This window comes from Mycobacterium gastri (assembly GCF_002102175.1).
Taxonomy (GTDB): domain Bacteria; phylum Actinomycetota; class Actinomycetes; order Mycobacteriales; family Mycobacteriaceae; genus Mycobacterium; species Mycobacterium gastri.
In genome coordinates this window covers 1-57,493 of the sequence record NZ_LQOX01000150.1, presented here as the reverse complement: position 1 = coordinate 57,493, position 57,493 = coordinate 1, and the positions used below count along the sequence as shown (strand labels likewise).

Genomic DNA, 57,493 nt, shown 5'->3' with positions numbered 1-57,493 from the left:
GGATGGCCAAGGCGCCCTACCTGCTGGGGGAGAAGGAACCGAGCGAAAAGGGGGGCGAGGGCGGCCACGTCGAATCCGGTCGCGGCGAACTCCACCACGTTCCCGAATCCGGATTCGGCCGGGTTCCCGGCTCCGGGCCGGAGCAGGCGAACCGACCCCTGGTCGGCACCGCGGAACAGGGCGGCGTCATCGATCCCGACGTGTTGTGGTCGTGCGTGACCTGCGGCGCCTGCGTCGAGCAGTGCCCGGTGGACATCGAGCATGTCGATCACATCGTTGATATGCGCCGCTACCAGGTGATGATGGAGTCGGAGTTCCCCTCCGAACTGTCGGTGCTGTTCAAAAACCTTGAGAACAAAGGCAATCCGTGGGGGCAGAACGCCTCGGACCGCACCAACTGGATCGACGAGGTCGACTTCGACGTGCCGGTGTACGGCGAGGATGTGGACAGCTTCGACGGCTTCGAATACCTGTTCTGGGTGGGTTGCGCGGGCGCATACGACGACAAGGCCAAGAAGACCACCAAAGCCGTCGCCGAACTGTTGTCCATCGCCGGGGTGAAGTTCCTGGTGCTGGGTGCCGGGGAGACCTGTAACGGCGACTCCGCACGCCGCTCGGGCAACGAGTTCTTGTTCCAGCAATTGGCCGCCCAGGCCGTCGAGACCCTGGACAGGGTGTTCGAGGGCGTGGAGACCGTCGACCGAAAGATCGTGGTCACCTGCCCGCACTGCTTCAACACCATCGGCAAGGAATACCGGCAGTTGGGCACCAACTACACCGTGTTGCACCACACTCAGCTGCTCAACCGGTTGGTACGCGACAACAAATTGGTGCCCGTGACACCCGTTTCTCAAGACATCACCTACCACGACCCGTGCTATTTGGGCCGGCACAACAAGGTGTACGAGGCGCCGCGTGAGTTGATCGGCTTCGCGGGCGCCAACCTGACCGAGATGCCGCGCCATGCCGAGCGCAGCTTCTGCTGCGGGGCGGGCGGCGCGCGGATGTGGATGGAAGAGCACATCGGCAAGCGGATCAACCACGAACGCGTCGACGAGGCGCTGGCCACCAACGCCGCCACTATCGCCACCGGCTGCCCGTTCTGCCGGGTGATGGTGACTGACGGCGTCAACGACCGGCAGGAAGAAGCCGGCCGCAGCGGCGTCGAGGTGCTCGACGTGGCCCAGGTGTTGCTCGGGTCGCTCGACCGCGACGCGGTGAAGCTGCCGGAGAAAGGCACGGCCGCCAAGGAAGCCGAGAAGCGGGCCGCGACGCCAGAGAAGGCAGAGAAGGCAGAGCCGAAAGCCGCCGCGCCGACCGCTCCAGCTGAGGCTCCGGCTGAGGCTTCCACCGAGGCACCGGCTGCGACACCGACCGCCGCGCCTGCCGCGCCGGTCAAGGGGCTGGGCATCGCGGGCGGAGCCAAGCGACCCGGCGCCAAAAAAGCAGCCCCCGCTAAAGCGACGGCCCCCGCCCCTGGCGACGTCGAAAGCGAAACCGCCAAAGCACCAACAGCCGCACCCGCCAAGGGGCTCGGCCTGGCCGCCGGCGCCAAGCGCCCGGGAGCCAAAAAGGCCACCGCCCCGGCAGCGGCTCCGGCACCGGCTGCCCCCGCCGCGGAGACCGCCACAGCACCCGAAGCCGCAGCACCGCCAGCGGCACCCGTGAAAGGTCTCGGCATCGCCGCCGGCGCCAAGCGTCCAGGAGCCAAGAAGGCCGGTGCACCAGCGGTGCCGTCAGCCCCGGCCGCCTCCGCCGAGCAGCAACCCGAGACAAAACCGGAACCGGCAGCCCCCGCCGCAACGGCCGATGCCGAGGCGGCTCCCCCGGCGGCGCCCGTCAAGGGCCTGGGCATCGCACCAGGCGCCCGTCCGCCGGGCAAGCGCTGACCACGGCTTGACACCTGTCAGCAAATTTCGCTGGACAGCGATGAGACCATGGTTGACGTGACTACTCACCAGCTGCCCTGGCACGCCTCCGCACATCACCGGCAGCGCACCTTCGCGCAGTCGTCCAAGCTCCAGGACGTCCTGTACGAAATCCGCGGCCCAATACACCAACACGCCGCGCGGCTGGAAGCCGAAGGTCACCGCATCCTCAAGCTCAACATCGGCAACCCGGCACCGTTCGGTTTCGAGGCGCCCGACGTGATCATGCGCGACATGATCCAAGCGCTGCCCTACGCGCAGGGATACTCCGACTCTCAGGGCATTTTGTCGGCTCGCCGCGCGGTGGTCACCCGCTACGAGCTGGTCGAGGGCTTCCCGCGATTCGACGTCGACGACGTCTATTTGGGCAACGGGGTGTCCGAGCTGATCACCATGACGCTGCAGGCGCTGCTGGACAACGGCGATCAGGTGTTGATCCCGTCACCGGACTATCCCTTGTGGACGGCGTCGACCTCGCTGGCCGGCGGCACGCCCGTGCATTACCTCTGCGACGAGACCCAGAGCTGGCAGCCCGACATCGCCGACCTGGAATCCAAGATCACCGACCGCACCAAGGCCCTGGTCGTGATCAACCCGAACAACCCGACCGGCGCGGTCTACAGCCGTGAAATCCTCACCCAGATAGTCGATTTGGCGCGCAAGCATCAACTGCTGCTGCTCGCCGACGAGATCTACGACAAGATCCTCTACGACGACGCCACACACATCAGCGTGGCCTCGCTCGCCCACGACATGTTGTGCCTGACCTTCAACGGCCTGTCCAAGGCATACCGGGTCGCCGGATACCGCGCCGGCTGGCTGGCAATCACCGGGCCCAAAGACCACGCCAGCAGCTTCATCGAGGGCATCAGCCTGCTGGCCAACATGCGGCTGTGCCCAAATGTCCCGGCGCAGCACGGAATTCAGGTCGCCCTCGGTGGACACCAGAGCATCGAGGACCTAGTGCTTCCCGGTGGCCGGCTGCTCGAGCAGCGCGACGTCGCCTGGACCAAGCTCAACGAGATTCCCGGGGTCTCGTGCGTCAAGCCGGCCGGAGCGTTGTACGCGTTTCCGCGATTGGACCCCGAAGTCTACGACATCGCCGACGACGAGGAACTCGTCTTGGACCTGCTGCTGTCCGAGAAGATTCTGGTCACCCAGGGCACCGGATTCAATTGGCCGGCACCCGATCACCTGCGCCTGGTGACACTGCCGTGGTCACGTGATCTTGCCGCCGCGATCGAGCGGCTGGGTAACTTCCTGGTCAGCTACCGCCAGTAGGCTGCCGCCGGATAGTGGCTCGCAGCACAGCAATCGCCAGCGGGGCCACCAGGTCACTCTCGACGTCGCCGCCGGACCCCTGGCAATCTTTGCCGAAACCGACCGCAATCTGTGCCATCGGAAATACGATGCGATGCGATCGAGTCGATGGTGGACCACGCAATCCCAGTGGGGCGCCCCTATCGGCCACGGCCAGTGGGAGGGTTCATGTCGTTTGTCATCGTGGGGCCGGAATTCTTGGCGTCGGCGGCGTCCGATGTCGCGGGGATCGGGTCGGTGCTCAGCGAGGCCAACGCGGCGGTGGCGGCCCCAACTACAGCGGTGCTCGCGGCCGGTGCTGATGAGGTGTCGGCGGCCATTGCCGCGTTGTTCGGCGCGCACGGCCAGGCCTACCAGGCGCTCAGCGCACAGGCGGCGGCGTTTCATGCCCAGTTCGTGCAGGCATTGAACGTCAATGCGGGTTCGTACGCGGCCGCCGAAGCCGCCAATGCGGCCCAAAGTATCCTCCTGGACCCTCTGAACGGACTCAGCCAGGCACTTACCGGGCGCCCATTGATCGGTAACGGCGCCAATGGGGCACCGGGTTCCGGGCTCGCCGGTACACCCGGCGGGTGGTTGATCGGCGACGGCGGTAACGGCGGATCTGGAGGGGTCGGCGGGAACGGCGGCGACGGCGGGGCCGCCGGTCTGTTCGGCAACGGCGGCTTGGGCGGCGCCGGCGGCGGCAACGGGATCAACAACGGCGGCAATGGCGGCAACGGCGGAAGCGGCGGGCTGCTCTATGGCGCCGGCGGCACCGGCGGCGCCGGCGGGTCCGGCTTCGCCAACGGAGGGAACGGTGGCAACGGCGGGGCTGCCGGGCTGATCGGCTCTGGCGGCGGCGGCGGTATCGGCGGACTGGGCAGCGTCGGGCTGACCTCGGGCGGCGGGACCGGCGGCCAAGGAGGAGCCGGCGGCATGCTCTTCGGCAACGGCGGCGCGGGCGGTGCCGGCGGCTTGAGTGACGTGTTTCAGGGCGGGGCCGGCGGCAACGGCGGCAATGCAGGGTTCTTCGGCGGCGTCGGTGGCGCCGGCGGCGCGGGCGGGGACACATTGGGCAGCACCGCAGGGTCCGGCGGCAACGGCGGCCACGCCGGGTTGTTCGGCACCGGCGGCGTCGGCGGCACCGGCGGGGCAAGCTCTGTCGGGTTCGGCGGGGCCGGCGGCAACGGCGGCCACGGCGGCCTGATCTCCGGCGTCGGCGGCGCCGGCGGCACCGGCGGTCAAGGCACCCTCCTTGGCGTTGCGGCCACCAGCACTGGCGGCGATGGCGGCGAGGGCGGCGCCGCCGGTCTGTTCGGCACGGGCGGAGCCGGCGGGGTCGGCGGGGTCGGCTATGCCGATACCGCCGGCGCCAGCGCTACCGGCGGGTCCGGCGGCGCCGGCGGTTCCGGCGGAACGCTGTTCGGCAACGGAGGGGTCGGCGGCAACGGCGGGGCCGGCTTCATCAGCGCCACTGGCGCCGGCGAGGGCGGCAACGGCGGCAACGGCGGCATCGGCGGGCTGATCGGCAACGGCGGTAGCGGCGGCAATGTCGGTACCCCCGGACCGAACGGTCTCGGCATCGGCACCGGCGGTAACGGCGGCAACGCGAAGCTGATCGGGAACGGCGGAAACGGCGGAAACACCGGAGCGCCCGGCGCGGGCACCCCGGGTAACCCGGGCTCCGGCGGGGTGCTGATCGGCCAGCCCGGGCAACCGGGACTGTAGTCGCACAACCGACGAACTGCGCGGACGTGCCTCCGCATCGATCAACAATATCCCGCCAATACTACCAATACCGTTGTGGCGCAGGGGTTCTGCATGGCGGACCAGGCTGGAATCGTGTCTGCAGCCGGTCATGGCTCGGCCGCGCTCATCGGCGACGGCGGTAACGGTGGCAACGGCGGAGCCGGCCCAACCCCGGGCAGCCCCGGCGCCGCTGGCACCGGCGGACTCCTGCTGGGCCAGGACGGGTTGGCCGGAAGACGTAGCCGACGTACCTCGGCATGCCTTCGATTGGCCGAAATCAGTTGCGTTCCAACAGATCCAGTAAGTAGCTGCCGTATCCGGACTTGTCCAAACTGCGCCCGCGCTGGGCCAACTGCTGATCATCGATCCAGCCCAGCCGCCACGCCACTTCCTCGGGGATGCTGACCTTGAGTCCTTGCCGACGTTCCAGCGTCCGGACAAAATCGGCGGCATCCAGCAGCGAGTCGAAGGTGCCGGTATCCAGCCACGCCGTGCCCCGAGCCAGTACCTCCACCGCCAACCGGCCCTGGCCGAGATAGACCTGGTTAATCTCGGTGATCTCATACTCCCCACGCGCCGATTTCTTCAAACCCCTGGCGATCTCGATCACGTCGTTGTCGTAGAAATATAGCCCCGGCACCGCATAATGCGACTTCGGCGTGGCCGGCTTTTCCTCCAACGACACCGCCAGACCGTCAGCACCGAACTCGACCACCCCGTAAGCCGACGGGTTAGCCACCCAATAAGCGAAAACCGCTCCGCCGCTGATGGATTGGAATCGGCTCAGGCTAGTCCCCAGACCGGGACCGTAAAAGATGTTGTCCCCCAACACCAACGCCACCGAGTCGTTGCCGATGTGATCGGCACCGATGACGAACGCCTGCGCCAGCCCGTCGGGCCGATCCTGGGTTGCGTAGCTGATATTGACCCCGAAGTGTCTGCCGTCGCCGAGCAGACGATGAAACCCCGGCGCATCATGGGCGGTCGTGATCACCTGAATATCGCGGATACCGGCCATCATCAGGGTGGTCAACGGATAGTAGATCATCGGCTTGTCGTAGACCGGCAACAGCTGCTTACTGATCCCCATGGTGATCGGATACAACCGAGTCCCCGAACCACCGGCCAAGATGATTCCGCGCATCAGCGGCTCCTTAGTCCACCAGGTCTTCGTCGGTGAGTTCGGTGGCCGCTAGCGCCGACGCCAAGTCGTCATGACGGAAGACCGCGGTGACATGATCTCGTACCACGCGGAATGCCGACGCGGCGGTTGTGACGGCCCCGGGATCGTCACGGCCGGTGATCTTCTGCTCGACCACCACGACGCCGTCGTGCACATACATCCGCCCAAGCTCCGCCGCCGCCGTCACCGAGCCCGCCCATCTGCGTAGCGCATCATGACCCTGCACCGCCCCATGCGCATCACCGATGTCGATGTCGTCGCTCGACAACGACACCAATGTCTCCACATCACCGGCATTCAACGCGTCGTGCCAAGCCAACACCGTGGCGATCTCCGAAGTGGTCATGGTCTGCCAGTCTAAAGAGGCGTGCCATCCAGCCATTTCCGCCACACGGCATGGTCACCGAACACTTCGATACCGGTGTCGGCGACCGGAAGTCGGCGCGCCATCGCCAGCAGCAGCTCGGCTGCGCTGCCGCGAAGCGCCACGGTTCCCTTGCCATGTTCGTGCGACCAAGTGATCCGGCCCGCGTCGACGCCGACCGTCCATTCCCCGGCGGCACCCAGTCCCGGATCGGTGGCGTGCAGATGTAAGGTGTCACCGGCCTGAAGGGGTAAAGCAGCATCGTCGCCGCCGGCCTGGACCGCGATTCGCTGCAGAAATTCACTGATTCCGTCGGCTGCGATGTCCGGTTCCAGCGTGAATTCGCTCCCGGCGGCGATTGCGGCATCGGCGCGATGCACCGCCACCTCGTGCAGCCGGCGCCGGATCCACCAGCCCGCCGGCCTCGGACCGAGAAATGTCCATACCGGCGTTTCCGCACCAGTCTGCTCGACGGCCTCGACCAGACGCTGTGCTCCACCGCGCAGCCAGGTGATGGCGTCGTCCAGATCCGGTGGCGGCTTTCCCTCTTCGACACTGCGCGGGTCCAAGAAGCTGTCCAGTCGATCGCGCACTATCTGCGCCGCCCAGCGGTCCCCGCGCCCGACGTGGCGGAACAGCTGTCCCAGGTTCCAGCCCGGACAACTCGGCACCGGCGTCGATTGGTCGGCGTTGCGGATGAGGTCACCAAATTGGCGGGTCTGGTCAAGATATGCCGACGTGTAATCCACGGCGGTCACGCTACTCGCGGCCCGCAGTTATCCGCGGCGCGGAGTTCGGTCATGGCGCCGTTACCCCGCGTAGGTCGTGGCGCGAACTCAGCGCGAGTGGCGAACGGGACGCGTGAGCCACACGAGGAGTATTGCGACGGCAATCGCGACAAGGGAGGACAGCCACCATGCGGAGATCACCAGCGCGGCTATCGCAAGTTCACGACCCTGCTGGCGGCGGTGGGCGATCTGGTAGAGCGCGACGATTCCCAGGGGAATGCTCACATATAGCAGGCCCAGCACACTCGTCACCAACGCCGCGATCGCAAAGCCGCTAATCGCTAACGAGCTCACAGAGTCAGCCGGTGGAAACGCAGTCGCCTGGCGGCCGTTGGTCATGTTCGGCACCTATCTGGTTGCTGGCCGCCACGCGGCCGCTTGGTTGACACGAAAAATCCTCGTGGCCAGCGCTACCCGGATGCTTGACGAATTCTTGGAAGCGACGCTGTTGTTCAAGCAGCCGCAACGCCGAACGAAAACTACGGCGAGCCAAGGATCGCCGTCGCGACGGCGTAGGCCACCGCGAGCGAAACGTTGACTCCGTTGTCGCTGCCTTTTTCGAAGTCGTCGCCGTCAACGGCCATGGTGTTGGTGATGTGCGCCAGGCAGACGACGTTCCGGCCGGCCGCAGCGGCGTAGGCGTACAGCGCTGCGGCCTCCATCTCGACGCATGCGATTCCGCGCCGCTCGGCTTCCTTGATGGCCAGTGCCGTTTCCCGGTAGGGAGCATCGGTCGTCCAGGAACTTCCTGCCACTACGTGGACACCGTTCTGGTCGAAGGCATTTCGGAGTTTGTCTTTGAGGCCCGCGGCCAGATAGCTCCATTCGCCGGGCGCAACGTAGTGCGCGCTGGTTCCTTCGTCGCGAAGCGCCCGCTCGATGAGCACGAAATAGGGCGGTGTCTCGCTGCCGCTGATACGTCCCGCGGACGTGATGCTCACGAGCAATGATGCGCCGGATACGGACAGCTGCTCGGCGACTAACACCGCAAACGGCGCGCCGACAGCCATTCCGACAACCCCGATTTCGAGCCCGTCGACCTCGACGACCCACATCTCGGTGTGGTAGCAGGCCCAACCCAGGTGGCGATATCCGCTCCCGGCCCGGGCCAGGTGCCGTACTACGTCCCCGTCGGGATCCAGAACACACACCGCCGGAACAGGATTGTCCGGCAACGACTTTTGACGGCGAGCCTCGCGCAGCAGATTTGCGGGGCGAAACACCGAAGGCGCGTCGAAGTCCTTTGGTGCAACCAGCGGGTAACCCTCTTGGCCGTCGGTCACCGTGCCGACGTTAGCGTATTCCAGCGGTCCAGCCAGGCCCTTTCTTGGGCAACTTTCTCTTCGTGGAACGCCGCCGAGGGCGGGTACAAGGTCACCGAAGGTGCCGGCGCGCACAGGAAGTTGCCTGCGCCCTTGGCGGCCTGGTGATCACCGGTCTCGACGTAGCAGGCACCCTCGCCGGTGAACAGCCGCTCCGGCACGTCGTAGCCGAGATGGCGAGCGACGCCGTGCGCCACGACTCCAGCCTGGGATTGGGCGAACACTGCCGCCTTGGGCAGCGGCTTGCCATTCGGCAAAGTAAGCACAGTCGCGTCACCGATAGCCCACACGCCGTCGACCCTAGTGGACAGCGTCTGCGGGTCCACGGGTATCCACCCTGATTCACTGAGCCCGGCTGATCGCGCCGCCGCCGACGGCGCATGCGGCGGAACCACCGCAAGCAGGTCGAACGGTTCGGTCGTGCCATCACCGAAATGCAGCGTCCGTTCCGCCGAGTCGACCGCGGTGACGGCCTTGCGGGCGTGGAAACCGATGCCGCGATCCTCGAGCATCGCCACCAGCGCCTGGCCGACCTCGGGTCCTGCGACGGGCATCGGCAGCGGATCGGGTGTGAAAGTGTCGATGTGTACGGTGCCGTTGGCGAAGCGGTCGCCGAGTTGGGCAGCCATGAGGAACGCCGCCTCGAACGGCGCGGCCGGGCACTTGAACGGCACCCCCGCAACCAGCACCACGATCCGGCCGCGGTCCAGCGCGTCGACCTTCGCGTGCAGTTCCGTCGCCCCGTCAAGCGTGTAGAACTGGCCCGCGACGCCGGCCCGAAGTGCTTCCGCCAATCCGGGCACCGCCGCTTCGTCGAGCGTGGCACCCAAGGCGATCACCAACGCGTCGTAGCCGAGGACACCGTTGCTGGTGTGCACCGCATTGGTCCCGACGTCGATGTGGCTCACGGTTGCTGCCACCAGCTCGACGCCGGGTAGTGACGTCGGGGTCGCGCGGACGCGGACTTCGTCGGGGAGACGCCAGCCCCGTAGCACCCAGAGCAGCGAAAGGCCGAGGGCCCCGTCAAAGCTCTTGTCCACCAGAATGATCCGATCTTCGGGTGGCAGCAGCTGGCGAAGGGTGTCGGCGGTGGTGAGACCGCCAACACCGGCCCCGAGGATGACAATCGTCTTACTCATGATGTTGACTCCCTTCCCGTGAACACGTTGCCCATCCGCTGACCGACGAGCAGAACGTGCGGCCTCTTCCAGCACTATTCCAACCATCTATGGAGTAGTAGATACTAGCGGGAAGGCTCACACAAGGGCCGTACCGTCAGTCAGTCGGCCCGGTCAATCAGCAATGCGTTCAACCGGTGGGTTGCGTGATTCCGGGAGAGGTCCTCGGCAACAGAGTTTGGTTAGCCTCGATCCTGCGATTCACGACGACTGGGGCGCGATGGCGCCGATGTCGGCGAGTGCTCGCAGAACGTCGGCCGATCGCGGGGTGGCCGACGGGTCGGCAATCCACTGGATCATCAGGCCGTCGATGACAGCCATCAATACCGAGACGATGGCGGCCAGGTTCTCGGGCGGGTCGACGTCGGAGCCGGCGAGCGCGGTGCGAGCCAGATCCACTGAATGTTGCCGTACCTCGGCATATCCGGCGGCAAGTCGTTCTCGGAGCACCTTCGAGCGCAGCGCCGGCGCGTACGACTCGACACATGCATACACGGCGGGACGGATCTGCTCAAACGAGTCGACGGTGGCCTCCAGGACAGCGCGGATCTGTCCGGAAGGACCGGTCGCCGCGGACTGATCGAACGCCTCCCGGACCCGCTCGTTCCACGTCGAAAAGCACCTGCTGAGCGCGTCGTCCAGCAGAGACTCTTTGCCGCCGAAGTGGTAGTTGATCGACGCGACGTTCACCCCCGCGGCGCGGGCAATGTCGCGCGAGCTGGTATTTCCGTAACCGCGTTCCCGTAGGCAGACGAGGGCGGCGTCGAGCAGTTTGTCTCGGTTGGTGCGCGGCTGTTGCACAGCTGCAGCCTACCGTGATAAGCATTTGTTTACATCAAACATTTGTTTAACCGATGCGGGAGCGTGATGGCCAGCAGGGTTGTCCGGTTTATTGGAGCGTTCAACGGCGACACCGCGACCGCGAGCCTGCCACCGGGACCGCAGCTCCCCCGCCTCGTCCAAAGCGTGCTGTACCTGAAGTTTCGGGAATGGTTCCTGCCGGCGATGCACCGCAAGTACGGAGCCGTCTTCTCGCTACGGGTGCCGCCGTATGCCGACCACCTGGTGGTCTACACCCGCCCCGAACACATCAAAGAAATTTTCTCGGCCGACCCCAGGACCCTGCACGCCGGCGAAGGCAACCAGATTCTCGGCTTTGTCATGGGCGAGCACTCGGTGCTGACCACCGACGAAGCCGAGCACGCGCGGCTACGTTCGCTGCTGATGCCGGCGTTCAGTCGGGCCGCGCTGCGCGGATACCGCGACATGATCACCTCCGTTGCGCGCGAACACATCGCGCGATGGCCTGCCGATGCTCACATCAACAGCCTCGATTGCATGAACGCACTCACCCTCGACGTCATTCTGCGGGTCGTATTCGGGGTCACCGACCCAGGAGTCAAGGCCGAGTTGACCACTCGGCTGCCGGACATCGTCGACATCCACCCATTGATCCTGGCCGTGCTTCGCTATCCGTCGCTCAAACACGTCAACCCGTGGCAGCGTTTCTTGTCCAACCAGCGCCGGATCGACGAGCTCCTCTACCGCGAAATCGCCTCCCGCCGAGGCGCTTCCGATCTTCAAGTCCGCACCGACGTGTTGTCTCGGCTGCTACAGACCAACGACACGGCCACCACGCCGCTGTCCGACGCGGAGCTTCGCGATCAGCTGATCACGCTGCTGCTGGCCGGGCATGAGACAACGGCCGCGGCCTTGTCCTGGACGCTCTGGGAACTTGCCCGCAACCCCGATATCCAAAGCCAGGTCGTGGCGGCCGCCGTCGGCGGTGATGACGGGTTCTTGACGGCGGTCTTCAAAGAAGGGATGCGCCGACACACCGTAATCGCTTCTACTGCACGCAAACTCACCGTCCCCATGCGGATCGGCGGATGGCGGCTGCCGGCGGGCACGGTAGTCAACACGTCGATCCTGCTGGCTCATGGCGACGCGGAATCGCACCCCGACCCCACTGAGTTCCGTCCCAGCCGATTCCTCGACGGCGGCGTGGCGCCCAACACCTGGCTCCCCTTCGGCGGGGGTGTGCGCCGCTGCCTGGGCTCCGGATTCGCGCTGACCGAAGGCGCCGCTGTCCTGCAAGAGATTTTCCGCCAGTTCACCATCACCGCGTCAGGACCGACCCAAGGCGAGAGTCCGCTGGTACGCAACATCACCACCGTTCCCAAACATGGGGCACGCCTGCGGCTTACCCCGCAACGTGACGGCGCATTGGCCTGAAGACCGGTACTACTTTGGCTTGGCGACGGTGACGCGCCACAGCCGCCGGGGCAATTCACCTTCTTCGAAGGCGTGTACGTCTTCAAGTATCCAGTCGGCAGCCAGGCTGTCGACCAGTTCGCGGGAGAAGAAATGTACGGCGAACCCGCCGCACTCGAAGATGTCGTCGCCATGACACTGTCCCATGCCGTAGTGCTCATCGCCGGTGTGCCGAACGGTGTAGATGAACTTCCCGCCCGGCTTCAGCACCCGGCGAACCTCGTCGACGATCGCATGAATTTCCTTGGTGGACAGCGCCATACACAACGCCATGTGGGCGAAGACGGCATCAAATGACCCGGCCTCGACGGGCAGTGGCTCGCGCAGATCATGCACGAGGGCCCGCACCCGACCGCCCACGCCTTGGGCGCGTGCGGTTCGGCGCAGCTGTGCCACCGCGACATCGCTGAAATCGGTGGCCAGCACCTGCACACCCGCGCGGGCGAAATGGAGGCTGTCCCGGCCCTGGCCGGCCGCCAATTCCAGGACCCGCTTGACCCCGGCGGCCTGGAAGACCTCGAGTGCGTAGGTGGCCGGCTGGGACGGGCCGAGCCCGTACATCGCCGGGTGTGCCCGGTAGGTGTCCTGCCAGTGTTCGCGCTGTTCCACGGCCAGCTCCGGTTGCCGGGCGGAGAACATATCGAGTCCCATCTGTGGTAGCCGGTAGGCCGATCGGGCGGGCTCTGTCACTACTCTATTGAATTATAGATTATTGGATTATAGTGACCTGGTGACCACTGCTTACCAGGTCAAACGTCACTTCACGAACCGCCCGCACGGGAGGCGCGCCTGGGTTTAACGGCGAGCCGGCATCCACGTGCCCTGGACAGCGCAAGACCGTCGCAGCACCACGAAACCAGGAGGGCAAACATGAGACGGGTACTGGTAGTCGGGTACGGAGCGATCTGCTACCTGATCTTCGTAGCGGCATTCCTTTACGCGATCGGTTTCGTCGGCAATCTGCTCGTGCCGCGCACCATCGACAACGGCATCACAGCGTCCACGTCCGAGGCGGTTGTGGTCGATGTCGTTCTGTTAGGGCTATTCGCGGTGCAACACAGCGTGATGGCGCGCCCGTGGTTCAAGTCACGGTGGACCCGAGTCGTGCCGGCGACGGTGGAGCGCAGCACCTACGTGCTGTTGTCGAGCCTGCTGTTGTTGCTGTTGTTCTGGCAATGGCGAACCATGCCTGCCGTCATCTGGGCCGTTAGTTGGCCGCCGGCGAAACTGCTTGTGCAGGGGCTGTTTTGGCTGGGCTGGGTCATCGTGTTCACGTCGACCTTCATGATCAACCATTTCGACCTGTTCGGCCTGCGGCAGGTCTATCTGGCCGCGCGGGAACGGACCTACACCCACCTCGAATTCCGTACCACGATGCTCTACCGGTTGGTGCGGCACCCGATCATGTTGGGGTTCATCGTGGCATTCTGGGCAACGCCCACGATGACCGCCGGCCATCTGCTGTTCGCGGTGATGACGACGGGTTACATCCTGGTCGCCCTGCCTCTGGAAGAGCATGACCTGAGCCGGTCGCTGGGCGATGACTACCGGCGATACCGCAACCGGGTGCCCATGCTCATTCCCGGGCTTCTCCCGCGCAAGCAACGCCGTACGCTGCACACCGGTCCAGCGGGGACGGCAACCCGCTAATCCGCACGAATGCCGAGGCAGCGCTACGGGCTTCGAACTTCCGCGCCTTCATCCACCGGCAGGCCGGCCAATCGCCATTCGAGCATTCCGTCGTCGAGCCGCATCACCCCGCGGCCCGCGGTGCGAGCAATACGGACTGCGTCGGGGGCCATGACGCAATAGGCGCCACGGCAGTAGGCGACGATGTCGCAGTCGGCCGGAAGTTCGGCGAGCCGATCGGCCAGTTCGGCTACCGGGATATTGATGGCGCCCGGGATATGGCCGGCCCGGTATTCCTCATGCGGTCGCACGTCAACAAGCGTTACCTCGCCGGACTTCTGCCGGCGCAGCAGCTCCTCGCGGGTGATCGCATCCTCGGGTGAGCCCAACACTGCCGCGGCCGCGACTGCTACGTCAGCCAGATGCTCATCGGCGACGACTTGCACCAACGCGAACAGCCTCGCCACGTCGTCCCCGGCGAGCCGGTAGTACTGGCGGGTCCCGTCGCGGCGAGCCTCGACCAGGCCGCCGCTCTTGAGTGCCTGCAGATTAGCGGATGCCGTAGTCAGGTTCATCCCCGTCGCAGTCGCGATCGCCTCGACCGTGCGTTCACCCTGGGCGAGTAGGTCGAGGATCTGCAATCGCCGGCCGTTACCCAGCGCCTTACCTACCCGAGCGATCTGCTCTAGCAGCGCCGCCTTGCGATTCGACTGTCCGGCCATTCAGCTTCTCCAAGACTCAGTGGAGCACTGATATTCCATCGTTCATTGGAACTGCATAATACGCGGCGGCGGTTGATCCGCACGCACCGCCGCCTACGGCGGTCACCGGGAGGAACCGGCAATCTGGCTCAAGCCCCGTTTTGAGTGTCACCCATCGGCAACGGGGCACCGAGGCGGAACACCCGCCAGCCCGAGCGCTCCCAGCGGGCGACGTCGAGGCAGTTGCGGCCGTCGACGATGACGCGGGCCCGCACCCGGTCGGCCAGGTCGTCGGGGTCGAGGTCGACGAACTCGCGCCATTCGGTGAGCACCAGCACGGCGTCCGCCCGCTCGCATGCTTCCGCAACCGAAACCGCGTAGTTCAGGGTCGGAAACAACCGATGCGCATTGTCGAGGGCCTTGGGGTCGTACACGTTGACCGCGGCGCCGTTGAGTTGCAGCTGGCCCGCGACGTTGAGTGCCGGCGAGTCGCGCACGTCGTCGGATTCGGGCTTGAACGCCGCGCCGAGTACGGCGATGTTGGCACCCAACAGCGAACCACCGCACGCTATTGTGGCCAGCTCCACCATGCGAGTGCGCCGGCGCATGTTGATGCTGTCCACTTCGCGCAGGAAGGTCAGCGCCTGGTTGGCACCGAGTTCGCCGGCGCGGGCCATGAACGCGCGGATATCCTTGGGCAGACATCCGCCACCGAAACCCAAACCGGCGCTGAGGCATTGGCGTCCGATGCGCGGGTCGTACCCGAGCGCGTCGGCCAACAGGCTGACGTCGGCGCCGGCGGCTTCGCACACTTCCGAAATCGCGTTGATGAACGAGATCTTGGTCGCCAGAAAGGCGTTCGCGGATACCTTGACCAGCTCGGCGGTCTGCAGGTCGGTCACCAGAAACGGCACGCCGGCCTGCAGCAGCGGGCCATACAGCTCACGAACCGCTGCCTCGGCACGCGTCGAACCATCCTGTACGCCAAGCACAATGCGATCCGGGTTCAGCGTGTCGTGGACGGCGAAGCCCTCGCGCAGGAACTCGGGGTTCCAAGCGATTTCGACAGTCACATTCCGGGGCGCCAGCGCAGCGGCCCGACGGCCCAGTTCGGCCGCGGTCCCCACCGGGACCGTCGACTTGCCGATCAGGACCGACGCCCTGCTCAGACGCGGTACCAGCGCGTCGATGACCGCGTGGACATGACGCAGGTCCGCACCGTATTCGCCTCTCTTCTGCGGGGTGCCGACGCCGAGGAAATGGACGTCGGCGAACTCGGCGGCCAGGTCGTAGTCGGTGGTGAACTGCAGCCGGCCAGCAGCCAGGTTGTCGGTCAACATCTTTCGTAAACCGGGCTCGTAGAACGGAATATCGCCGCCGGCCAGTTTGGCGACCTTGCCCGGATCGATATCGATCCCGACGACTTGGTGCCCCAGTTCCGCCAGTCCGGCAGCGTGGGTGGCGCCCAGATAGCCGGTGCCGAAGACGGTGCATCTCACACCACCGTGTGTAGGTGCCGGCGATGAGCGGACCACATCGTGGCGCTGAACGACAGATGACGGCTACCCGGCGAAATCAGAAGCCGGGAACAAACGGGATGTTGAACCCGCCGCGACCGTGACCGCCACCGTGTCCGCCACCGTGCCCGCCGCCGTGCCCGCCACCGCGGTCATCACCGTGACCGCCACCACCCGGGAAGCCGCCGCCGGGCGGACCAAAAATGGGAACCGGTATCTGGATGGGCACCGGAATAGGCACCGGCGCCGGGGCGGGAGCGGCCGGTACCGGCGCCGGCGCGGGGGCGGGAGCCACTGGAACCGGAACCGGAACCGGGGCCCGGGGAGCCGGAGCCGGTGCGGGAGCCTGGGGAGCAGGCGCGGGTTCCTGGGGAGCCGGCGCGGGTTCCTGTGGGGCCGGCGCCGGAGCCTGCGGAGTAGGTGCGGCGGCCGGTGCTTGTGGTGTCGGCGCAGGAGCGTTAGCTGCCGGTGCCGGAGCCGACGGTGTCACGATGTTGTGGCCGGGATCGGGCTTTACCTCGGTTGAGGAACGGATGCTGACGGCCAACGAAAGCGCAAGGGCCGCAACGCCGATGACGAAGATCGATGTCACGATGCTGGCGAGCAGCGGGAACGGCTTGCCCTCGGGCTGATCATCGGGGACTGCAGTGTCGGGGACGGCGCTGTAAGCCAATGGCCCCTCGCCGGTTTCCACGCTGTCGGAGACGTCGTTGAAGTAGGCGGCATCGAGCCGGTATGGGTCTAGCGCGCCGGTGCCGGGATCCTGTGCGTAGGCCAGCGCTGCCGTCGTCGACACAAACAGGGGCGTATTCGCTGAGGCCAGCGCCGCGCCTCGGGCCAACGCCGTATCGGGTTCCTCGGCCGCGGTCACCGGAAGCGCGGTCGCGGTCTCGAGCGCCGGCTTGATCATCGGGATGTCGATACCGGAGCCGACGACGAATATGGCATCCGGATGTGTCTCCAGATTTTCGGCGCTCGCGACCATCTCGGTCAACTGGGCCACCGCGGCGTCGTCGTCGTCGGACAGCAGCTGTCGCTGGATGTCGGCGATCGAGCCATCTGCGCTGTCGACCACCGCGAGAGTCGCAGTCTCGGGCTCGATGAACAGCAGCGCCGTATGGGCATAGTTGGTCTCGTTGCCGACCGCTTGGGCCAGGGCGGCCGCCGCCAAGAATGCCGAGACCAGCACGACCTTCTCGATCTTTTGGTTGGCCAGCGCTTCGCGCAGCGCAGCGGCCTGGGCCGGATCCCGCCAAGTCACACCGGTCGAGGTCAGCTGGTAGCCACCCTCCGAGGCACCTTCCCTGGTGCCCAGGATTGCTGAGACCACCTGCTGGGCCGCGCTGAGATTCGCCGCGTCCCCGTCACCGGAGACGTCGAACTGGTCCTGGTCAACTAGTGCGCCGTCGCCGTTTTCGCCTTCGACCAGTACCATCCGAACTGCGGTTGGCGCCATCGACACACCAAGTACGGTGTCCAAAGCTCCCCCATATTGTCTTTTGCGTCGCCGCGGATACCTGACCGCGAACAATGTCCCGGGTCCCCAACCGGTATGACTATCTTACTCGCGTTTCGCAATCACTCTCGGGGTTGATTTGCTGCGTTAGCCATTCCTCATAGCGCCGTTATGCCAGTAACCCTGCGTTCGCTAATTCGAAGTTTGCTGCCTGGGTCCGCGGCCGCCGCCGAAGCCGCCGTGGACCACCGCCCCCGAAGGGACCCTTACCACCGAGCGGACCTTTACCGCCTGGACCGGGCCCTTACCGCCTGGACCGCCGCCGAACAGCCCGCCTCGACCGGGGGCACCGCCGCCACCACCACCGGGGTTGTGCCTGGGGCTGGGTGCCGCCCCAGGACCGGAGGAGGTTGCCGGACCGGCTTGCGCGGAACCGGGCTCCATCTTGGCCTTCGACCAATGCCATCCGAGTCGCGGCCGGTGCCATCGAAATGCCGAGTACAACGTCCAAAACCGTTACCAAGGTTTTGCGACCGGCCGTGGACTGGAGCAGAACACGCCCAAAAAATATTAGTCCGACAAACAATGTCGGGAGCCGGCCCGAGGCTATGTAGAACGTATGAAGTTCACGTAGGAACGCGACGGCGTCGGGCCGCGCTGACCCTGATACTTGGATCCGACGCCGCTGCTCCCGTACGGGTGCTCAGACGGGCTGGTCAAACGCAGAATGCACAATTGGCCGATTTTCATTCCCGGCCATAGCGCTATCGGCAGGTTGGCGACGTTGGACAGCTCCAGCGTGATGTGGCCACTGAAGCCGGGATCGATGAAACCGGCGGTGGAGTGGGTGAGCAATCCCAGCCGGCCCAGCGACGACTTGCCTTCCAGGCGTCCGGCGAGATCGTCGGGCAGCGTGAACAGCTCCAACGTCGAGGCCAGCACAAACTCGCCCGGGTGCAGGACGAACGGATCTCCGTTGGCCGGCTCCACCAGGCTGGTCAGCTCGTCCTGTTGCTTGGCGGGGTCAATGTGGGTGTAGCGAGTGTTGTTGAAGACCCGAAACAGGCAGTCGAGCCGGACGTCGACGCTGGACGGCTGCACCAGGCTGTCGTCGAACGGGTCGATGCCCAATCGCCCGGCGGAGATTTCGGCTCTGAGGTCACGGTCAGAGAGCAGCACCCGACGAGCGTAGCTGCCGGTGGGTGCGCAGCGGCTGGCGCCGAGCTCAGCGCAGGTAGATTTCCTCGCCGGTCGGGTAGCCGCCGCCGGTGGTGGTGATGTGGACGTGGTCATAATGGTCGGCACCGGTCGACCGTGCGCCTTCGGGCGTGTAATAAACGCCCCGCCAAATCACGTCCTGTATGCCGAATCGGCTTGCGTTCAGCAATACGTAGCCGACGATCTGATTACCCAGCGCGATACCGTCGGCGCTGCCCGGATCGGGAATCATCACGTCAAGCGCCAGACCATTGGGATGCCACCGCAACGCGTCCGCTCGAACGCCGCCGATTTCGTGGATCTCAGGGAACAGCGCGCTGATGCTGCGAGCCACCAGGATCGTCTTGACCTGAAGGCCCTGCTCTGGCGCAACCCCTGACGGCAGGGCCCGGGACCGGGTGTCGACCCGCCATCTGGATGCCGCAGCGAACTGGCCGCCTCCCAAACCGATGCCCGCCTCGCTACCAGGCATTCTCGACACCACAGCCGGCGCGGTGGCCGCCACTATCTCCAGGCAACACGGTCCGTCACCCTGGTCGACAACACGCGCGCCCCGGGGACCGACATCTCCGGCCACCGCGAAGAAAACAGCAGCTGGGGCCAGGACAGCGGCCAGGACTGCTGGCGACCTTCGCCGTTCCCGGGACAATGAGTGCCTTCCCACCTGACGCACTCTACGAGATCACGAAACAATAAACATCCCCTACATAGGAAATTATTCTTCGCGTAAACCAGCGGTTTATCGAACCGCGCCGGCAAAGGAGTTGCTGATTACCACCTCCGGCCGAATATCGGCGATGGCCTGTTGCGTCGCGGTGATCGATTCGAAGAACACATTCGGCACGATGCGGGCGGTCACCGCGGCGCCGGCGATGACACGACCGTCCAGCGCCTCGGCCGTGTGCTGCGCCGGGTTGGCGGGCGTGTTGCCGTACGCTCCGAATCCGGTGACCAGAACCTGCGACATGATGCTCCTTGATCTGCGGTTTGCGCGCTTACGCGATGACACCTTTTCGACCGAACCCGGGAGGTTGGCATCAGCATCGTGACGACGGCCGCATCGTTGGTCGCCTTCCCCGTTGTCGCCGGGATCATCGGCGGCGTGGTCGCGGTGGTGCGGAGCCCGTCGCCCGCACTCGTCAGTGGCGTACAACATTTCGCCGCGGGGGTGGTCATGGCAGCAGTGGCCGGTGAGGTGCTGCCGGACCTGCGCGCCCGGGGTTCACTTTGGCTGATCGTCGTGGGCTTTAGCGCCGGCGTCGCGGTTCTGGTCGCGCTTCGGCATTTCGGCGACGAGGAGGATTCGGGTGACAACGAGGATTCCGGCGATGCCTTGCCTGTGGCGTTTCTGGCCGTGGTGGCCGTCGACCTCTTCATCGACGGGTTGCTCGTCGCAACCGGCGCGACCCTGTCGAAGCGCACCGCGGTCATCATTGCGATCGCGCTGACGGTCGAGGTGCTATTCCTGGGGCTGACGGTGGCGCTGCGTTTGGCCGGCTCCGGAGTGCATCGGGTCCGGGCCGCGGTCACTACCGGTGGCGTCAGCCTGGTTACCGCGGTGGGAGCGGTGCTGGGTGCGCTGGTTCTTGGCGGCGCGAGTGGGAACGTCCGCACGCTCGTGCTGGCGTTTGCGGCGGCCGCGCTGCTGTGGCTGGTCGTCGAGGAGCTGCTGGTCGAGGCGCACGAGACGGCGGAGCGACCGTGGATGGCGGTGATGTTTTTCGCCGGATTCTTGATCCTGTACTGCCTGGGGGTGATGGAATGACCCGGATGCTAGCCTTCTGAAACGACCGCGCCGATGTAGTTCAATGGCAGAACATCAGCTTCCCAAGCTGAATACGCGGGTTCGATTCCCGTCATCGGCTCAACTCTGACCAGCGCCGATGCCGTTCGAAGTGTTCGAATCGGGCGCTCGGTGACACGACGTTGACACAACTTGTTCGAAACTCTGAGCGGCAGCCTTCAGCGCCGCGTCCTGGCTGTGCGCGTACACCTTGTGGATCAGCGAAGGGTCGGTGTGCCCGATCCACTCCGCGATCACCACCGCCGGGACACCCCGCAGCGTCATCAACCCGCTGCTCGCCGACCTGGACGTGGCACCGGGCAAATGCGCCACCATCGAGGTCGCCCACGCCGTCGTCGACGACCTGTCGGCGATCCTGGGCACCCGGCCGTCGGCCATCGTGGACAGCGGCCACGGGTTGCATCCCTACTGGCCGGTCGCCGACGGGCAGATCGTCGACGGTGACATTCGCGTCGCGCGGGCGCTGGTGCGGCGCTGGGGCCGTCTGGTGACCGCCGTCGCGGGGGCGCGGAAGGCTGAGACCGACAACGTGTTCGACCTGGCCCGCATGATGCGGGTGCCCGGCACGCGAAACAACAAGAGCGTCAACGGGCAAGGGGCGCTGCCGGTTACCGGCTACGCCGACAGTGGGGCACCGCTGGCCATGGCCGAGATCGACGAGCGCCTCACCGAGGTCGGCGTCATCGAGGAGCCCGGCGACCGCGATAACCACGCTGAGGAGATCTCGCCGCCATCAGAGTGGACCTGGGCCGAGCAGACCTGTGCCTACGTCGCCAGGATGGTCGAGGCCTGGGCCAGCGACGCGCCGAAACCTGGTGCGGGACGGCACCCTTGGCTGGTCAACCAGATGGTGCGGCTCAACTGCGCGCACCGTTGCGGCTGCATTGCCAAGGCTGACTATCGCGCCGCGTACACAACGCTGGCGCAGCGGTTCGGCGAGCTGGTGCGCGGCACCGAACCGCGTCGCGAACCTCAGCGGCACGAAGTCGCCGGGGCGTGGGACTACGGGCGGACGCGCACCGCAGCCAAGACCGACGAGGCGGTACACGCCGAACTCGGCGGCCACGAACACCTGCCGCCGGTCGACGTCCAGGAGACGAAGATCGGTGGGGACAGTGAGGGCGACCCCTTCACCCGTGTCGTTACCCTGGTTCCTCTCACCGAGATCGAAGACCGTCCCGCCCAATGGATTTGGGAGCACGATGGTTTCGGCCGCATCCAGCGCGGTGTGCTCACTCTGTTCGCCGGTCGGCCTGCTTCGGGGAAATCCACTGCGGCACGCGGCATTACCACCGACATGAGTAATGGCAATTTGAATGGCTGCTGGAAGGGGCAGCCGCAGAAGATCGCCTACATCAGCGCCGAAGAGTGCGATGACGATGTCAAGGCCGGATACCGCGCGACCGGAGCCGACATGTCGCCCAAGCGGCCGGTCGTCCGGTCTGTCCGTTTGACTGATGGCAGCGGCGGGCGCTGAACTTCGCGACACCGTCCTCGTTTTCTGGCCGACCACCTTGGTGTCATACAGGCCGGTGCCCGGCACCCGAACAGTTCGCCGCACTTTGCCGTCCGCGCCGCGACTGATTCGCACCGGCCCCGCCCCGGCGCTCGCGGACAAGCCGCGCTGTGTGAACGTGAATCGGAATGGCCCGACCGACTTCGTCTTGCGGAACTGCACGATGGCGAACGATGCTAACGGCAGTTTGCCGGTCGGAGTGCGGGAACCGCACAGCTCACCGAGAGGCGCGACCCAGGTAGCGGGGAGCGTGGTGGCGCTGGTCCTCGACTTTTCGTTTCTTTCGTTTTAGCCTAGTCCTATGACAGCAGCCCTAGCCGTCGAAGAACGAACCGTCCTCCCACCTCAAGAACCCCGAGACCTCTCGCCTCTACTGGAAGCGCTCGCCTCGACGCAGGTTTCTGTGTGCGGCGGCAACGGTCAGCCGATCATGCTGCCCGATCCCGTTCGTGAGGCGTTCTACAACGTGGTGCTGGCACTGTCGCAGGGCAAGGGCATCTCGCTCGTCCCGCACAATCAGATGCTGACGACGCAGCAGGCGGCCGACCTGCTCAACGTTTCCCGGCCAACGCTGGTGAAACTCCTTGAGCAAGGGCGCATTCCGTTCGAGAAGCCTGGGCGGCACCGCAAGGTCCGCCTCGATGCGCTTCTGAAGTACCAGGAGCGGACGCGGGCTAGTCGGCGGGCCGCGCTTCGCGAGCTATCGAAGGACGCGGTCGACGAGGTCAAGGCAATTCTCAAGGCGCAGTGAGGGATTAAGCAAGCATGGCGTTCCCAGTGTTGTTGGACGCTTGTGTGCTCGCCCCGATGCCGCTTGCCGACTTTCTGCTGCGCCTGGCAGACCAGGGCATCTACCGGCCGCTGTGGTCCGAGGACATCCTTGCCGAAACACGGCGCACCATGATTAAGCGCTTGAACGTTGCGCCTGAGCTGGCTGACAAGCGGTTAAACACGATGCGGGACCACTTCGTTGACGCCGAGGTCACGGGCTATCAGGATCTGATCGGCGTGATGCGTAACGACAAAAAAGACCGGCATGTCCTCGCCGCCGCCGTCCGCGAACACGCCGAAGTGATCGTCACGAGCAACGACAAACACTTTCCACGCAAGGCCGTCGATCCCTACCACATCGAGGTGCGCCACCCCGATGACTTCCTACTCGACCAGATCGACCTCTATGAGGACGCGACCCTGTCGGCCATCCTGGGAATGGTGGCCGACTACGGCAATCCACCGTTCACGGCCCACCAGATCCTCGATGCGCTCGGCACGCAGGTGCCGAATTTCGCCGCCGAGGCGCGGCGGCTGATCCCGCCTCCGACGGTGGGTCTCCCTCGGCGCACCACTTAGCGCATCTTCTGATCGGTCCTTTGGCTGGCGATCATCTGGGTGGTGCTTCTCGCGACTGTCTGGCCGCTGGAATGATGGCCCTAAATCCCATGCCTTCGGTCGGCGAGTTGGTCCGCTGCACCGACGGCACCTGGATGGTCCGCCCGCCGACGCACTGCCCGCGTGGGCACCGGCTGGCGCGTGGGCGGGTGCTCGTCGGACACCAGCCGTGTTCGTGCGGCGGGCACACCACGTGGCGCTGTGCGTGCGACGCGGTGACCTACGCGCCGCCGCTGTCGACGTCGTACGCGGTGCTGGCTGGCCCGGCAGCGGTGCGGTGAAGGGGTGGCGGTGCCCCAGGTCAGGCCATGGTTCCTGCCACCCTCGATGACACGACGTTGACACATCTCGCCCGAAACTCACCGCCAAAACCGCCCAGACGGTAGTGGATTGTCATTGACTCGCATTGACTGAATCCCGCTGTGCGGGAGCGCAATCCGGCGCTGGAGACCTAACCCGGTAGAACCCCATAACACCCGGTAGACGGGTCGAAAATACTTCCCAAGCTGAATACGCGGGTTCGATTCCCGTCATCGGCTCCACGTCTTCCTGACCGTATTGCTGAACTGAGGTTCGACTCGCGGCCGCTACCGCTAGCCCGCCAGTACCCCGAACTGACGCTGTGGCCGTGTGCGAGCGGCGGAACAAAATTTGAGGACGTCCGCTTAGCAACTGAACGGATCTGGTGCCATCACCTTGGAGCGCCAGGCCGTGGGTGAGCCCCTGACCTGGTGCTCAACGCAGAAAATTCTGTTGCGTGGAGTTCACGGCGTGAGCCCGAGACCGCGCCAGACGATCGGCGGTGAGCAGCGCCCTCTTCTTTCACATGACCGGGATGCGATGAGAACTCTTCGTGCCCCGAACGAGGCCTTTGTTTCGTGGGCCGTTCAGGGTTGACGCGCTACCGAACGCGGGTGCAATGTGATAAGCGTCATATGACCACCGGTCACACCGGAGGCAGAGAGGCTGCAGCTCATGACCACCAGGGACAGGTACACCGACGTGCCCGAGCCGTACTCGTGGGAGGTCCCCAGCATCGGTGACGCGCGCTTCACCTGGGAGTACGACGACGGGCGTGCCCGGCTCCTTTCCCTGTACCAGAAGGGAAAGGACAAGCAGTGGGATACCCAGTTGCGCATCGACTGGGCGCACGATGTCGACCCGCACAATCCTGTCGGATTGCCCGACGAGTTCCATCCGCTGTTCGGCAGCCCGATGTGGGACTCAGCAGACGAAGCCCGGCGCGCCGAGATGCGCCAGCACTTCCAGGCCTGGCAGTTCTCGCAGTTCCTGCACGGCGAGCAGGGGGCCATGGTGTGCGCGGCCAAGATCGTCGAGGTCGTCCCGGATCTGGACGCGAAGTTCTATGCAGCCACCCAGACCATGGACGAGGCCCGGCATGTCGAGACGTTCTCGCGATTCCTGCAGGAGAAGGTCGGTCTGGTCTACCCGATCAACAAGCACCTGACCGCACTGCTGGACGACACCCTGCGCGACGCCCGCTGGGACATGCCCTACCTCGGCATGCAGGTCCTCATCGAAGGGCTGGCACTGGCCGCCTTCGGGGTGCTGCGTGACATGGCGCCGCCAGACTCGCTGGCCAAGCAATTGCTGGCCTACGTCATGCAGGACGAGGCCCGACACGTCGCATTCGGCCGGATCTCGCTGAAGGACTACTACTCCGCACTGACCGAGGCCGAACGGGACGAGCGTGAAGAGTTCGTGGTGGACGCCTGCTACCTGATGCGCGACCGGTTCCGCGGCGAGGAGGTCTTCGAGACCCTCGGCATGGACGTCCAAGAGTGCGCCGCGTGGGTCGAGAGGTCGCCGCTGATGATCCAGTTCCGCTCGCACCTGTTCAGCCGCATCGTGCCGATCGTCAAGGACATCGGGCTGTGGGGCGACAAGGTGCAGAAAGCCTTCAGGGACATGGGTGTTCACGACATGGCCGGCTTCGACATCGAGGCGCTGATCAAGGCCGACGAGGATCAGGCCGAGGCGCTGGAAAAGGCCCACGCCGAGATGGCCAGCCGGGCCCTCGAGGTGGACCAGGTGATTGCCGCGGGCGCGAGCTAACTTGACGTCCGGATTGCCGATCCGCTGGTTCCTGGTGTCGTGACGCGGGTCGACGGTGACCGCGTCCACATCGAACTCACCATCGAGAGTGCCACCTTTGACCCTTGTCTTCGCGCTCTTCGACGGGCCGACCAAGACGGTTCGGTGCGCGCTGGAGCTGGTCCCGACCCTGGCCACCCGCGGCATCCAGATCTGAGGCCGGGGCCACCTGTTCACTCAGCCCACCCTGACGCCGGTCACCGTAACCGGATCGGGTCGTTGGGATGCGGGCTCAGCGGCGTGGTCTCGATGGTCATCCATCCCGACAGCGGCAGCGATTCCAGCAGGGCCATCAGCTCGCCGGGATCACGGGCCCGCCACAGACCCACCATGCACGGGCCGTCCGGCCCGTCGGGCAGCGTCCAGAGCCGCACCAGGTGTCCAGCCTCGGCCAGGTCACGCGCGCGACGGGCCTGGCGGGCCACGGCGTCGTCGACGACGTGCGCCGCCGTGCCCGGCGGCACCGTGACGGTCATCGCGATCAAGAACTCCGGTCCCTTGCCGGGCCGGGGAGTTATCCCCGCGCCGGGCGGGTCGTCGGGATGGCAGCCGAGCTCGCAGACCTGGTCGGTGCGCCAGATCCGCAGTGGCATCGAGGCGAGCAAAGGCTCGAGGCGTTCGAAGTCGTCGGCGGCGAAAAGCCCTAGCGTGCGCCATTCGCTGGGCCGAACCGGCGGGCGCCACAGCCGAAGCAGGCTTCCCCGGGCCGCGAGCTCGCGGGCGTGCGCGGCCTCACGAGCGCGGACCTCGTTGACCTCGTCAGCGGACGTGCCCTCCGGAATGCGGGTGGTCATGGTGACCAGAAATTCCATGCTGTCTCCCGGGCAAGCCGTGCCGAGGGCTATTCGGGGTGACCCCGGAGCGTGGTGCCCTAGAAGACGCGGACCCAGTCGACGAGCATCTCCTGCGGGTAGGTGCCGGCCGCCGGATCGCCGCCACCGGAACCACCGACGGCAAGATTGAGAACCGGGAACATCGTGTAGTCGGGGTCGTTGAACGGCCACTCACGGATGGGCTCGTCCAAATTCTCGATACCGGATGCCGCAACAGTGAAGTACGGCTGCACGCCGTCGGCATAGTCCAGCCAGAAATACATGCCGCTCGGATTCCACGTGACCCGCCAGTTGTGCCAGCCGCCGTCCACACCCATCGGGCAGGTCTCGAATGCCGTGCCGTCCGGGTTCGCGTGGACGGTGGTTCCCGACGGCCAGGTGCCGTTGCCGTACCACTCGATCAGGTCGACCTCGCCGCTGCGGCCGGGGTCGTCGTTGGACAGCCACCAGGCGGGCCACATACCCGGCGCCAGGCAGTTGAACTTGATCCGGGCTTCCCAGGTGGTTCCGATGCCGCCCCGCCACAGGCCGTGGACCAGTCCGCCGAAGTATTCGTTGCCGTCCCGGGTGGCGCGCAACACCAGGTTGGAGTTGCCGTCCAGGAACACGTTCTGGCGGCTGTCGCGGTACTGCCCCCAAAATTGGGGCTGGTCGAACCCGACGGGGTTCCTGATCGGCGTCCGGTGGTTCGACACGGCCCACTTCGACGGATTGGGGGCCGAGCCGGCCGGGCCGTCGAACTCGTCGTGAAAGAGGAATCCACCGGTTGCTCCCGCGGCCGGGGCCAAAGGCGTCGGACTCGCCGGCCCAGCCGGAGGAGACGGGGCGGCCAGGGCTGTGGGGGCCGGGATCGCGGCCGCCAGCGCGCCGAATCCGGCCATCATCACCAGTCGGCGACGGTCAATCTCGGGCATAAGCATGGGACGATAGCAGCTCACTTTCGGTCGCGCTGACTTTGGGCGACCCCTTGTCGCTTCGCGTCCAGGCCGGTGCGGTGACCGAGCGGGGCCGCCGCTCGGTCACGCGGCGCGATCGCTAGCTAACGAAATACCAAGCGCCGCATTATCTTTCGTGGGTTGCCGACCGCGCCGAGACTCAGGCCAGGGCCGGTTCGCTGAGCCGCACCAGCGTCTTGCCGATGTTGGCCCCGGTGAACAGCCCGTTGAGGGCCTCGACGCACGACTCGATGCCGTCGAAAATGGTCTGCCGGTGCTTGAGCCGCCCCTCGGCCTCCCACTGGCGCAGGTGGGCGAACGCCTCGTCGAAGCGGCCCCACTGCTCGAGCGTGTTGAACCCCTGCATGAGCGCGCTTTTGGACATCAGGTTGACGTAGTTGGCCGGACCCGGGTGCTCGCCGGTCAGGTAACTGGAGATGACACCGCACAACACCACCCGAGCCTTGTGGGCGAGCCGGCCCAGCACCGCGTCGAGGATGGGGCCGCCGACGTTGTCGAAGTAGACGTCGACGCGCTGCGGGCAGTGCGCTTTGAGGGCGGCGGCCAGATCCTCGCTCTGGTAGTCGATGCACGCGTCGAATCCGAAGTCTTCGACCACCGCCCGGCACTTCTGCGGCCCGCCGGCGATGCCCACCACCCGGGCTCCGGCGATCTTGGCGATCTGCCCGGCCACCGATCCGGTGGCGCCCGCCGCCGCCGACACCACCACCGTCTCGCCCGGCTTGGGCCGGCCGATGTCCGTCATCCCGAAGTAGGCGGTGGCCCCGGTCGGGCCGTACACCGACATGATCGCCAGCTGGTCACTCTCCCCCGGGATGGGTGTGCTGAACACGTCGTCGCGAATGATCACATACTCCTGAAAGCCGGTCAGCGTAGTCACGACGTCACCGACAGCGTAAGCGTCGCAACGTGTTTCGACGACCTCACCGATTCCGGCCGCCCGGATGACCTCGCCCAGCCGCACCGGCGGAAGATAGCCCGGCTGGTCGTCCAGCCAGGTTCGGGCGGCCGCGTCGATCCCCACATAGGTGGTGCGCAGCAGCGCCTCGCCCGGCGCGGGTGCGGGCGCTTGGGTGCTGATCAGCTCGGTGTCGTCGGGCTGGACCAGCCCGGTGGGGCGGCGGCGCAACACGATCTGGCGGTTGGGCAGGTCCGGCACGGTGTCGAGCTTATTCGGGCCTATTCGGCAAGATCCCGATATGGGAGCATCTGTGCATGAATCCAGAGGACGACCCAGAAGCCCGGATCCGCCAGCTCGAGCAACCGCTGGCCGACGCGGCGCGCGCATCTGAAATGGGGAGTTCGCAGCCGCCCGGCGGCTCCGCATACCAGGCCTACCCACCGCCGGGCCCGGTACCGCCGGGCCCGGTGCCGCCGCCACCGCCGATGCCGCCTCCGTACGGGTCGACGTACGGGTCGTATGACTCCTATGGCTATCAGGCGCCGTTTCCGGGGGCCACACGGCGATCGTCGTCGGGCAACCGCCTGTTCTGGATTTTGGCCGCGGTCTTCGTCCTCGGGATCCTGGTCGTGGTCGGTGGCATCGTCGCCTATGCGGGAAGCCACATTTCGCGCACGTTGTCCACCCTGACCCCCACCTTCCCGACGATCAGCAGCCCACCCGGGACCGTCCCGCCGCCCTCGGGCGGCAAGACCCGGACCCCGACGGCCGGTCCGTCGACGTCACCCGCGCCGCCGCCGGGCGGCAACCTCAGCGTCTCCGGCCTCAACGAGAACAAGACACTCGCCTGCAACAACAGCGTCGTCGAAATCAGCGGGATGTCCAACACGGTCGTCATCACCGGCCATTGCGCAAGACTGACCGTCTCGGGCATCGAGAACACCGTCACCGTCGACGCCGTCGACACCATCGAAGCCTCCGGCATCGACAACAAGGTCACGTATCACTCGGGCTCGCCGAAGGTCAGCAAGTCCGGCAGCGGGAACGTCGTCCAGCAGGACTGAGGAGTTACGTCGGGTCGTCCGCGGGATCGTCGAGGACGCTGACCGCGATGCCGTAGGGCAAGAAACGCACCTTGCGCTTGGGGTCGGTGTTTTCCTTGTTGGCCCGCAGCGCATCCAGTTCGGTCGCATACACCTGTTCGACGCGGGCACCGCCGTCCGCGTCCACCGTGTAAATGGCCCACACCCCGTCGCCGGCCTCGCCGGCGGTTTCCGGCGCCGGACGCCTGCGCCGCCCCAGATCCTCGAAGATCATCGACCACCCCGACCGGTCGCCCGGGCCAGTCAGGAACCTGTTGATCCGCTCGAACGCGTCGCGCAGACCCTCGCTGCCTTCCCTGATCACCCGATCGAAGTCGTCGGGGTCGAATCCGAACGGACCGTTGCTGCCCACGCGACCTCCTCGAAATTCATCCGGTTACTGCCCAGTGTGCGGGCAGTCGACCCGATCCGCTACCCGCCTACGGCCCCGGCTCGGGCGGGGGCGGCGGTGGCGCCGGCGGGTAGATCGGAATCGGGATGGTGACGAACGGGACGTGCAGGTACATCGTCGCGATCGGGCTGGGCGGGGGCGCCTCCGGTGCCGGCGCTGGCGCCGGCGGCGGCGCGGCCGGCGGCGTGGTCGCCGGCGCTGCCGGTGGCGGGGCCTGCACCGGCGCCTGGCGAGTCGGCGCGCGACGGGGCGCCGGCGGCGGTGCCGCATTGACCGCCGTTGGGGGCGGCTGGGCAACCGCCGGGGGCGGCGCCGGCGAGGCCGGTGGCGGGGCCGCCTCCGGTGGCGGCGCGGCCGGCGCAGGGCTCGGAGCAGGCAACTGCGCCTGCGGCGGTGTCTCGGGCTGGGCCTGGACCGTGGGCACGGTGACGGCGGCCTCGGGTGGGCTGAGCTGCGGAGCAGCCGTCGGCCGGACATCAGATGAGATCACCAGTAGCCCGCTCGCCAGGGCCGCCGCCGCGGCCACGGCGCTACCGACCAGCCTCACCGGCCGGCGCCGCGCAGCGATCTCGTCGTCGTCTTCGTCGAGGGCGCTGTAGGCTAGGGCGCCCTGCCCGGGGTCGGCATGAGCACTGACGTCCAGGTAGGTCGGGCTCAGGGCGCGCGGGTTCACTTCGCCGGTGCCCGGGTCCAGCGCGTAGGCCAGCGCGGCCGTCGACGACACGAAGAGCGGCGCATTCGCCGACGCCAGCGCCGCGCCGCGGGCCAGCGCCATGTCGGGCTCCTCGGGGACGCTCACCACCAGCGATGTCGCGGCTTCCAGCGCGGGCTTGACCGGGACGATGTCGACCCCGCAACCGATCAGGAACACCCCGTCCGCCCGTGAACTCGCCGCGTCGAGACCGGAGACCATCGGCGCCAGTTCGGCCGCTACGGCGCTGTGGGCGCCAAGGGACTGCCGATGCAGGTCGACGATCGAGCCGTCGGTGACGTCGACGACTGCCAGCGTCGCGCTGCCGGCCTCGACGAACAGCATCGCGATGTGCTGGTAGTCGAGCGCGGCGCCGACGGTCTGTGCCAGGGCGGCCGCGGCGAGCAACGGCGACACCAACATGACGCTTCCGATGTCGCGGGCGGCAAGCTCGTCACGCAGCGCAGCAGCCCCACCGGGGTCGATCCACGTCACCCCGGTCGATGTCAACCAGTAGCCGCCCTCGGCCGCGCCCTGGCGGGTGCCAACAATGGCCGCAATCGCCTCGGCGGCCACCGCCGAGTTCGCCGAGTTCGCCGAGTCCTGCGACCCGGCGACCTCGAAGCTCTCTTCCTCGACGGTGGCACCGTCGGCGTTTTCGCCTTCGATCAGCACCAAGCGGACTGCCGAGGGCTCTATTGATACCCCAAGTACGATGTCCATCTGGCCCTCCCAGGCCATGTGGTAACTAGCCATGGGATCTAAGGCGGACGAACGTACCGCGCCGGCCGCCGTCGACAATCCTCACGCCGCATTGCTGGTGCGACTAGTTACATCCAAATAGCTGGCGCTTATAAAGTTGTGCCCAATTTGGACATTACTCGCGTCCAGCAGGTCGCGGACCCGTTCTGGTTAAGCTCAAAGCTGACTACCAGGCGCGGAGTCAGCTCAGGGGGTGCCGGAACTCGCGAACGGGTTTTGCGGCCCTTGAGGCTGCTGGGTCTGGGGCGCCGGGTTTTGCGGAGCCTGATTCGCCGGCACCTGAATCGGTATCGGCACGGGCAGCAGCGGGACGTGCAACCACTCCGTGGTCATCTTCACCGTCGAGGTGGCGGTGGGTGCTTCCTCGGCGGTGGTGTCCTCGGGCTCGACCGTCGTGGTCGGCGCCGCCGAGGTGGTGCTGGTCGGCCGGGGACTCGTGGTGGTGGTGAGCCGAGGCGCGGTTGTCGTGGTCACCGGCGGTGGTGGCGTCAACGTCGGCGATGGCGGCGGTGGCGGCGCCACGGTGGTGGGGGCCGGTGCCGCACTGGGCACCGGCACCGAGATGGGCGGCGCCTTGACCGGGCTGGGCACCGCAGCGCTCGGCCGCAGCGACACGGAGGGCGCGGGCAGCGGCACCACACTGGGCACCACGGGAGCCTGGCGCCGCTCGACGCCGGTCAAGGTGAATGCCACACCACCGATCGCGGTCATCGCCACCACCGCGGAGAGCCCGATCAGCAGCTGAGAGAACCGCAACCGGCGCCACGGGGGTTCTTTGGGCGGGTCCATCACGTTCAAGCGCATCGACCAGCACGGGCCGTCCTCGTTGTACGAGTCACCCTCGAACCGCACCGGCACGTCGCCCGGGAAGTCCGTTTGCGACCAGGCCAGCTCGCGATCGGTCACCGCCTCCTGGTCGATCACCATCACATCGCCGGCCGGCAGCTCGATCAGGGCGGTACCGGACGCGGCCGCAGCCCTGGCCATCAACCCGACGGATGTCCGAGTGCGAAAGTCCAGCTCTGGTCCACGGGCAGCCAGCAACATCGCGCCGGCCGCCGCCGCGCAGGCCGGCTGCGAGACGGTCAGCACCGGGAGCCGGGTGTGAAAGGAAAGGCGTTGAGTGACAAGCGGAATGCTGGCGCCACCGCCGACGGCGACCACCGCCGCCAGGTCGGTCCAGCTCGCCTTGTTGCGCGCCAGCATGTCGTCGAACGCATAGATGAAACCCGTCAGCCGATCCTGGATCAGGTCATCGAACGTGTCCCGGGTGAGCCGGATCGTAGTTCTGGTTCCGGCCAGCTCCGCAGCCAATTCCGTGACAGCGTCGGTGGATAACCGCTCCTTGGCCTCTCGGCACTGTTCCTTCAGTAGGCCGAGTTGGGCGACGGCGGCGGTGCCGGCCGAATCGATGTCGTCGTGGCCGAGCCGGTCGATGACATGCAGCAATATCGTCTGGTCGATCTGTTCGCCGGAGAAATCCTCGTAACGCAGTGTGGCGCTTACCGGTTCGAAATCGGACTTGGTCTCCACCAAGGTGGCGTACGAGGCCGAGCCACCGAAATCGAGCAAACCGACCACGCCACCGGCCGGGATAGCCAGTTCGGCGTTCGCCGCCGTCATCGCCGCGATTACGTCCGGGACCAGCTGCGGCGCCATGCCGCTACGCACGAAGCCGACGTGGGTGCGCAAGGCGTTGCGCAGCGCCTGAATAGCGCCCGGTTTCCAGCATGCCGGGACGGCGATCGCGATCTCCGACGAACTCGCGTCCGCGCCGGCGGCGACCACCATCGCGTCCAGCGCCTCGACCGTCAGCAGGTCCGGATCGTGAGCCGACCCGTCCGGGGACACCAGGGCGACCGAGTCGCCGACGCGTTCCACAAAGCCACTCATCAATGTGCCGGACTCGGCCACGTCCGGGTTGTGGCCGAGCACACCGATTTTCGGCGCGCAATGCGGGTACAGCGTCAGCACAGCGCGACGGATGACCGGAGTGCTTCGGTGAGATGCCGCAACCAGGTTCGTGGTCCCGATCGACAACCCCAGCGGGTCGTACATAGAGCGGATACTTTCGTCGATAGGGTCGAAGGCCAGGGTCAACCATAGCCGCGGGCATACCGTATTGGGTTTGCTCCCAAGCTTATTGGTATACGGTCGATGCCGTGTCGTCACCGAAAAGGTATAGCCACCGCCTTGACAGACGGCGCCGGGTCAGACCGCGGTAAGCGGCAGCGAACGCCTGGGCCGGAATACAAAGCTCGACCCGCCACTTACCTTGGCCACCAACACCTCCGGCAATTCCGATGCCGGGGTCTCGGTTTTCACCAGTTCGGCGGTCCACTCGGTGTTCGTCCCGCCGACCCGGACGGCGACGTGCGGGTCGACCGCGGTGGCGATCGCCTGCAGCGGTTGTCCGGATTCGGGTGTGCACAGCGAAATCCATGCGGCGTCGTCGTGCCCCGGCGAGCGGTGCGCAATCAACCTGTCCCCCGTCGTCTCGGCCTCGATATAGCCGGCGGGGTTGAACAGCGGGTGCAACTCGAATACCCGTAACACGCCGTCGATTCCGCCGGGCAGGGCCAGTGCGCGCTGAATGCGTTCCGCGGCCAGCCCGGCTATCCCGATCAACTGGCGGGAGCCGATCGACCGGACCAGTTCGGCGTCCTCGCCGGCGCGTTTGCCGACCGCGATGGCGAACGACAGGTAGAGCAGGTGCATTTGCAGGCATACTTCGTCGGCTATGCGCACCAGCGCCGAGTGGGAGAAGGCGCCGAAGTCCAGATCGGACAGCAGCGGGCCCGAATAGTCGGCGAGTCCGTCATCGGAACGGTCGATGACTGCCAATTCCCAACTGGCAGCTTTACTTTGCGCAACGACGTCCAGCGCCGGGATGCTCCGGGCCTCGGGGTGGGACTCGTCGATGACGACGGTCCACGCGCAGTGCGGATGCCGGTCGGCTGGTATGCGCGGCGGCCGGTGGATGGGCCGAACCTGCGCCCGCGGGTTGGTCGCCACGGCCGTAGCGTCGAAGGTCGGGTCTTCGATGGTGTGGCACATGCCGAAGACATACTCGTCGCCCATCGGTTCGACATCGAGCAGCGCACCGCAGTGGTCGAGGCGGAATTCGCCGTGCCAGCGATCGTGGATCGTGAAGCGGAAGTCCATGAATTGCGGCGGAGCGCCGATGTCGAGTTGCAGGCCCTTGAAAATGGTGGGCACGTCGTCGCCCTCGAAGTTCAGCGCCTGTTGCATACGCTTGGTGTAGATCGGGCTGGCTGCGGCCCACTCCTCGATCGCGATCTGCAGCATCTCCTCGCGACCGAACGCCTGGATGCACCACGCCATGCCGGAGCGGTCGATCAGCTGCCCGATCAACAGCAGTTCGGGCACCAGGATTGCCAGCTCCGCGCGCGACAACCCGGCGTAGCGGGATTGGCTCATGCCCCGACGATAATGTCGGCGGCGAACGTGCTGCAATGACGTGATGAACCCTGCAGACCTGGCAGCCCTCGCGGCGGATGTCGCACATGTCGCCGATGTCAAGGATGTCGAAGCAATCAAACGGATCAAGTACCGCTATCTGCGCGCCTTGGACACCAAGCACTGGGACGACTTCGCCGATACCCTGACCGAGGACGTGCGCGGCGACTACGGCTCGTCGATGGGCAAGGATCTGCACTTTTCCAACCGCGGCGACGTCGTGGACTACCTGCGCTCGGCGTTGGGGCCCAACATCATCACCGAACACCGGGTGACCCATCCGGAGATCATCGTGACCGGCGACACCGCGACGGGCAGCTGGTATCTGCAGGATCGCGTCATCGTCGCCGAAGCCAATTTCATGCTGATCGGCGCGGCGTTCTACCGCGACGAGTATCGGCGCACCGCCGACGGCTGGCGGATCAGCGCCACCGGATACGACCGCACCTACGAGGCGACGATGTCGGTGGCCAACCTCGGGTTCACCGTGCGACCGGGCCGCGCTCTGGCTGACTGACGGCCCCGGTCACTTCGTGATCGCGATCACCGCGCCGGGCCGCAACCACCGGATGATCTGCACCAGCGTGGCATCGTCGATCGCGACGCAACCCTCAGTGGGGCCGCCGTCGGTGGTGTGGAAGAAGAACGCGGCACCGCCTCCGGGCACCTTGTTCTTGTTGACGCCCATCACCACCGAATGCTTGTACTGCGGGATCTGCAGGTTCTCACTCTCGGCGGTGTTGAACGGGCATTGGGCCTTCTGACACACCTGCATGCTGTTGAAGGTGGGGCTGTGGTCGTCCCCGCTCCACCAGTGGTTGGGTCCGACTTGCGTATACGGAAGTCCGCCACCGGGATTGGGCGCGGTGCCGAACGCCGAGTCCAGGCTGTAGACGCCCATCGGGGTAGCCGGATAGCCGCTCTTGGCCTGCGGCGCCATTCCCGCCGAACCGACATGGGTGGCAATCCCGGTCTTGAGTGGCTGCCAGCCGGCGGCGGTGCGCTGGTACACATCCATTTTCGCGGTGGAGCCGCCGGTCGAGACCACCGAAATCACCTGCGTGGCATTGCCGACCGAGTTCGCGAACCACGGATTGCCCGCCGCGACGGTCACCGGCGCGAATCCCAGGGCCGCCCCGGCCAGGCACACCGCAGCACACAGTACAGCTCCCAGTCGGTGCATCGTTTCATCGTCAAGGGGACGAAACCTCAGGGTCAAGTAAAGGTTTCGTCCCGGTTGGATCACCGCACCGAGACACTGCGAAAAGCGCCGCGCCGCAGGGCGTCAGCGGGCTTCGGCAAGCCGGGCCGGCTCCGCACTCCGTACCGGTATCGGCCGAAACACCCACAGGCACACCAGAAAATACACGTATCCCAGCAACCATCCCGCGATCACGTCGGACGGGTGGTGCACATTCAAAGCCACCCGGGCAATGCCGACCGTCACCACACCCAGCGCGGCCACCGCGACCGAGACGACGCGCAGCCACCGGCGACTCGTCATCGGCAGCAGGAAGGTCAGCAGCGCAAGCACACTGGCCGTCAACTCGAGCGCATGCCCGGACGGGAACGAGGTCGATGGCGCGGTGACGAACTCGGTCACCGGTCGTGGCCGGCCGGCCAGATCTTTGGCGGCCATCGTGACCAATCCGTTGAGCGGCAAACAGGCCAACAGCAGCAGCGCCATCCGCGCCCTGTGCTGCAACGCCGCAACCACCGCCATCACTATGCCGATCAGCCGCATGGGGATGGGGCCCAGCACGAACGACACGCCGACCCAGAAGTTCACCCAGGCGGGATGCTTGATCCCGATGTCGTGCGCGGCGTTCAACAACGACCAATCCAATCCGTGCACCCAACCCCAGTCCTGGCGGTGCCCCACCCACAAGAGGGCGTAGCCGACGGTCGCAGCCGCCGCGAGCATCGCGGCCACACTGATCGGGCGACGGATCATGTTCAACGGATACCAGGCGACGGTGCGGCCCGGCCCGAGCGGCCCCATACTGGCCTCATGGCGGTGATTTTTCGCAGAATGTTCGGCATCGGCAAGCTACCCGCCGACTTGCGGGATCAGCTAGAGGCCGAAGGACTCATCTACCTCGAAGAGTATGTCGCGGTCACCAGGCGGTTCACGGGCGCAATTCCCGGTTTGCGGGCATCGCACAGCATTGCCAGCTACCCGGGCGCGCTGGCGTTCACCTCGCAGCGGGTGCTCGGAACGCTCTCGTCGCTGCCCAAGTTGGCGGGCCGTGTCGTCGACGTGCGCTGGGATGCGCCGCAGACGGGCGGCGCAACGGCCGAGATCTCGTCGACGGGTCTGCAGCTCGATCTCGACGTCGGCAAGGTCGACCCAAGATTTCATGGCGGCCTCTCGCTGCACTTCAAGGCCGACATCGGCGACGACGTGTTGGCCCGCCTGCCGCTGCGTTCGCTCGCCTTCGATATGCCACCTGAATACGTCTTCCGCGCGGTCGGAGTTACCTACAGTCCGTGATCAGGGCCGCAACGGGCCGCACCTTTTCTACGATGACCAGGTGACGGAATTTGCGTTCACCGCCGCCGAGCGGCAGGCGGTGTATCGCGTGATCTCCGAACGTCGCGACATGCGCCGCTTCGTGCCCGGCAGCGTGGTGCCCGCGGAGGTGCTGGCACGCCTGCTGCATGCCGCACACGCCGCGCCCAGTGTCGGCCTGATGCAGCCGTGGCGATTCATCCGGATCACCGATGATGCGCTGCGCAAAGACATCCACGCCCTCGTCGACGAGGAGCGCGCGCTGACCGCCCAAGCCCTGGGTGAGCGGGCCGAGGAGTTTCTTGCGCTCAAGGTCGAGGGCATTCTCGAATGCGCCGAGCTGCTGGTGGTGGCGCTGTGCGACAACCGGGACGTGCACATATTCGGCCGGCGCACACTACCCCAGATGGATCTGGCGTCGGTCTCCTGCGCGATCCAGAATCTGTGGCTGGCAGCGCGCGCCGAAGGCCTCGGCATGGGCTGGGTGTCCCTGTTCGATCCGCGACGGTTGGCGGACCTGCTGGACATGCCTGCCGGCGCCGAACCGGTGGCAGTGCTGTGTGTGGGGCCGGTGCCCGAGTTTCCGGACCGGCCCTCGCTGGAGTTGGACGGCTGGGCCGTCGCGCGACCGCTACCGGAGTTCGTCTGGGAGAACCGCTGGGGAAGGGCGTGAACTTCGCCGGCTCTGCTTATACCGGGTATCGTCGCCGCCGCAAGCTGGCTCGAGAGGTGGCAGACGGTGACCGGTGAACGCAACGACGGCAACGACAACGTGCTGATCGTGCATTGGCACGACCTGGGGCGCTACCTCGGTGTCTACGGTCACCCGGATGTCGTGAGCCCACGACTGGACCAGCTTGCCGCCGAGGGGATCTTATTCACCCGGGCGCACGCCACCGCACCGCTGTGCTCGCCGTCGCGCGGATCGCTGTTCACCGGTCGCTACCCGCAAACCAATGGGCTGGTGGGGCTGGCCCATCACGGCTGGGAATACCGCGCCGGAGTCCGGACGCTGCCGCAACTGTTGGGCGAGCAGGGTTGGTACTCAGCTCTTTTCGGGATGCAACACGAGACGTCCTACCCGGCGCGGCTGGGATTCGACGAATTCGACGTGTCGAACTCCTACTGCGAATACGTGGTCGAGAAGGTCCGGGAGTGGCTGCAGGATTGCGCGCCGGACCTTTCCGGCCAGCCGTTCCTGCTCACCGCAGGGTTCTTCGAAACCCATCGGCCCTACCCCCACGAACGCTACGAACCGGTGGACAGCGCAGGTGTCGACATCCCCGACTATCTCCCCGACACCCCCGAAGTGCGCCAGGACCTGGCCGATTTCTACGGAGCCATCACCACCGCGGACGCCGCCGTCGGCCGGATACTGGACACGATGGCCGAAACCGGGCTGGACGCCAGCACCTGGGTGGTGTTCCTGACCGATCACGGCCCGGCGTTTCCGCGTGCCAAATCCACGCTCTACGACGCCGGAACCGGCATCGCGATGATCGTCCGGCCACCCACCAGCCGGAAGGTTGCCCCGCGCGTCTACGACGAATTGTTCAGCGGCGTAGACCTGTTACCGACACTGCTGGACCTGCTGGGGGTGGGCATCCCGGCCGATGTCGACGGCCTGTCGCATGCGCATGCGCTGATCACGTCCTACAGCGACGGCGAGCCGGTCCGCGACCATGTGTACACGACCAAGACCTACCATGACTCGTTTGATCCGATACGCGCAATCCGCACAAAGGAATTCAGCTACATCGAGAACTATGTGCCCCGCCCGTTGCTGGATCTGCCGTGGGACATCGCGGAAAGCCCGTCCGGGATGGCCGTCGCATCGTTCGTCAGGTCACCGCGACCGCAACGGGAGCTGTACGATCTGCGCGCCGACCCCACCGAGACCACGAATCTGCTCACCGGTGACGCCGCTGCCAAGATCGATGCGGTCGCAGCGGATTTGGCTGTCCGGCTTCATGATTGGCGTCAGCGCACCGGCGACGTGATCCCGTCGGAATTCGCGGGCACCCGCATCGCTGAGCGCTACACCGAAACGTATCTGCGGATCCGTCGAACCGCGCCGAGCAGCAGGTCCGCAATCGCTGCCGACCGCGGTATCGAGGAAGAAGCCGCGCCGGCCAATCAATAGCACGACCCTCGAATGCGCCGCGCAACAGCCATATTGGCCACAGCTGCCTGCTCGGATCATTGTGCCCGCCTCACCAGATTCAAGGTGACCGCAATGCCGCTGGTCATCGATGTACCCGAGGGCAACCTTGGCTGCGTACCCACAGCGGGCGTCTGTTTTCGGCACGTCGATGCCCCTATTTTCGCTCAAACCTCTTGCGATGGTAGGTGTTCGGGGATGGCTCAATGCTCACCGGGCCGGCCGCCCTGCCGCCGTATCGAGTGTGCTCAGCGCCATCAGCGCACACTCGGCACGGCCAAGCATCAGCTCGCGATTTCTCATCGCCGTCACGTGGGTGTAGCCGCCCAACGCTTACAGCGACAACCCGCGGGCTGGAAACCCATGTGACGAATGTGACGGCAATCGCGCAGGGCGTCGACGCGGGCTGTGCGAAACGCGACATGGCCAACCGGGTCTCGACGAGCGCGACGAGCGATCGCCGACCGCCGATACGGCTTCGCCAAAGCTCACGAGCCGCGGCGTGCTCCCCCCACCTCGGCGACGATGAACAGCCGGCGGAACGGAAAGATCGTGGTACCGTCGGCCCGGCGCGGGTAGGCGTCGTCCAGCAGCGGGATCAGCTCCTGGCGGAACTGCTCCCAACCCGCGTCGTCCAGCCGTTCCCGCACCGGAACCAGCGCGGTGCCGGTGATCCATTCCACCACCGGGTGCTCACCGGTGAGCTGGTGCAGGTAGGTCGTCTCCCAGGCGTCGACCTTGCATCCGGCGTCCATCAGCAGATTCGCGTAGTACGCCGGCGACTGCACCACAGCCCCTACTCGAAACGGTATGTCGCGCAGGAGCTTTGCGTACGGCTCCCGCCGGGCCAGGGTCCGCACCACGGCGTGCGATGGGGTGTCGAAGTTGCCCGGGACCTGAACCGCCATCCAGGATCCGGCCGGCAGCTCGCCGGCCCAGCGGACCAGCAGTTCCGAGTGTTCGGGAACCCAGTGCAGTGCGGCGTTGCTGACCACCACGTCGGTGTCGGGCCGAGGCTTCCAGTTCCGCACGTCGCAGGTCGTGGCGTCGATACCGCGTTCCCGGGCGGCGGCGACCATTTCCGGTGAACTGTCCAAGGCCTCGATCGTCGCCTCGGGCCAGCGTCGCGCCAGGTGCCGCGTCAGGTGGCCGGGGCCGCAACCCAGGTCGACCACCCGGCGCGCCCGCTTGGCGCCCACCCGGGACACCAAGTCGTAGAACGGACGGCTGCGATGATCCGCAAAGGCCAGGTAGACGTCCGGATCCCACATGTCGGTCCTCCTGCTCAACCCGTCGCCAATCGGGTGTTATGGAACAACCTATTACCGATGCGGTCCGGGCGCGCACCGCGTTGCCCAAGAAATTGACGTCGCTGTCGAATTCGCCGGCACCCCGCGATATCGGCGCACTACCATCGACGGGATGTCGGAGTTTTCGGGGATGTCTGACGCGGATCCCATCGATCCGCCGCTCCCGATTCCCGACGTGCCCGGGGCCGACGCCGGCGCCGAAGGGCTCCCGCCGCGATCTGCGCTCTCGCTGCGCCAACGCATCGTCGTCGAGTCATCGGCGGTCGGTGATATCGCGCTGCGCACCGCGGCGTCGTCGGTGCTGTCCACCACGGTGGCACCGGCCGTCGTCGCAACCGCTTTGCTCCGGCTTAATTCCGGCAGCGAGCGCAGCAACTTGAATTTCTACGCCGAACTGGCAGCCCAACGGGATCCGGCGAAGTCCTTTCCGGCGCCGACGGATCTGCCCAAGGTTTCGTCGCGGCCCGCCAGCCCGCTCGCCGAATGGATAGCGCGTGGCACCGTCGACGACATCTCGTTCGCCAGCGGCTTCCGGGCGATCAACCCCACCATGCGCAAGCAGTGGAGCGGCTTGACCGCAAACAACGTTGTGCGGGCACAGCATTGGCGCCATGACGACGGGCCGCGCCCCACGCTGTGCGTCATCCACGGTTTCATGGGCTCGTCGTACCTGCTCAACGGGCTGTTCTTCTCGCTGCCGTGGTATTACCGGTCCGGTTACGATGTTCTGTTGTACACCTTGCCTTTTCACGGAAAGCGAGCCGAGAGGTTGTCGCCGTTCAGCGGTTTCGGTTTCTTCGCCGGCGGCTTGAGCGGCTTCGCCGAGGCGATGGCCCAGGCGGTGTACGATTTTCGCTCCATCGTGGACTACCTGCGCCACACCGGCGTCGAGCGCATCGCGCTGACCGGCATATCGCTGGGCGGTTACACGTCCGCGCTGGTGGCGTCGGCGGAGAACCGGCTCGAGGCCGTCATTCCCAACTGCCCGGTGGTCAGCCCGGGCAAACTGTTCGACGAATGGTTTCCGGCCAGCGGGCTGGTCCGGCTGGGCCTGTGCCTGTCGCGCATCAGCCGTGACGAGTTGAGCGCCGGGCTGGCCTACCACGGCCCGTTGAACTATCGGCCGCTGCTGCCCAAGCACCGCCGGATGATCATCACCGGCCTCGGCGATCGGATGGCTCCACCCGAGCATGCCGTAACGCTGTGGGAGCACTGGGATCACTGCGCACTGCACTGGTTCCCCGGCAGTCACGTCATGCATGTGAGCCAGTTGGATTACCTGCGGCGGATGACGCTGTTCCTGCGCGGTTTCATGTTCGACTAAGGGCTTCGGTGAGCGGCGTGTGCCCCGCCCAGGCCGACGGGGTGGGCCACACCAGTCGCTCCAGCAGGCCCTCGGGTGTGTCGGTGTGTCCGTCGAGTCGCCGCGTGGACGACGGCTCCAAGGCCGCCAGCGCCGGCCGCTGGCTGCCGCGTTGCAGAGTCAGCCCGGCCAGCGGCGCCGCCCCGTCGGGACGCGTATCGGTGCGGAACGCGCACGCGACGGCAACCGTGGACGGGCCGCCCGGTCGACCGGCGGTGCCGATCTCCAATGCCGCCCAGGTCTCACGTGCCGAATGCGACCACACGGCAGCCAATGTTTCGGGCAATGCGGCATCCACGCTGACCCGGTATGCGGCAAGGTAATCGGAGTCGCCGTGGCGCATACATCGCCACGTTTCGCGGTCGGCGCGAGCCAGCAACCGCGGCGCGTCGTCCCCGACTGTGCCGACGTCCCAGCCGATTTCGCGGAGGTGGTCGGCGAGCCGGCGCGCAGCGACCTCGGCGGTCTGCTGCAACGGGATTCGCGGTGACCGGGCTTGCAGGGCCGCCAGGTTGGCGGCGGCCGACACCGTCAGCCCGATCCACAGCTCCCGTTCACCCGCCGCGTTGACATGCCCGGTGATTCGGACGGCGTCGGCGCGGATGCCGTAGCGGTTCAGGTACCCGGCTATCAACGGCAGCGGGAGCACCTCCAGGCCCGGGGCCGGCGGACCGATGCGCAGCAGCGCCGTGGTGCGCACCTCGGTTGCGGAATCGGTGCGCGACCGCCGTCGCCGCATCATGGCCAGCCGGCGACGCGCGATCGTGGTGAAGTGCAGTCCGCGCCACCAGCCGAACAGGACGATCACCACGGCAGCAGCGATCCCGATCAGCCAATAGTCACGGGTCGAGTGCCACGGATAAGCCATCGCCGCGGGAACCATCGCCAGCAGCGCCACGGCGATCCGCCCGTTTCCCGGGCGCGGAATCGAATTGAGGCTCACGGGATCGGCTCCTTTCGCCGGCGCACCGTCGCCGCAGTTGCTGCGGTGATGCCGACCAGCAATGCCAACGCGGCGGCTCCGGCGAATGCGACGTTGCGGGGTGTGGTGTCCTTGGGCTTCGGTGCCGGTGGAACTGCAACCGGTTTGGCCATTGGCGCCGCTGGCGCCCCTGATTGCGGGGCGGGCAGCTGCCAGGTCAGCGCCGCCACCGGGTCGATAGCGCCGGCGCCGACGATGTTGGACGGAGCGCGGGCGCTGTTGTGCGCGGTGGCGGTGATGCGGCGCACCACCTCGCCCGCGCTCAGGCCGGGATACTTGCTGCGGACCAGCGCGGCGACACCGGAGACGTAGCCGGCCGCGTAGCTGGTGCCGCTGATGGGCACCAGTTGCTGGTGGTCATTGGGAAGGCCGTTGGCCAGGCCACCGCCGTCGCCGTTGCTCACCGACAGAATGTTTTCCCCGGGTGCGGCGACACCCACCCACGGACCGGCCATGGTGAACTTCGACGGCTGCCCGTCCGGCGCCAAGGACGCCACCGACAACACGTACGGCTGCCACCACGACGGGATGGAGATCGACGTGACGCCGGCCCAGTTGCGTGGATCGTCCGGGCGGCTCAGGTCGGTCAGCGGGTTCGAGTCGCAGGAGCTGCCACCGCCGCCTGAGCCGGCCGCGCCGCTGTTACCGGCGGCGGCCACGATCACCGCGTCCTTGTCCACGGCCGCATACCTGATCGCCGCTCCCAGTGCGGACTGGTCGACCGTTCGGTCGGCGGGCAGGCAGGTCACCGCGGAGATGTTGATCACCCGGGCGCCGAGATCGGCCGCATGCACGATCGCGCGGGACAGCGTGTCCACGTCGATCGCTGCCCGGGCCAGCGTGGGGTCGCCACCTGAGGTCCGCGGCGAGAACTTGGCCGAGGTCACCCTGATGGACACCAATCGCGCCGCCGGCGCGACCCCCGCGAAGCCGTCGTCACCGGGCTGCCCGGCGACGACCCCGGCGACCAGGGTGCCGTGCCCGTCGCAGTCGGTCAGGCCGTCGGTCGAATCCACGAAGTCGCCACCGCCGTCCACGTTCGGCAATCGCGGACCCGGTTGCACCCCGGTGTCGATGATGGCCACCAACTGACCGTCGCCGCGCGAGAACTGCCATGCCGCAGGCAAATTCAGCAGCGCTTGGCTGGGTGCCGGGACACTGACATCGGTACCGTCCAGGAGTCCGGAGACGCTGCAGGCGCCGCGTTGCTCCATCGGCTGCACCGGCCCCGGGGTACCGCTGGGCGGATTCACGCCGGCGTCGACCGCCGGCGGGCCGATAGCCGACGCCGGCGCAGCGGTGGCTATCACCACAGCCACAATTGTTGCGCAGCAACCTAATCCGGCAGCACGTGTCATCGATTGAGCACCCAGGTGAACAGGCCGACCAGGTATGCCATCACCGGGATGAGCGAAACGTCCAGGCCGGCGGCGACAAAGCCCAGCACGCGGCGCAGCGGCAGGGAGTAGCTGTCCGGCGAGGCAATGACAGGGTTCAGCGCAACGGCGATCCAGGCCAGCACCAGTACCGCGAGCACCAGCACCGCACCCAAGGCGGCGGCGTAGCGCCCGGTCGCGGTGTAGACCACCAACAGGACTCCCGCCACCAGATGTGGTTGGGCCAGCAACCAGGCCTTGCAGGCGGCCGAATCCCATACCCGGGCGCGCAGCGCGGTCGCGGCGGCCGTCGCCGCCACCACGTACCAGCCCACGCCGGCGACCGCTTCGGGGCGCACCGCGATTGCCGCCGATCCCAGGACGCTCAGCAGCACGGCCGCGGCAATGAAACCGCTTTGATGGGCGTCACTGACACGCACCCGCCGCGGCAAGTCTTCGAGCACCCGCAACGACGGAGCCGACGGGGTGGGATCCCCGGGCGCCGGGATGACCGGCAACGGAAAGCGCGCCCACAGCGCCGACAGCTGAGCCGCCTGGATGGTGACCAGCAGCGCGGCCACGATCAGCCCGCAGCCGACGCTGCGCATCGGCAGCTGCCACAGCAGTTCGGCGCCGGCGGCCAGCCATACCCCGGCTGCGGTCACCGCCACCGCGGTGAAGAAGGCGACGATGCGCTCGCGTTCGGCGCTGGGCACCATCAGGCAGAGCAGTGACCACGCGGTGACACCCGCGGCCGCCAGCAGCAGCTGCGCCGGCCCGAATTTCCCCGGTACCGCCAGCGCCAGAGCCCCGGCGATCGGCACCAGTGCGGCAATGGACACCGCGGTCCCCGTTCGTGGCGAACGGGCCGTGATCAGCAACCCGGCCAGCGCCATGACGACCGCGATCCCGCTGACCGTGACCAGGCCGGCCAACGCTCCCGTCGCCACCCGGTAGCTGACCGCCAGCCCGGTCGCCACCAGCGCCACACCGATCACCGCGGCCAGCGCCCCGCGCTGGATATGCTTTGGCCCCCAAGGGTTTAGCCGCGAACTCGAGAAGATCATGGCGGCGTCGGCGATGTCCTCGACGATTCCCGGGGCGGCCGGACCGGTGGGCACCGGCTGCAACGCGAGCAGATCACCGTCGACCACCCCGACGGTGTCCAGGCTGGCGTCCAGGCTGAACGGTGCACCGCCGATGGGCGCCAGACTCAGGTGCGCGGCCGCACCCAAGCCGGCCTCGCCGCCGTCGCCGTTCTCCGCCGCGGGAATGACCAAACGCTGGACCGCAGGCAGGATTTCGCGCAGCGGCAGCTCCGCGGGCAGGGCCATCTCCGTCAACCGGCTGTCGGCGAGGATGGCGACGCGGACAATCGGCATCACGGTGCCCGACATCACCGGACCGTCCAAATCCGTTGGGGCCGTTGCGGAGACATCGTACTCACTTTCTGAATTTCGGTTATGAGGGTTGTCCGGAGAAGTCGCGGGACAACCGCTGACCCGGGAACCATTGCCCCTCCGGCAGGTTGGCGATGAGTTGTTCGATCGCGACGGCAGTCGCGAACGGTTTCCCGGGGCTGAAGGTCGACACCCACTCACCGTCGAAGGCTCGGGACGGACTGACCAATACCCGGCCCGCGGTGGTGTCGACGATGCTCAGACCGACGTCGGTGGTGGTGTGCTGGCCGTCCCGGTTGCAGCCGGCGACGATCTCGACGTAGCTGCGCGGACCGGAGAAGACCGCCTCCACCACCGGCCGTGCCGAAGCCGGGATGCCCAGGTAGTCAAGGACTTCCTCGAGCGGGGCACCGGAGCGCAGCCGCTCGTCGGCGCGAGCGCCGACCCGCATGGGCATGCTGAACTCCTCGAACCGGGCCGGCGGCCGCTGCGACAAGCCGACACCGAGGACCGGAACCAGCGCCCGCGGGTCATCGATATCCATTGCCGTGAAGGTGATCAGCTGAGCGCTGCGCAGCGCGACGACGGTATTGAATTTCCGGGAGGTCTTGCCGCCGGCGCCGACCCGCCGGGCGACAATGCCGCGCAGCAACTCGCCGGTTCCCTCGGCCGATGCCGGCCCTATGTAACGCAGGTCCAGCCACCGGTCGGGGAAGCACACCACTTTGATCCAGTCGGCCACCGCGGAGTTGACGGTACCGCCCGGCGACATCAAGCCCAGCCCGGTCAGCTCGTCTTTCTGCCGGTCGAAGAACGCATTTCGTTGCGCGCCATCGGTGTATGGCGGGGTGATGGCCAGCACCCACGGGAAACTGCCGGCCCCGACGCTCTCGGCGATGAACCACGCGTTGTCGACCGTCAACTCGACGGCGTTAGGCTGCGAGGTCTCTGCGGATTCTGCAACCATCTAACTTGCTAGCCGCCCCATTTTGCGGCTTCAGCCTGGTCGCGAGCCATCATCGCCATGGTGTTGGCCTCGTGCGTGCCGGCCATCGACTGATAGGCCCGCACCAGGTCTGCCATGGCCTGGTTCCACTGCGCCTGCCATGCCTGATACGTCAACCCGGTGTCGCCTTGCCAGGCGTTCGACAGCGCGGACTGCTCGGCGGCGATATCCGAGCCCAGCCCCTGCATGGTGCCGGCATATCCCGACATGTCCCCGGCGTGTCCGAGCATCGCCGGGTAGTTGTACATGATCTGTGACATCACAACTCCTTTCGGTTGTCTGTGGGCTAGAACGCCGTGTAGCTGGACGCAGCCGCGGAATCGGCGGCCACATAAGTTCCGGCGGCGTCACCGAGATTGGCCTGGGCGATGTCCAGCAGGGCGTTGACCCTGGCCGCTGCCTCCACGAACCGGGCATGGGCGCCCTGAAACGCGGCGGCGGACTCGCCCTGGTGAAACGCCTGCGCCGACATCGCCGACTGCTCGGCCTGACCGATCGTGTGCCGCATCAACGCCGCCTTGGCGCCGAATGCCGACTGGGAGGCCACCAACTGCGGAATGTGGGCATCCAGAAGACTCATAACAACCCCTTTCTCTGGCAATTCGGATTTCGGTTACTTGCTGTCGTGGTGCGAAGCGTCGGCTCCCCCTTTCGGTACGCCTTCCTGCAGGCCGTCCCAGCTGCTCGGTACCATCGGCATCCGCGGACCGCCGCCGAACTCGTCACCGGCCAGCGCCGTCAGGCCGACCGCCTGCAGCACCGGCTCTTTGGCTGCGGTACCGGCGAACCCCAGCGGGCCCGCCCCCCACTCGGACGCCTGTGCGGAATCCTCGGTTGCCGCGGGGCCAGGGCCGTCACCGGAGTCCATGTCGAGGAATTCGTCGCCATAGTCTCGTAATTCGCGCCGCGAGCGGCGTCTCGTGCGGGTTGCCGCGCGGCTTGCCGCTGCCACGCCGGCGGCCGGGATGGTCGCCGCCGGTGCCTTCAGGCTGCCGCGGCCACCCACCGTCGGACCCGAGGTGGGCCCCCAATCATCAAGGCCGCCAACCAGGTAGGCAAAACTTGCGGGAGCCGGGGCAGCCGGGGCCGGCGCGGCGCCGGCCGAAGCACCAGCTCCGGCTGGTGTCGCCGGAGACCCCGCGAGGCCACTAGCCGTTGACGCGAGACTGACAGCCGGCCACGCAGACGCGACGGCGACAGCCAGCGGTATTCCCCCGGCCGGGGCGGCAGCCACCGCGATCTCGGCAGGCGCCAGCGCCGCGAACGCTATCGCGCTCAAACCCAGGCTGATCCCGGCCGGCACCAGGAACGGCGAACTCAACACCATGCCCCAGGTGGGCCAGCCGACGAGGTTGAAGAAGACCTGGTATCCCAGCGCGAACAACAGTGGGCCGTAGGTGATCAACGCCGCTACCGGGTTGGTGAGGAAGGCGATGATGATCTTGATCGAGTTGCCGATGGGGTCCTGCAGGAACGTCGCGATCTCTCGCAACATCCAGCCGTAGAAGCCCGTGTAGGCGTTCCACATGTCCTGGAGCAGCTGCCAGAGAAACTGCCAGGGGTTGAACGTGGCTGCGGCGGCTTGCGCCTGAGCCGCGTTGGCCGTGTTGGCCAGCACCCCGGCGGCCGGTTCGCCACCGGGATTCACGATTGTCGGCGCCGGCAAAGGGCGCGGGACCGACGCCAGCGCGCTACCCGCGGCCGCCTGATACAGGCCCATGGTCGCGGCGGCCTGAAGCCACATCCGCAGATAGTCGGCCTCGTTGAGCGCGATCGGAATGGTGTTGATGCCAAAAAAATTCGTCGCCACCAGGATGCCATGGATGACGTGGTTGGCCGCCAACTCCGCCAGAGTCGGCATGGCCGCCGAGGCCGCCGTGTAGGCCGCCGCCACAGCCTCGTGCTGGGTTGCGATCGCGGCGCTGTCGGCGCTGGCCTGCGTCAGCCACGCCACATAGGGCAGATGCGCGGCGACATACTGCTGCGCGCTCGGCCCCTGCCAGGCTCCCGCTTGCACCGCATCCAGGATCCCACTGAGTTCTGCTGCCGCCGCGGCATATTCAGCGCTGAGCAGGTCCCAGGCCGCGGCCGCCACCAGCAGCGAACCCGGACCAGGACCACTGCTCAGCAACGCCGAATGCACCTCGGGCGGCGACGCAATCCAGATGGGCCCCAAGGGCGCGACCATGGTCAGGCGCCCGCGATCCCGTAGGTAGCCGCGGCCGCCGCATCACCGGCGAGATAGCTTGCGCCGGATTCGCCCACTCCGACGCCCGCACGCCCCAGTTCTTCGACGCCTTGGGCAGCGACGACGGCGTGCTCCTGCCCCTGCACGCTGAACTCGGCGGCGGTCTGCAGCGACACCGGATCCACGGCAGGCGGCACCACCGCGGTGATCGACGGAGCCGCGACAGCATGCGCTGCCGCCAGCCGCGCCGTCAGCGCTTCCACTGCCGCGCTGGCCGCGGCCAGTCCCTCCGGAACCACTCGCAACGTCATGACTGACTCCCCTTCTGTTGCGTTTCACCAAATGTCGCGGCCTCCCCGACGAGCGGGTTGACCAACTGCATGTAGGTCGGAGATTCGCTGTCGCTCAACAACACCGCGCGTCCAGGAGGCAACCGGTCGAAACGTTGACCGCGGATCTTCCCGCTGTCGGCCGGATTACCCGAGAGCATTACGGTGGTCGCCTGCAGGTCGTTGAACCGTCGCAGCAGCTGGCTGGTCATCAGCGCGTGGCCCGAACCGGAGGCCCGCGCCGTCACGATCACCCGCAAGCCCAAATCGCTCGCCTGGCCGAGCAGACCGATGAGCGGGGTCCAGGGCCGCTGTCCGATATACGGACCCGTCATGGCCGCCGAATCCGGGATCTGATCGACGTCGTCGATGACGAGGTAGTGGGTGTGGCCGTGGAAAGTCCAGCGGGCCAGCTCGGCAGGCGACAGACCGGCCGGTGGCCGTCGCGCCTCGATGAGGTTTGCCAGCCCGAGCATCGCCGGGATGATCCGGTCGATGTTGGCGGTGTATTCGTTGTCGGGGAACAGCGGTTCGTCGACGAGATGCAGCCGGCGGTCCAGCACGGTGAAGGCCACCTGGTCGGCGGTCGAGTGCTCCCGGACGGTGCGGATCAGGTGGCGCAGCAGGGTGGTCTTTCCGGACTTGCTGTCACCGAACACCATCAGCAGCGGGTTGGCGGCGAAGTCGAGCACCACCGGCGCGAGGTCTTCCTCGCGCTGGCCGATGACAATCTGATCCGGTCCGCGATACAGCGCACCAAGCGCCTCGGGGGCGAGGTTGGTGGGCAACAACCGCACCGGTGGGGCGGCAACCCCCGGATAGCTGGCGTTGATCGCGGCAACCTGTTCCGGCTCCGGAGCGGCGAACAGGAAATGCTCGGCGCCCATGGTCAACCCGCGGCCCGGCTGGTCGGCCGGGACGGCGTCGGCCGGGCGGCGCAGCGCGCCGACCACCCGCACATTGCTGTCGCGCGCGTCGTGCAGCTTCAGCTCGAGGCGCAGCCCCAAGCCGTCGCGCATCGCCAGCGGCACCTCCAGCCAGCTCGGGGTGGTGATGATCACGTGGATCCCGTACGCCAGGCCCACGTTGACCAACTCGGTCACCTTGGCCAGCAAGGGGTTTCGGGTGTTGAACTGGTCGATGTTGTCGCGGCCGAACGCGTAGAGGTTGTCGATGACCAGGAACACCTCCCCGTAACCGTCGTCGGGAGCCGAACCGTTGCCACCGCGGTTGCGGAACACTTCACGCTGCTGCCGCGACAGCAGCAGTTGTTCCAGCTCACCGAAGGTACGACGGATCCGTTCGGGTTCCAGCGCCGATGCGACGCTGCCGACATGGGCCAAGCCCTCCAGCGAGCGCAGTTGTCCGCCGCCGTAATCCAGGCAGTAGAACGTCACCTCGCGCGGCGAGTGCAGGCTGGCGGCCGAGAGCATAAACGTCTGCAGCGCAGTCGATTTGCCGGACTTGGGACCACCATGGATCACCATGTTGCCGGCCGACGACCGGGCATCGAACACCAGCGGATCACGGCGCATCTCGAACGGCTTGTCGATCTCACCGAGCGGCCACCGCCAGTTGCGGGCCGGCACCGCGGCTCGGGCCAACAGTCCGGTGAGCGGGATCGGTTCGTCCAGCGGCGGCAACCACAGCTGGGGCGCTCGCGGTCCGTAGCGGGCCAACTGTTCGCCGATGGTCGCGATCAGCTTGCGCGGCGGGCCGGCCGGCTCCTCGGCCTCAGCGGTGGCGATCACCGTACCCGGGTCCGCCTCCACGGCTGCGGCGGTGAAGATCTTGGGTTCTGGGAGTGATTGCACAACGCGGGTTTTGGTGGCCTGCGGCGGTTCGTAGATGCCGTCGACGTAGGTGCTGCGGAACTTGATCGGGGTGGCCCCGGGCGCGGGCACCAGGAAGCCGATGCCTTTGTGTTCCTTACCCGACTCGATGTGGTAGGCGTCCTCCACACCGATGATCTGGCGGGAAACGCTGGGGCTGGCCACCTTCAGCCCGATCCGGTAGGAGGTGTTCTTGTCGATGTCCTTGATCTTGCCGACATCCAGCGTCTGGGACGCGAACAGGATGTGGATGCGGAACGAACGCCCCTTGCGTGCCACGTAGTCGAAGAGCTCGGCGTATTCCGGATGATCGGCCAGCATCAGGGTGAACTCGTCGGCCACCACGAACAGCGTCGGGATCGGCGGCAAGTCGAATGCCCCTGCGGCAACCGCATTTTCATACTCGACCACGGAGTTGAATGCGCTGCCCTGGACGCGGCGGCCGGCCTCGCGCAGCAGCGTTTCGCGGCGGGCCACCTCACCGCGCAGCGTGTCGGCGAACCGGTCCGCCAGCGACTTCTTCTCGGCCATGTTCGAGATCACCGCGACAACCTGCGGGAAATTACGGAAGCTGTCGGCGCCGGCCTCGCCCTTGAAGTCGGCGTAGATGACGATCAGCCGGTCTGCGGAATGAGTCGTCAACAGCGCCAACAGAATCGACATCAGCGTCTGCGACTTGCCGGAACCCGTCATCCCGATCATCAGCCCGTGCGGACCCATTCCGCCTTCGGCTTCGTCCTTGAGATCGAACATCAGCGGCTCGCCGGTGGCGGTGACGCCGATCGGCACGCGCAACTCGTCGTCGCGCCGGCGTGGCGCCCACAGCGCCGGCACGTCCAACCGAGACGCGTCCGGGATGCCTAGCAGCGTGGTGAAACTCGCGCCCCGGGTGGCCGCGGAGCGCAACCCGGCGTGCGTTGGGTTGGAGTCCCACCGGGACAGCCGGCGGGCCAGGTGCGCGGCCTCGTCGGCGCCGAACTCGTCGGCATTGTCGATATAGGGCTGCCAGCCACCGGTCTGCCATCGCCGGATGGCGCCGTCGGTCACCTGCAGGATCGGTTTTTCCGGATCGGAATATTGTTCGCGGTGCGGTGGTGTGGCCGAATAGTGCACGACGGTCACCGCGGCGCGGCCCACCGCCAACGTCGACGCGTTGATGTCGTAGTCGGGATCATCGACGACAATCAGCAAGTGCCGCAACGCATCTGCTGCCGCACCGGTGAATGCGGGACGGTCGAGCAGGGTGGGGCCCAGCATTTCGACCAGCTCGTCGGCGTCGGTGGCCAAATAGCGGGCCGGGCCCACGCCGTCGGCCTGCCCGGGAATGTCGCCGTGCGGCAACCACTTCAGCCAGGACCAGTCACTGCTCTCCAGATCCGGGCTGGCCAACGCCACCCCGAGCACCGTCGGGTCGTGCCAGGTGACCGCCTGAGCCAGCCACGCCCGCAGCGCCGCACGCACCTGCGCGTGGTCGCCGAGCACGGTGATCCGCGAAACCTTGGTGACGTCGATTCCGGTGGGAACGTCGCGGACGGTGCGCTGCGTGTCGAGCAGGCTGCGTAATGCGCTGTGCGACACCGGCTCCAGGTCGACTTCGTCAGCGGTGTCGTTGACCCGCAGCGTGGTGGCCAGGGGGGCGGAGTGCCGGCCGGCCCGCAGCACCAGGAAATCCGGGTCGTGCGGGTCGCGCTCCCACTGGCGGCGCGATCCGGGCACCGAAGCCAGGGCCTCCGGTTCCGGATGGGACCACTGCGCGGCCGCGCGCTGCTCGGCTGCCTGCGCACGGATGTTGTCCCGAACCACCGACAGATAACGCAGATAGTCGGCCCGCTCGGCGTCGACTTCCTCGGTGCGCATCTTGTTGTCGTTGCCGCGAAACAGTGAGGTGGCCGCCAGCAGCATTACGAAGGGAAAGAACAGGGTCTGCGGAGAAATCAGCCGCATCCCGGTGGCGACCATCGCGACGATCATGCCGACGATGAGGATCCCCATCAGGTAGGGCATCGCGCGTCGCAATAGGGACGGCGGAATGACCCGGGGCAACTGGGGTGGCGCCTCGATGGTGATGGTGCCCTTACGGGTTGTCGGCGGCGTCAGCCGTCGGCGAGCCTCGAAGATCAGTCTGCTCATCGGGCCCCTCCATCGGCTGACACCGCGCGCCCGGGCTTGGTGTCCGGCGGCAGGGCGTCGTGAGCCAACAACGCGTCGGCCCGTGACAACGTCGGGCCGGACGCGAAGAGCGACAGGACCGACCACGGGATGGTCAGCGGCGGGGTCTGCAGGCCAAGTGCCTCAACGGTTTTGCGTCCGCCTTCGCCCTCGGTGTCGATGCCGTAGCGCACCCCGGTATCGGAGACCCAGAACAGCGAGCCGGTGGCCGGAGCCGTCGCGCCACCGCCCACGCTCTGGGTGAAGTAGCCGGTGCCCGGCGGCAGCGCGACCTGGGTGGCGGTTGTACCGCCGCCGCCGACCAGGTCGACGGTGTGCACCGCGTCGGCCACCGGCAGCACCGCACCGGTCAGCAAGCTCAACGAACTGGTGGCCGCCCCGGCCGGCTTGCTCCAGTACGCGCACGTGACGGGGCTGCGCGCGATGTCGACCAGACTTAGTGACTGCGCGGGATAACGCGTGATGTCCAGCATGCGTGACACGGGCAGCTTGGCCACCTCGTCCGCACCGAGGCGTGGCGGCTGCTGCAAACCATAGGAGTTGGTGTTGCGCAGGAGCGCGGCCAGCACCGGTGAGATCGGTTGCAGACCGTCCGGCAGCACCGCGTAGTACTGCGAGGTTTCGGCATTAGCAGTGCCGTTGAGGGTCAGAGCCTCGACCACCGCACCGATCGGGGCGGGCACCGCGAAAGCCGGCTGACTACCGGCGTTCGGAATGATCGGTGCCGTCAGCGGCGCCGCCTCGGGAATGGCGTTGAACAACCCCAGTGCGATGGGCCGTGGCGCGAGTGCGTCGGTGCCCAACCCGAGCGCGCTGGTGACCGCATGGTCGGACAGGTCCAGCTGACTGCGCTTGCCGTCCCATAGCAGCCAGCTGCCCGTGCCGTTATCGACCAGGACCGCCTGGGCGGAGCCGAGCGCGGCCGCTCGGGCGCCGTCGCTGTCCGGCCGACCCGCGATGACCGTCACCGCCGTGCTGCGGGCGCTGCGCCCGCCCTGCCCGCTGACGGAGTCACACACCGTCCAGTTGGCGTCGCGGGTGGTGTTCTGCACCATCCGCTCCGGGGCGCCCGGAATGCCGATCAGATTGCCACGCGGAAAGCGGTCCAGTTCAGAGCTTTTCACCGTCGTGGGGTTGACCGGCTTGCCGGCGATCAGCCGCGCCGACGTCAGGTTGAGCACCGGGTGCACCGCGTCGCCGACCCGCACATACAGTGCGGCGGTGGACCGGTCGGCCAGCACCGGACTGGTGCCCGCCTGGCCGTTGGGCCGGATCAGCGAGAACACGAAGCAGCCGACCAGCCCGGTGATCAGGACCAGCGCCCCCATCAGCACCGCGCGCGACTGGGTGCGCAGCGGGTCGACGAGCATTCGGGTGTCGTGCAAGGCAATACCCGAGGCGATGCGGCGCATCACGAACCGCCAACCTGTCACCTGGTGGCGCGTGACGAAACCCCGGCGGTAGACCACCTTGTCGGGGTTGTGATTGACCGGCGTTCGCGACGCGAACGAACGGCGTTCGGGATCAGGCTCACGGGTAGTCATGCCGGCACCGAGAGCCCCAGTCCGCGTAGCAGCGGTTCCACAGACCTGTTCACGTCGGCGGCGGTGATGGTCATCAACTCGTCATCACTGAACTCCCCGGTTCCCGCATGCTCGGAGTGGTCGAGCCGGAATTCACGTTCTTCTTCCGCACGTTCGACGATGTTGCGGACGAACCGCCCGTTGCCCGCTATGTCGAGACTGCGCCGGTTGATCCCGTTGGAGTCCGGTGTCGACGATGCCGCCAACGTGGCGAACAACGCCTCCAGGTGGTCGAGCGCCGATCGCTCGAAGACGCTGTCTCGCTGCTCGGCCATCTTGTGCGCGATCTCCACCAGCTCATGCGATGTGTACGACGGGAATTCGATGCTGCGAGTGAACCGCGACCTCAGGCCCTCGTTGGTGTCCAGGAATTTGTCCAGGTCGGCCCGGTACCCGGCGATGATCACCACCAGCCGGTCACGGTCGTTTTCCATGCGGGCCAGCAAGGTGTCGATGGCCACCAGCCCGAAGTCGTTCTTGGCGCCGGTGGCCACCAAGGCGTATGCCTCGTCGAGGAACAGCACCCCGTCCAGCGCGCTGTCGATGATCGCGTTGGTCTTGGCCTCTGTCTCGCCGATGTGCTGGCCGATGAGGTCGGCGCGGTGCACCTCGCGGATATTTTCCCGCTTCAAAAGCCCTAGGCCGCAATAGATTTTGGCGACGACCCGGGCAATCGTAGTCTTACCCGTCCCGGGCGGCCCGGCGAAGATCAGGTGGTGCGTGCGCTGGGCCACCGTGAGACCACGCTGCTTTCGCACCAGCTCCATGGCCACCGAACTCTTCAGCCGCGACACCTGGTTCTTGACTTCGTCGAGCCCGATGAATTCGGCGAGCTGGCGTTCGGCCTCGTGCAGCAGCGCGGCTTTGCGCTCATGTGCCGCGGGATCGATGAAATCATCTGCGCTGGGCTCGGTTTCGGGATCCCACGGGTCGGTGCGGGCCTCGATCCGGGCCGCGGTGGTGGTCACGATCCCGAAGCTGGTATCGGACAGAGCCTGCTCGACTTGCTCGTTCTCCGGATGGGCCGCATACAGATCCTGAAGTACTTCGGCGGCCGACTCCTCGTCGACATGTGCGCGCAGCACCAGGGCTTTGGCCAGTGCCCCGTCGAGCGCCGCGACCGGGACCGGACCTTCGGGCTCCTCGAGATACGACAACGCCGGGGCGAACATGCCCAACCGGGCCAACGCGGTGCCCAGGGTTATCTTGGCGGCGTGGGCGAAAGTCTGGTCGAGAGCGGGATCGTTGACGATCGGGGTCAGCAGCTTGACGACGTCCGACCACCGTGCGGCGCGGTAGTTGACCACGACCATGATCCAGCGGGCTTCGCGCCAGCCGGGCCGACGCCCGGTGATGCCGGCAACCACGTCGTGCGCCTTCGCATAGTCACCGGCCGTCGCCAGTGCCGCCGCGTACGCGAGATGGAAATCGTCCGGGCCGGTGGCCCGGAACCGCAAGTACAAGCCCGTGTCGTAATGGAACCCCAATGCGTTGGGCTCCAGTTCCACGTGGCGCTGCAACACGCCGGCGGTGGCCGCGGTGCGGGACACGGCTTCGAGGACGCCGACGGACTGCTCACCGGCGGCAGCCAGCCCCGTCCATGCGTCGCATTGGTCGCCGGCGATGCGGGTGAGTGCGGTGAATCCCGATCGGGCGGCAGTCAGGTCGGCCGGCCGGCGCCGATCGTAGACGGCGATGCCCAGCGCCCGGCAGCAGGTGGCGAACCGGCTGACGACGTCAGCGTCTACCTTGCCGCTTGTCCGAGGTACGACGGAGTGAGTTGCGAGCATGCCGATATCACTGCGTTCCACGCTCCCGCCGTCTCCTGAACCTAAGGTCGCCACTGGTCATTACCGCCTGAAGCTGGCCTCCCGAAGTTAGCATTGCATAAGCTAACCTGTCGAGGGCGCCCAGGGGCGGGTTGACTCACCATGTTGGCGACATTCTGATGGCACTGACCAGCGCCTTGTTCGCAGCGATCAGCACTGCCGACTTCATGTCAGACGTCCTCCTATGTCGAACCCACCCAGCATTATGCAGCTTAGTGAACATGATTTTCATTACCATGGGCGGGGCGGTCCCGACTCCGGCCGGTGACCGAGGTGTTGTCAACCACGACGCCACGCATGACTTGGAGAAAAAATCTCACATACCGTATATGTTGTCAACTATTGCCTAATGCTATATTTGGCCGCCGGCGGCCTCGCTACCGTTACCCGGTCACCGCAGCGCAACAGCGGGTCCCGCCGCCAGGGACGGCTTATCCCGGATCAATTCGGCTACCGCACCGGCACTTTCGAGGGCACTTTCGAACACTTGCGAACTCACCACGACCGACCCTGCACCAGGCGCCGCACGCCGGGCCGGGGCTGGACCCGCATGGCGCAGGTCGCGGGTCGAGCCTCCGGTCCGGAAACGTAGGGCGCAACTCCGACTTTCCCATCGGCCACATCGGTCTCCAGGGTTTCGGGTTCGGGGCGCGTCGATTTGCCCGCCTCAGCCTGTCGCGGGAAAGGTGGGGCAACTTGTGCACCGGTCGGCCAGAGACCCCTGTGAAGATGTGATTGCCGGGACCCGGACTCCGCTGAGGGCGGTGACTAGATCAGCACCGTCTTAGGCGCCCCACTTGGCGGCCTCGGCGGTGTCGCGAGCCAGCATGGCCATGGTGTTGGATTCGTGGGTGCTGGCCATCGACTGATAGGCCCGCATCAGGTTCTCCATGGCCTGGTTCC

General features: G+C 66.7%; 51 protein-coding genes, 1 tRNA gene and 3 pseudogenes (1 of these 55 cut by a window edge). 18 read left to right on the top strand and 37 right to left on the bottom strand.

What is annotated here, in order from left to right:
• The 3 genes from AWC07_RS25120 to AWC07_RS25110 all read left to right on the top strand — a co-directional run.
• Window positions 1–1,889 carry the 3' portion of a (Fe-S)-binding protein gene (locus AWC07_RS25120; RefSeq protein ID WP_036413449.1) on the top strand. The gene continues 979 nt to the left of window position 1, outside the view, so only the last 1,889 of its 2,868 coding nucleotides appear in the window; the start codon falls outside the window, past its left edge; it ends in the stop codon at window positions 1,887–1,889.
• A gap of 30 nt (window positions 1,890–1,919) precedes the next feature.
• A complete protein-coding gene (locus AWC07_RS25115) occupies window positions 1,920–3,209 on the top strand; it encodes a pyridoxal phosphate-dependent aminotransferase (RefSeq protein WP_036413452.1) in 1,290 nt (429 codons plus the stop codon).
• Window positions 3,210–3,416: 207 nt separating this feature from the next.
• Window positions 3,417–4,958, top strand: a complete 1,542-nt coding sequence (locus tag AWC07_RS25110) for a PE family protein (RefSeq protein ID WP_036413455.1) — start codon at window positions 3,417–3,419, stop codon at window positions 4,956–4,958.
• 298 nt (window positions 4,959–5,256) lie between these two features.
• Here AWC07_RS25110 and rfbA read toward each other — a convergent pair whose 3' ends face one another.
• The 7 genes from rfbA to AWC07_RS25070 all read right to left on the bottom strand — a co-directional run bounded on the left by rfbA (window position 5,257) and on the right by AWC07_RS25070 (window position 10,615).
• Window positions 5,257–6,123, bottom strand: a complete 867-nt coding sequence (gene rfbA, locus AWC07_RS25100) for a glucose-1-phosphate thymidylyltransferase RfbA (RefSeq protein ID WP_036413458.1) — start codon at window positions 6,121–6,123, stop codon at window positions 5,257–5,259.
• A 10-nt stretch (window positions 6,124–6,133) separates the two neighbouring features.
• Window positions 6,134–6,508, bottom strand: coding sequence for a nuclear transport factor 2 family protein (locus AWC07_RS25095; RefSeq protein ID WP_036413460.1), 375 nt, complete (start codon window positions 6,506–6,508; stop codon window positions 6,134–6,136).
• An 11-nt stretch (window positions 6,509–6,519) separates the two neighbouring features.
• The gene (locus AWC07_RS25090; RefSeq protein ID WP_036413473.1) at window positions 6,520–7,275 is read right to left on the bottom strand and encodes a maleylpyruvate isomerase family mycothiol-dependent enzyme; all 756 of its coding nucleotides are present in this window, start codon (window positions 7,273–7,275) and stop codon (window positions 6,520–6,522) included.
• Between the two features lie 87 nt (window positions 7,276–7,362).
• Window positions 7,363–7,653 carry a DUF4190 domain-containing protein gene (locus tag AWC07_RS25085; protein ID WP_139829874.1) on the bottom strand — a complete coding sequence of 97 codons (291 nt, stop codon included), beginning with the start codon at window positions 7,651–7,653 and terminating at the stop codon, window positions 7,363–7,365.
• A gap of 140 nt (window positions 7,654–7,793) precedes the next feature.
• Complete coding sequence (locus tag AWC07_RS25080) at window positions 7,794–8,597, bottom strand: nucleoside phosphorylase (protein WP_036413465.1); 804 nt, start codon at window positions 8,595–8,597, stop codon at window positions 7,794–7,796.
• The gene (locus tag AWC07_RS25075) at window positions 8,594–9,775 is read right to left on the bottom strand and encodes an NAD(P)/FAD-dependent oxidoreductase (protein ID WP_036413468.1); all 1,182 of its coding nucleotides are present in this window, start codon (window positions 9,773–9,775) and stop codon (window positions 8,594–8,596) included. The genes AWC07_RS25080 and AWC07_RS25075 overlap by 4 nt, the downstream gene beginning before the upstream one ends.
• 240 nt (window positions 9,776–10,015) lie before the next feature.
• Window positions 10,016–10,615: a TetR/AcrR family transcriptional regulator gene (locus tag AWC07_RS25070; RefSeq protein ID WP_036415917.1), complete on the bottom strand. Its 600-nt coding sequence runs from the start codon at window positions 10,613–10,615 to the stop codon at window positions 10,016–10,018.
• A gap of 66 nt (window positions 10,616–10,681) precedes the next feature.
• Between AWC07_RS25070 and AWC07_RS25065 the strand changes: the two genes are divergently transcribed.
• Window positions 10,682–12,049, top strand: a complete 1,368-nt coding sequence (locus AWC07_RS25065) for a cytochrome P450 (protein ID WP_051508098.1) — start codon at window positions 10,682–10,684, stop codon at window positions 12,047–12,049.
• A 9-nt stretch (window positions 12,050–12,058) separates the two neighbouring features.
• On the opposite strand, the gene AWC07_RS25060 is transcribed toward AWC07_RS25065, so the two are convergent.
• Entirely contained in the window at window positions 12,059–12,727 is a 669-nt protein-coding gene (locus AWC07_RS25060; RefSeq protein ID WP_036415957.1) for a class I SAM-dependent methyltransferase, read from the bottom strand.
• Window positions 12,728–12,958: 231 nt separating this feature from the next.
• Between AWC07_RS25060 and mddA the strand changes: the two genes are divergently transcribed.
• Entirely contained in the window at window positions 12,959–13,738 is a 780-nt protein-coding gene (gene mddA / locus AWC07_RS25055) for a methanethiol S-methyltransferase (RefSeq protein ID WP_036415919.1), read from the top strand.
• Between the two features lie 23 nt (window positions 13,739–13,761).
• On the opposite strand, the gene AWC07_RS25050 is transcribed toward mddA, so the two are convergent.
• The 6 genes and pseudogenes from AWC07_RS25050 to AWC07_RS25020 form a co-directional block, all read right to left on the bottom strand.
• A complete protein-coding gene (locus AWC07_RS25050) occupies window positions 13,762–14,439 on the bottom strand; it encodes an Rv0324 family HTH-type transcriptional regulator (protein ID WP_036415922.1) in 678 nt (225 codons plus the stop codon).
• A 128-nt stretch (window positions 14,440–14,567) separates the two neighbouring features.
• Window positions 14,568–15,917, bottom strand: coding sequence for a UDP-glucose dehydrogenase family protein (locus AWC07_RS25045; RefSeq protein ID WP_036415924.1), 1,350 nt, complete (start codon window positions 15,915–15,917; stop codon window positions 14,568–14,570).
• Window positions 15,918–15,993: 76 nt separating this feature from the next.
• Window positions 15,994–17,415: a DUF7159 family protein gene (locus AWC07_RS29160; protein ID WP_425271274.1), complete on the bottom strand. Its 1,422-nt coding sequence runs from the start codon at window positions 17,413–17,415 to the stop codon at window positions 15,994–15,996.
• 582 nt (window positions 17,416–17,997) lie between these two features.
• Window positions 17,998–18,570, bottom strand: coding sequence for a dCTP deaminase (gene dcd, locus AWC07_RS25030; RefSeq protein ID WP_036415929.1), 573 nt, complete (start codon window positions 18,568–18,570; stop codon window positions 17,998–18,000).
• Window positions 18,571–18,616: 46 nt separating this feature from the next.
• On the bottom strand, window positions 18,617–19,273 hold the full coding sequence (locus AWC07_RS25025; RefSeq protein ID WP_051508100.1) for a VldE C-terminal domain-containing protein: 657 nt from the start codon (window positions 19,271–19,273) through the stop codon (window positions 18,617–18,619).
• Window positions 19,274–19,378: 105 nt separating this feature from the next.
• Window positions 19,379–19,576: pseudogene (locus AWC07_RS25020) on the bottom strand (pyroglutamyl-peptidase I family protein); the annotation flags it as partial.
• Between the two features lie 69 nt (window positions 19,577–19,645).
• On the opposite strand from AWC07_RS25020, the gene AWC07_RS25015 reads away from it, so the two are divergent.
• The 3 genes from AWC07_RS25015 (at window position 19,646) to AWC07_RS25000 (ending at window position 21,890) form a co-directional block, all read left to right on the top strand.
• On the top strand, window positions 19,646–20,374 hold the full coding sequence (locus AWC07_RS25015) for a ZIP family metal transporter (protein ID WP_036415934.1): 729 nt from the start codon (window positions 19,646–19,648) through the stop codon (window positions 20,372–20,374).
• Window positions 20,375–20,403: 29 nt separating this feature from the next.
• A tRNA-Gly gene (locus AWC07_RS25010) sits at window positions 20,404–20,474 on the top strand.
• A 150-nt stretch (window positions 20,475–20,624) separates the two neighbouring features.
• The gene (locus AWC07_RS25000) at window positions 20,625–21,890 is read left to right on the top strand and encodes an AAA family ATPase (protein ID WP_167380134.1); all 1,266 of its coding nucleotides are present in this window, start codon (window positions 20,625–20,627) and stop codon (window positions 21,888–21,890) included.
• Between the two features lie 51 nt (window positions 21,891–21,941).
• Here the strand turns inward: AWC07_RS25000 and AWC07_RS29935 are convergent.
• Window positions 21,942–22,091 (bottom strand): annotated as a pseudogene (locus tag AWC07_RS29935) (DUF4236 domain-containing protein); the annotation flags it as partial.
• A 139-nt stretch (window positions 22,092–22,230) separates the two neighbouring features.
• On the opposite strand from AWC07_RS29935, the gene AWC07_RS24990 reads away from it, so the two are divergent.
• The 4 genes from AWC07_RS24990 to AWC07_RS24975 all read left to right on the top strand — a co-directional run bounded on the left by AWC07_RS24990 (window position 22,231) and on the right by AWC07_RS24975 (window position 25,394).
• Window positions 22,231–22,680 (top strand): helix-turn-helix domain-containing protein, encoded by a 450-nt coding sequence (locus tag AWC07_RS24990; protein ID WP_036415941.1) that lies wholly within the window; start codon window positions 22,231–22,233, stop codon window positions 22,678–22,680.
• Window positions 22,681–22,694: 14 nt separating this feature from the next.
• Entirely contained in the window at window positions 22,695–23,279 is a 585-nt protein-coding gene (locus AWC07_RS24985; protein WP_036415944.1) for a PIN domain-containing protein, read from the top strand.
• 89 nt (window positions 23,280–23,368) lie between these two features.
• Window positions 23,369–23,599, top strand: a complete 231-nt coding sequence (locus tag AWC07_RS24980) for a hypothetical protein (protein ID WP_036415947.1) — start codon at window positions 23,369–23,371, stop codon at window positions 23,597–23,599.
• 694 nt (window positions 23,600–24,293) lie between these two features.
• Window positions 24,294–25,394: a ferritin-like domain-containing protein gene (locus AWC07_RS24975; protein WP_036415950.1), complete on the top strand. Its 1,101-nt coding sequence runs from the start codon at window positions 24,294–24,296 to the stop codon at window positions 25,392–25,394.
• A gap of 236 nt (window positions 25,395–25,630) precedes the next feature.
• Here AWC07_RS24975 and AWC07_RS24970 read toward each other — a convergent pair whose 3' ends face one another.
• The 3 genes from AWC07_RS24970 to AWC07_RS24960 form a co-directional block, all read right to left on the bottom strand.
• Complete coding sequence (locus AWC07_RS24970) at window positions 25,631–26,245, bottom strand: muconolactone Delta-isomerase family protein (RefSeq protein WP_036415952.1); 615 nt, start codon at window positions 26,243–26,245, stop codon at window positions 25,631–25,633.
• Window positions 26,246–26,304: 59 nt separating this feature from the next.
• Window positions 26,305–27,186, bottom strand: coding sequence for a glycoside hydrolase family 16 protein (locus AWC07_RS24965; protein ID WP_085105275.1), 882 nt, complete (start codon window positions 27,184–27,186; stop codon window positions 26,305–26,307).
• Window positions 27,187–27,361: 175 nt separating this feature from the next.
• The gene (locus AWC07_RS24960) at window positions 27,362–28,381 is read right to left on the bottom strand and encodes an NADP-dependent oxidoreductase (RefSeq protein WP_036410151.1); all 1,020 of its coding nucleotides are present in this window, start codon (window positions 28,379–28,381) and stop codon (window positions 27,362–27,364) included.
• Window positions 28,382–28,437: 56 nt separating this feature from the next.
• Here AWC07_RS24960 and AWC07_RS24955 point away from each other — a divergent pair, with 56 nt between their 5' ends.
• Complete coding sequence (locus AWC07_RS24955; RefSeq protein ID WP_036410153.1) at window positions 28,438–29,187, top strand: DUF3060 domain-containing protein; 750 nt, start codon at window positions 28,438–28,440, stop codon at window positions 29,185–29,187.
• Window positions 29,188–29,191: 4 nt separating this feature from the next.
• Here the strand turns inward: AWC07_RS24955 and AWC07_RS24950 are convergent, their stop codons facing one another.
• From AWC07_RS24950 to AWC07_RS24935, 4 genes are all read right to left on the bottom strand, one after another.
• A complete protein-coding gene (locus AWC07_RS24950) occupies window positions 29,192–29,578 on the bottom strand; it encodes a hypothetical protein (RefSeq protein ID WP_036410155.1) in 387 nt (128 codons plus the stop codon).
• A gap of 67 nt (window positions 29,579–29,645) precedes the next feature.
• Window positions 29,646–31,031, bottom strand: coding sequence for a DUF7159 family protein (locus AWC07_RS24945; RefSeq protein WP_036410203.1), 1,386 nt, complete (start codon window positions 31,029–31,031; stop codon window positions 29,646–29,648).
• Window positions 31,032–31,256: 225 nt separating this feature from the next.
• Entirely contained in the window at window positions 31,257–33,128 is a 1,872-nt protein-coding gene (locus tag AWC07_RS24940; protein ID WP_036410157.1) for an Hsp70 family protein, read from the bottom strand.
• A 153-nt stretch (window positions 33,129–33,281) separates the two neighbouring features.
• Window positions 33,282–34,511, bottom strand: coding sequence for a hypothetical protein (locus tag AWC07_RS24935; RefSeq protein ID WP_036410159.1), 1,230 nt, complete (start codon window positions 34,509–34,511; stop codon window positions 33,282–33,284).
• Between the two features lie 43 nt (window positions 34,512–34,554).
• On the opposite strand from AWC07_RS24935, the gene AWC07_RS24930 reads away from it, so the two are divergent.
• Window positions 34,555–35,067 carry a nuclear transport factor 2 family protein gene (locus AWC07_RS24930; protein ID WP_051507813.1) on the top strand — a complete coding sequence of 171 codons (513 nt, stop codon included), beginning with the start codon at window positions 34,555–34,557 and terminating at the stop codon, window positions 35,065–35,067.
• Between the two features lie 9 nt (window positions 35,068–35,076).
• Here the strand turns inward: AWC07_RS24930 and AWC07_RS24925 are convergent, their stop codons facing one another.
• Together AWC07_RS24925 and AWC07_RS24920 are read right to left on the bottom strand one after the other, a co-directional pair.
• Window positions 35,077–35,733, bottom strand: a complete 657-nt coding sequence (locus AWC07_RS24925; RefSeq protein WP_036410161.1) for a L,D-transpeptidase family protein — start codon at window positions 35,731–35,733, stop codon at window positions 35,077–35,079.
• Between the two features lie 102 nt (window positions 35,734–35,835).
• The gene (locus AWC07_RS24920; protein ID WP_036410207.1) at window positions 35,836–36,504 is read right to left on the bottom strand and encodes a phosphatase PAP2 family protein; all 669 of its coding nucleotides are present in this window, start codon (window positions 36,502–36,504) and stop codon (window positions 35,836–35,838) included.
• 57 nt (window positions 36,505–36,561) lie between these two features.
• On the opposite strand from AWC07_RS24920, the gene AWC07_RS24915 reads away from it, so the two are divergent.
• The 3 genes from AWC07_RS24915 (at window position 36,562) to AWC07_RS24905 (ending at window position 39,205) form a co-directional block, all read left to right on the top strand.
• On the top strand, window positions 36,562–37,044 hold the full coding sequence (locus tag AWC07_RS24915; protein ID WP_036410164.1) for a hypothetical protein: 483 nt from the start codon (window positions 36,562–36,564) through the stop codon (window positions 37,042–37,044).
• A 40-nt stretch (window positions 37,045–37,084) separates the two neighbouring features.
• Entirely contained in the window at window positions 37,085–37,735 is a 651-nt protein-coding gene (gene bluB, locus AWC07_RS24910; RefSeq protein WP_036410166.1) for a 5,6-dimethylbenzimidazole synthase, read from the top strand.
• Window positions 37,736–37,801: 66 nt separating this feature from the next.
• On the top strand, window positions 37,802–39,205 hold the full coding sequence (locus tag AWC07_RS24905) for a sulfatase family protein (protein ID WP_036410168.1): 1,404 nt from the start codon (window positions 37,802–37,804) through the stop codon (window positions 39,203–39,205).
• Window positions 39,206–39,711: 506 nt separating this feature from the next.
• Here the strand turns inward: AWC07_RS24905 and AWC07_RS24900 are convergent.
• Window positions 39,712–40,494 (bottom strand): trans-aconitate 2-methyltransferase, encoded by a 783-nt coding sequence (locus tag AWC07_RS24900; protein ID WP_036410170.1) that lies wholly within the window; start codon window positions 40,492–40,494, stop codon window positions 39,712–39,714.
• 151 nt (window positions 40,495–40,645) lie between these two features.
• On the opposite strand from AWC07_RS24900, the gene AWC07_RS24895 reads away from it, so the two are divergent.
• A complete protein-coding gene (locus tag AWC07_RS24895; protein WP_036410208.1) occupies window positions 40,646–41,857 on the top strand; it encodes an alpha/beta hydrolase family protein in 1,212 nt (403 codons plus the stop codon).
• Here the strand turns inward: AWC07_RS24895 and eccE are convergent.
• The 12 genes and pseudogenes from eccE to AWC07_RS24830 form a co-directional block, all read right to left on the bottom strand.
• Entirely contained in the window at window positions 41,844–42,839 is a 996-nt protein-coding gene (eccE, locus tag AWC07_RS24890; protein WP_036410172.1) for a type VII secretion protein EccE, read from the bottom strand. The genes AWC07_RS24895 and eccE overlap by 14 nt on opposite strands.
• Window positions 42,836–44,236 carry a type VII secretion-associated serine protease mycosin gene (mycP, locus tag AWC07_RS24885; protein WP_036410174.1) on the bottom strand — a complete coding sequence of 467 codons (1,401 nt, stop codon included), beginning with the start codon at window positions 44,234–44,236 and terminating at the stop codon, window positions 42,836–42,838. The genes eccE and mycP overlap by 4 nt, the downstream gene beginning before the upstream one ends.
• Window positions 44,233–45,651 carry a type VII secretion integral membrane protein EccD gene (eccD, locus tag AWC07_RS24880; RefSeq protein WP_139829873.1) on the bottom strand — a complete coding sequence of 473 codons (1,419 nt, stop codon included), beginning with the start codon at window positions 45,649–45,651 and terminating at the stop codon, window positions 44,233–44,235. Before eccD ends, mycP begins: the two co-directional genes overlap by 4 nt.
• Before the next feature lie 64 nt (window positions 45,652–45,715).
• Window positions 45,716–46,621 (bottom strand): ESX secretion-associated protein EspG, encoded by a 906-nt coding sequence (locus AWC07_RS24875; RefSeq protein WP_036410176.1) that lies wholly within the window; start codon window positions 46,619–46,621, stop codon window positions 45,716–45,718.
• Between the two features lie 8 nt (window positions 46,622–46,629).
• The gene (locus tag AWC07_RS24870; RefSeq protein WP_023369886.1) at window positions 46,630–46,920 is read right to left on the bottom strand and encodes a WXG100 family type VII secretion target; all 291 of its coding nucleotides are present in this window, start codon (window positions 46,918–46,920) and stop codon (window positions 46,630–46,632) included.
• 26 nt (window positions 46,921–46,946) lie between these two features.
• Window positions 46,947–47,240, bottom strand: a complete 294-nt coding sequence (gene esxG, locus AWC07_RS24865) for a type VII secretion system protein EsxG (protein ID WP_036410178.1) — start codon at window positions 47,238–47,240, stop codon at window positions 46,947–46,949.
• 33 nt (window positions 47,241–47,273) lie between these two features.
• Window positions 47,274–48,848 carry a PPE family protein gene (locus AWC07_RS24860; RefSeq protein WP_036410180.1) on the bottom strand — a complete coding sequence of 525 codons (1,575 nt, stop codon included), beginning with the start codon at window positions 48,846–48,848 and terminating at the stop codon, window positions 47,274–47,276.
• Window positions 48,849–48,850: 2 nt separating this feature from the next.
• Window positions 48,851–49,159, bottom strand: coding sequence for a PE family protein (locus tag AWC07_RS24855; protein ID WP_036410182.1), 309 nt, complete (start codon window positions 49,157–49,159; stop codon window positions 48,851–48,853).
• Complete coding sequence (locus AWC07_RS24850) at window positions 49,156–53,139, bottom strand: type VII secretion protein EccC (protein ID WP_036410184.1); 3,984 nt, start codon at window positions 53,137–53,139, stop codon at window positions 49,156–49,158. The genes AWC07_RS24855 and AWC07_RS24850 overlap by 4 nt, the downstream gene beginning before the upstream one ends.
• A complete protein-coding gene (eccB, locus tag AWC07_RS24845) occupies window positions 53,136–54,722 on the bottom strand; it encodes a type VII secretion protein EccB (RefSeq protein ID WP_036410187.1) in 1,587 nt (528 codons plus the stop codon). Before eccB ends, AWC07_RS24850 begins: the two co-directional genes overlap by 4 nt.
• Window positions 54,719–56,572, bottom strand: a complete 1,854-nt coding sequence (gene eccA, locus AWC07_RS24840; protein ID WP_036410189.1) for a type VII secretion AAA-ATPase EccA — start codon at window positions 56,570–56,572, stop codon at window positions 54,719–54,721. Before eccA ends, eccB begins: the two co-directional genes overlap by 4 nt.
• An 802-nt stretch (window positions 56,573–57,374) precedes the next feature.
• Window positions 57,375–57,493: pseudogene (locus AWC07_RS24830) on the bottom strand (WXG100 family type VII secretion target); the annotation flags it as partial.

What these genes read in the sequence shown, in the direction of transcription:
- AWC07_RS25050 (WP_036415922.1), bottom strand. Translation starts at nt 14,439, where the DNA reads ATGGCCGGACAGTCGAATCGCAAGGCGGCGCTGCTAGAGCAGATCGCT.
- AWC07_RS24980 (WP_036415947.1), top strand. Translation starts at nt 23,369, where the DNA reads ATGCCTTCGGTCGGCGAGTTGGTCCGCTGCACCGACGGCACCTGGATG.
- AWC07_RS25060 (WP_036415957.1), bottom strand. Translation starts at nt 12,727, where the DNA reads ATGTTCTCCGCCCGGCAACCGGAGCTGGCCGTGGAACAGCGCGAACAC.
- AWC07_RS25075 (WP_036413468.1), bottom strand. Translation starts at nt 9,775, where the DNA reads ATGAGTAAGACGATTGTCATCCTCGGGGCCGGTGTTGGCGGTCTCACC.
- AWC07_RS24975 (WP_036415950.1), top strand. Translation starts at nt 24,294, where the DNA reads ATGACCACCAGGGACAGGTACACCGACGTGCCCGAGCCGTACTCGTGG.
- eccB (WP_036410187.1), bottom strand. Translation starts at nt 54,722, where the DNA reads ATGACTACCCGTGAGCCTGATCCCGAACGCCGTTCGTTCGCGTCGCGA.
- AWC07_RS24850 (WP_036410184.1), bottom strand. Translation starts at nt 53,139, where the DNA reads ATGAGCAGACTGATCTTCGAGGCTCGCCGACGGCTGACGCCGCCGACA.
- AWC07_RS24855 (WP_036410182.1), bottom strand. Translation starts at nt 49,159, where the DNA reads ATGACGTTGCGAGTGGTTCCGGAGGGACTGGCCGCGGCCAGCGCGGCA.
- AWC07_RS24965 (WP_085105275.1), bottom strand. Translation starts at nt 27,186, where the DNA reads ATGCTTATGCCCGAGATTGACCGTCGCCGACTGGTGATGATGGCCGGA.
- AWC07_RS25085 (WP_139829874.1), bottom strand. Translation starts at nt 7,653, where the DNA reads ATGACCAACGGCCGCCAGGCGACTGCGTTTCCACCGGCTGACTCTGTG.
- AWC07_RS24990 (WP_036415941.1), top strand. Translation starts at nt 22,231, where the DNA reads ATGACAGCAGCCCTAGCCGTCGAAGAACGAACCGTCCTCCCACCTCAA.
- AWC07_RS24935 (WP_036410159.1), bottom strand. Translation starts at nt 34,511, where the DNA reads ATGAGCCAATCCCGCTACGCCGGGTTGTCGCGCGCGGAGCTGGCAATC.
- AWC07_RS24940 (WP_036410157.1), bottom strand. Translation starts at nt 33,128, where the DNA reads ATGTACGACCCGCTGGGGTTGTCGATCGGGACCACGAACCTGGTTGCG.
- AWC07_RS24915 (WP_036410164.1), top strand. Translation starts at nt 36,562, where the DNA reads ATGGCGGTGATTTTTCGCAGAATGTTCGGCATCGGCAAGCTACCCGCC.
- AWC07_RS24955 (WP_036410153.1), top strand. Translation starts at nt 28,438, where the DNA reads ATGAATCCAGAGGACGACCCAGAAGCCCGGATCCGCCAGCTCGAGCAA.
- eccD (WP_139829873.1), bottom strand. Translation starts at nt 45,651, where the DNA reads ATGTCGGGCACCGTGATGCCGATTGTCCGCGTCGCCATCCTCGCCGAC.
- AWC07_RS25095 (WP_036413460.1), bottom strand. Translation starts at nt 6,508, where the DNA reads ATGACCACTTCGGAGATCGCCACGGTGTTGGCTTGGCACGACGCGTTG.
- rfbA (WP_036413458.1), bottom strand. Translation starts at nt 6,123, where the DNA reads ATGCGCGGAATCATCTTGGCCGGTGGTTCGGGGACTCGGTTGTATCCG.
- AWC07_RS24870 (WP_023369886.1), bottom strand. Translation starts at nt 46,920, where the DNA reads ATGTCACAGATCATGTACAACTACCCGGCGATGCTCGGACACGCCGGG.
- AWC07_RS24920 (WP_036410207.1), bottom strand. Translation starts at nt 36,504, where the DNA reads ATGATCCGTCGCCCGATCAGTGTGGCCGCGATGCTCGCGGCGGCTGCG.
- AWC07_RS24985 (WP_036415944.1), top strand. Translation starts at nt 22,695, where the DNA reads ATGGCGTTCCCAGTGTTGTTGGACGCTTGTGTGCTCGCCCCGATGCCG.
- esxG (WP_036410178.1), bottom strand. Translation starts at nt 47,240, where the DNA reads ATGAGTCTTCTGGATGCCCACATTCCGCAGTTGGTGGCCTCCCAGTCG.
- AWC07_RS24970 (WP_036415952.1), bottom strand. Translation starts at nt 26,245, where the DNA reads ATGGAATTTCTGGTCACCATGACCACCCGCATTCCGGAGGGCACGTCC.
- AWC07_RS25065 (WP_051508098.1), top strand. Translation starts at nt 10,682, where the DNA reads ATGGCCAGCAGGGTTGTCCGGTTTATTGGAGCGTTCAACGGCGACACC.
- mddA (WP_036415919.1), top strand. Translation starts at nt 12,959, where the DNA reads ATGAGACGGGTACTGGTAGTCGGGTACGGAGCGATCTGCTACCTGATC.
- AWC07_RS24875 (WP_036410176.1), bottom strand. Translation starts at nt 46,621, where the DNA reads ATGGTTGCAGAATCCGCAGAGACCTCGCAGCCTAACGCCGTCGAGTTG.
- AWC07_RS24900 (WP_036410170.1), bottom strand. Translation starts at nt 40,494, where the DNA reads ATGTGGGATCCGGACGTCTACCTGGCCTTTGCGGATCATCGCAGCCGT.
- AWC07_RS25110 (WP_036413455.1), top strand. Translation starts at nt 3,417, where the DNA reads ATGTCGTTTGTCATCGTGGGGCCGGAATTCTTGGCGTCGGCGGCGTCC.
- AWC07_RS24930 (WP_051507813.1), top strand. Translation starts at nt 34,555, where the DNA reads ATGAACCCTGCAGACCTGGCAGCCCTCGCGGCGGATGTCGCACATGTC.
- mycP (WP_036410174.1), bottom strand. Translation starts at nt 44,236, where the DNA reads ATGACACGTGCTGCCGGATTAGGTTGCTGCGCAACAATTGTGGCTGTG.
- AWC07_RS24895 (WP_036410208.1), top strand. Translation starts at nt 40,646, where the DNA reads ATGTCGGAGTTTTCGGGGATGTCTGACGCGGATCCCATCGATCCGCCG.
- AWC07_RS24860 (WP_036410180.1), bottom strand. Translation starts at nt 48,848, where the DNA reads ATGGTCGCGCCCTTGGGGCCCATCTGGATTGCGTCGCCGCCCGAGGTG.
- AWC07_RS24925 (WP_036410161.1), bottom strand. Translation starts at nt 35,733, where the DNA reads ATGCACCGACTGGGAGCTGTACTGTGTGCTGCGGTGTGCCTGGCCGGG.
- AWC07_RS24945 (WP_036410203.1), bottom strand. Translation starts at nt 31,031, where the DNA reads ATGGACATCGTACTTGGGGTATCAATAGAGCCCTCGGCAGTCCGCTTG.